We start from the raw sequence: 57,671 nt of genomic DNA, 5'->3' as shown, positions 1-57,671 counted from the left end.
GGTTTGAAAATGAGGATACCAGGCGGAGAATGGATGGGATGCTGCCATTAGATGAGTGGTATGCACGAGTAAATAAAGATGAACACGATACCATCATCATGGCGTATGATGGGCAGCTGCCGGCAGGAATGGCCGTTATTGAGTTCGGGGAGGAGCGGACGTATATTGGATTGATCGTCAATCCTTTGTACCGGCTTCAAGGGTACGGAAAACGGATATTACAAAAGCTGCTGACCGAACCTGATTTTACTAAAGTGCGGGAATGGGTGGCATGCATCGAAGAAGACAATCGAATCAGTTTAGCCTGCTTTCAGGCAGCAGGGTTCATTTTGGAGGATACGAAACCAGATGAAGATGGTTTTCTTACGCTGATTTTTCGCAGCTGACCTCAATAAACACAAAAGGAGGGCAAAAAGCCCTCCCGTTTTTATCTTCAGCTCGGGTCGCTGACCTTGATCAGCTGTTTCCCTTTATTTTCTCCCTTAAATAAGCCGAGAAACGCGTCAGGAATATTTTCGAAGCCTTCTATGATGGTTTCCTCGTAATGGAGTTTACCAGCCTTCAGCCATTCGGCCAGCTGTTTTGCTCCCTCAGGAAAACGATCGGAGTAGTCGCTGACAATAAAGCCTTGCATCAGTGACTTGGTTTTAATCAGCTTTGATTGCACACGCGGGCCCATGTCATCTGCTTCGCTTTCTGCATTGTAGGAAGAAATGGCGCCGCACACCGGAATGCGGGCAAATTCATTGAGCAGATTCATAACCGCGTCTGAAATCGGTCCGCCGACATTGTCAAAATACACGTCGACACCATCAGGACAAGCGTCTTCAAGCGCTTTTTGGATATCATCCGCTGTTTTGTAATTGATGGCTTCGTCAAACTGAAGCTTCTGTTTTAAATAGTCGATTTTTTCATCAGAGCCCGCGATACCGACAACTCGTGTGCCTTTGATTTTGGCAATTTGCCCGACTGTTGAACCGACGGCTCCCGCAGCTCCGGAGACAACCACGGTTTCGCCTTCCTTCGGGCGCCCGATGTCCAGCAATCCGAAGTATGCCGTCAAGCCGGTCATCCCCAAAATGCCGAGATAGGCAGAAGCGGGAGCAAGGCTTGTATCAATTTTTCGCAAGGCAGACTCGCTTACCGCGGAACATTCCTGCCAGCTAAGGTTTCCGATGACGATATCGCCTTTTTTCAGATGATTCCCGTCTGACACAACTTCAGCGATAACCCCGCCAGAAAGCGCTTCATTTAAAGCGAATGGCTCAACATATGACTTCGTATCCTGCATACGGCCGCGCATATAGGGGTCAACCGATATATATAGCGTTTTGACAAGCACTTCCCCTTGCTTCGGTTCAGGAACCGGAACGGTTTCAAAGCGAAAGTCTTCATGAACAGGAACACCTTGCGGACGTCTTGCTAATTGAATTTGCTGCTGAGATGCTGTCATTTTCATCCTCCTATCACTTGGTTGACACCACTGTAACATGGACAGGAGAGGAAATACAAAAGGTAAGCTGGCAAAATAAAAAGGAGAGGATCTACCTCTCCTTTTCATTTCGCCCGTAATTTCGGGCACAGTCCCGTCGGCAGGCACATTGGCTTCTGGTCGATCGGGCTTCTCATGATGCAGCATTCCAAGCCGAAGACTTCACGGAAAAATGGCTGGGTAAATACATCTTCCGGCGTTCCGGCATTATATATTTTTCCATCCAGCACACTGATCAGATAGTCAGCATATTGAGCGGCTTGGTTTAAATCATGGAGCACCATGACAATGGTGCGGCCATGATCGCGGTTCAGCTTTTTCAGCAGCTCAAGCACTTCAATTTGATGTGAAATGTCTAAGTACGTGGTCGGCTCATCAAGCAAAAGCAAATCGGTTCCTTGCGCAAGTGCCATGGAAATCCAAGCTCTTTGTCTTTGGCCGCCAGAGAGGGCGTCCAGCGTCCGCTCCTTCAGCTCGATCATTCCCGTTGCGTTCAGCGCCCACTCTACCATGTCGTGATCCTCTTGGGTATGCTTGGATAACAGCTTTTTGTGAGGATGTCTGCCAAAATAGCATAATTCCTCTACCGTTAATCCTTCAGGAGCCTGAGGAGATTGTGGAAGAATGGCCAGTTTTTTTGCGACTTCTTTTGACGGCTGGCGGTGGATGTCTTTTCCTTCTAATAGCACTGTACCGCTTTTCGGGGCCATCAGCCTGGCGAGCGATTTGAGGATTGTTGATTTACCGCAGCCATTGGCGCCGATGAGCGCAGTGATTTTTCCTTCTTCTATCTTTAAGTCGACTCCGTCAATAATCACTGTACTGTCATATGAAAGAGTGAGCTGGTCTGCAGCCAGTTTTCCCATGGTATCCTCTCCCTACTGTTTCCTCGCTTCGAATTTCAATAAATATAAGAAATAAGGCGCGCCGATCACGGCTGTCAGTATTCCGGCAGGTATTTCAACCGGGGGCATGAGGCCGCGCCCTAGAGTATCTGCAATTAATAATATAATAGCACCAATCAATGCCGATGCAGGCAGTAAATATTTAGCTTTTTCTCCGGCAAGCCGTCTGGCAATATGCGGTGCAAGCAAGCCGATAAAACCGATTGAGCCGACGACGGCTACACAGCTTCCCGCCAGCGCAACCGCGGTGAAAATCAGGATGAATCTCAGCCGGTTTGCGTTTTCTCCGAGACCCTGTGCAAGCTCATCACCGAGTGACATAAGATCCAGCTTCGGTATGAGAATGCAGACGATCGGAAAAAGAATCAAAAGCCATGGCGCAAGCAGCTTGACTTCTTCCCAGTTTCTTCCCCAGAGGCTGCCTGTCAGCCAAATGAGTGCAGCATTCACGTCGCCCGGAAACTTGACCATCATATATTGCATTCCGGCGTGGCAGACCGCGCCTAAGGCAATGCCTGATAAAGCCAGTGAAGAGGGCTGAATGCTCTTTTTTCGGGCTATCATTAACAATAGTACAGCAATAATGGCTGCTCCGGCAAATGCGGAGAACGGAAGCACGTATACCGGCGACTCAGGAAAGATGAGAATCACAGCCATCGCCGCAAGTCCGGACCCTTTTGAAATGCCGACAACGTCCGGGGAAGCGAGCGGATTTCGGATCACGCCCTGTAAAATCGCTCCGGCAGCGGCAAGACCTGCACCGGCCAAAATCGCTAAGATAATGCGGGGAAGCCGATATTGCTGAATGATAAATTCAAAGGAATGATCCAGACCCAGCAAATTCGTCACCACCGCCTCAGGTGAAATGTATAATGCACCGATTCCGATGCTGATGACGGACAGAACGATCAAAATCACGGCCAATATGAGTATCGCCAGCAAGGGGCGTTTTTGTTTTCTGGTTGTTTTCTTCATTTCAGGTGTCGCCCTTTCCTTGCCAAATATAAGAAAAACGGCGTTCCGATAATCGCGGTGACAATGCCGACCGGTGATTCATAAGGAAATGCAATCCATCTGGCCAGAACATCTGCGTACACCAGCAAAATGGCACCGAACAGTGCAGAAAACGGAAGCACGTATTGATAATGTTCTCCGATCAGCTTGCGGACAATATGCGGGACGAGCAGCCCGACAAAGCCAATCGGCCCGGCGACGGCTACGGAAGCGCCGGAAAGGATTAAAATAATCAAACTGATCAGAATCCGGATGCCGTTCATATTTTGTCCAAGCCCTTTTGCTGTTTCGTCTCCGAGGCCGAGAACAGAAATAGAACCGGAAAATACGAGAGCAAGCCCGATGCCAATGACAGAAAACGGAGCGATGGTCAAGACGTCCTGCCAGTTGCTGCCGTCGATTGCGCCTGTCATCCAGTACAGAACATCCTCACCTGACTCATTTAAAATAATGATGGCCTGTGTCATGGAGGAGAGGAATAAGTGCACGGCCATTCCTGACAGCGCCAGTTTGACAGGTGTCATGCCGCCGGATGAGGCAATCATATACACAATCGCACCGCCTGCCGCCGCACCCGCAAAAGCGAAAAGAACAGAAGAATAGGGCGATGCCGGCAGAATGACGAGAGAAGCAACGACAAAAAGCGATGCACCCGCATTCACACCGAAAATTTGGGGTGAAGCCAGAGGGTTTCTCGTCATAGCCTGCATTAGCGCCCCTGCTACAGCTAGGCTGGCGCCGACAAAAACGCCGATTAATGTGCGGGGAAGGCGAAGAGTAGAGATGATGAGCTGTTCCTTTGAACCGTCCCATACAAAAAGATATTTCAATGAATCTATGATGCCGATGTCTGAGGCTCCTACTGAAAGATTCAGCCCAAGCCCAAATATAAAAATGATCAGTGCAATGATGAACATCATCAGTCTTGATGATGAGCGCCGTTTGGCTGAATGATACAACAGTCTCACTTCCTTACTGCGTCTGGTTGCAAAAACGAAGAAGCAAGGATTTCCCCTCGCTTCTCATTTGTCCTATTTATTATACACTTTTTTAAGCACATCTTTGGCGCTTGTTTCACTAGACTTGATGCCTCTGAATCTTGTCCAAGTGTCACGGTCCGCATCATAGACTTGTCCATTTTTCACCGCTTTGAGATTTTTCCAGAGCGGGTTCGTTTTCCACTCGTCTACAATGGTCTTGCCTTCGTTGGCTGAGATGAACAAAATATCAGGATCGATTTTGCTCAATTGCTCGAGGCTGACCTCTTGATAGGCGTTATCTGACTTCACAGCGTGTGTAAAGCCGAGCATTTTAAAGATTTCTCCGTCATAGGATGATGATGTATGAAGCTGGAAGGAATCCGCTCTTGCAACGCCGAGAACGATGTTGCGGTTTTCATCTTTCGGAAGTTCGGCTTTCAGGCCGTTGATGACTTTTTTGTGATCGGAAAGCTTTTCTTTTCCTTCATCTTCTTTATTTAATGCTTTTGCAATGGTTGTAAAGCTGTCGATGGTTTCGTCATATGTCGCTTCACGGCTTTTTAATTCAATCGTCGGGGCGATTTGTTTCAGCTGTTTATAAATGTTTTTATGGCGCTCAGCGTCAGCGATGATTAAATCAGGCTTTAAGGAACTGATGACCTCAAGATTCGGTTCGCTGCGTGTGCCTACAGATGTGTAATCAATGGAGCTGCCGACAAGCTTTTTAATCATATCTTTTTTGTTGTCATCGGCGATGCCCACCGGCGTAATGCCGAGATTGTGAACGGCATCCAAGAATGAAAGCTCAAGCACAACCATCCGCTTAGGTGTGCCGCTTATTGTCGTTTTTCCTTCTTCGTCATGGATCACTCTGGAATCCTTAGACTTGCTTCCGCTGCTTCCGTTGTTATTCTGGCTTGATGAACAGCCGGATACAATGAGGCAGGCGAGCAATAAAACACTCATGATGGCAATCAACTTGTTAGAATAGGTGCGCATGTCATTCTTCCTTTTTTTAGTTTTAGTAATGAGAATCATTATCACATGTAACACTATAATAGCATGGCTTATCATGTCAATATTTTTTTGTAAAGAAATCCGTTTTTTCACTGCTTTCTCATGAAAGCATCATCAGACACGAATAAGTGGTATGCAGCGTTACCGTGTCTTCGAGACAAAAACGCATAGGCGTTGGCTTTAGAGGTTTCGAACATATCAGCGGTGACATATGGGAGGAGAGTGTTGAGATAACCGGACAATTTCTTTTCGATTTCGTCCGCAAGCGCAAACTCAATATCGCCGATATTCATAATAATCGAGAAAACAAAGTCGATATCGATATCAAAATGCTCCTCGGCAAAAACCGCAAGCTCGTGAATTCCTGGTGAACATCCGGCACGCTTATGGAAAACCTGTTTGACTAAATCACTTACAATCCAAGCATTGTATTGCTGTTCTGGTGAAAAGTATTGCATTAGACATACCTCCTGCTCGTACGGATATAGGCAGCAATTCATGGTCGTGTGCTCCGTGCAGCGGCTTTACTTTAATTTTGACTTTTCTGAAAATAAGTCCCGTTCCTATCACTTTACCATGGACGGAAAATAAATAGCTACTACCATTCTTCCTGTTTTTCTCTTCAATGTTCTGGAATCTGTTTCAGGTACAGACGAACGGGTATGAAAGAAATATAGAAAACAAGAAGGAGGAATATCGACATGAAACCAGTTGTAAAAGAGTATACAAATGACGAACAGCTCATGAAGGATGTAGAGGAATTGCAGAAAATGGGTGTTGCGAAAGAGGATGTATACGTCTTAGCTCACGACGATGACAGAACGGAACGCCTGGCAGACAACACGAATGCCAATACGATCGGAGCCAAAGAAACAGGTTTCAAGCACGCGGTGGGAAATATCTTCAATAAAAAAGGAGACGAGCTCCGCAATAAAATTCACGAAATCGGTTTTTCTGAAGATGAAGCCGCTCAATTTGAAAAACGCTTAGATGAAGGAAAAGTGCTTCTCTTTGTGACAGATAACGAAAAAGTGAAAGCTTGGGCATAAAGCAAGGAAAAAACCAAAAGGCCAATGTCGGCCTTTTGGTTTTTTTGCGGTCTTTGCGGTGGGATTTTGCAGAATGCCGCAATAGGATAGCGGAACATTTTCGGTTCTGAATGTCCCTCAATTTGCTATTATATTTTTGTGATAAATTGGAATAAAATCTCACAAAATAGAAAATGGGGGTACATAGTGGATGAAAAAAGTGATGTTAGCTACGGCTCTGTTTTTAGGATTGACTCCAGCTGGCGCGAACGCAGCTGATTTAGGCCACCAGACGTTGGGATCCAATGATGGCTGGGGCGCGTACTCGACCGGCACGACAGGCGGATCAAAAGCATCGTCCTCAAATGTGTATACCGTCAGCAACAGAAACCAGCTTGTCTCGGCATTAGGGAAGGAAACGAACACAACGCCAAAAATCATTTATATCAAGGGAACGATTGACATGAACGTGGATGATAATCTGAAGCCGCTTGGCCTAAATGACTATAAAGATCCGGAGTATGATTTGGACAAATATTTGAAAGCCTATGATCCTAGCACATGGGGCAAAAAAGAGCCGTCGGGAACACAAGAAGAAGCGAGAGCACGCTCTCAGAAAAACCAAAAAGCACGGGTCATGGTGGATATCCCTGCAAACACGACGATCGTCGGTTCAGGGACTAACGCTAAAGTCGTGGGCGGAAACTTCCAAATCAAGAGTGATAACGTCATTATTCGCAACATTGAATTCCAGGATGCCTATGACTATTTTCCGCAATGGGATCCGACTGACGGAAGCTCAGGGAACTGGAACTCACAATACGACAACATCACGATAAACGGCGGCACACACATCTGGATTGATCACTGTACATTTAATGACGGTTCGCGTCCGGACAGCACATCACCGAAATATTATGGAAGAAAATATCAGCACCATGACGGCCAAACGGATGCTTCCAACGGCGCTAACTATATCACGATGTCTTACAACTATTATCACGATCATGATAAAAGCTCCATTTTCGGATCAAGTGACAGCAAAACCTCCGATGACGGCAAATTAAAAATTACGCTCCATCATAACCGCTATAAAAATATTGTCCAGCGCGCGCCGAGAGTCCGCTTCGGGCAAGTGCACGTATACAACAACTATTATGAAGGAAGCACAAGCTCTTCAAGTTATCCTTTCAGCTATGCATGGGGAATCGGAAAGTCATCTAAAATCTATGCCCAAAACAATGTCATTGACGTACCGGGACTGTCAGCTGCTAAAACGATCAGCGTATTCAGCGGGGGAACGGCTTTATATGACTCCGGCACGTTGCTGAACAGCACACAGATCAACGCATCGGCTGCAAACGGGCTGAGCTCTTCTGTCGGCTGGACGCCGTCTCTGCATGGGTCGATTGATGCTTCTGCTAATGTGAAATCAAATGTTATAAATCAAGCGGGTGCGGGTAAATTAAATTAAGAAAGTGAAAAACACAAAGGGTGCTAACCTTTGTGTTTTTTAATTAATTAAAATGTTTATTAACTTAGTTAAGGAGTAGAATGGAAAAGGGGATCGGAAAACAAGTATATAGGAGGAGACCTATTTATGGCTTCAGAAAAAGACGCAGGAAAACAGTCAGCAGTAAAGCTTGTTCCATTGCTTATTACTGTCGCTGTGGGACTAATCATCTGGTTTATTCCCGCTCCGTCCGGACTTGAACCTAAAGCTTGGCATTTGTTTGCGATTTTTGTCGCAACAATTATCGGCTTTATCTCCAAGCCCTTGCCAATGGGTGCAATTGCAATTTTTGCATTGGCGGTTACTGCACTAACTGGAACACTATCAATTGAGGATACATTAAGCGGATTCGGGAATAAGACCATTTGGCTTATCGTTATCGCATTCTTTATTTCCCGGGGATTTATCAAAACCGGGCTCGGTGCGAGAATTTCGTATGTATTCGTTCAGAAATTCGGGAAAAAAACCCTTGGACTTTCTTATTCACTGCTGTTCAGTGATTTAATACTTTCACCTGCTATTCCAAGTAATACGGCGCGTGCAGGAGGCATTATATTTCCTATTATCAGATCATTATCCGAAACATTCGGATCAAGCCCGGCAAATGGAACAGAGAGAAAAATCGGTGCATTCTTATTAAAAACCGGTTTTCAGGGGAATCTGATCACATCTGCTATGTTCCTGACAGCGATGGCGGCGAACCCGCTGATTGCCAAGCTGGCCCATGATGTCGCAGGGGTGGACTTAACATGGACAAGCTGGGCAATTGCCGCGATTGTGCCGGGACTTGTAAGCTTAATCATCACGCCGCTTGTGATTTACAAGCTGTATCCGCCGGAAATCAAAGAAACACCGGATGCGGCGAAAATCGCAACAGAAAAACTGAAAGAAATGGGACCGTTCAAAAAATCAGAGCTTTCCATGGTTATCGTGTTTCTTTTGGTGCTTGTGCTGTGGATTTTTGGCGGCAGCTTCAACATCGACGCAACCACAACTGCATTGATCGGTTTGGCCGTTCTCTTATTATCACAAGTTCTGACTTGGGATGATATCAAGAAAGAACAGGGCGCTTGGGATACGCTCACTTGGTTTGCGGCGCTTGTCATGCTCGCCAACTTCTTGAATGAATTAGGCATGGTATCTTGGTTCAGTAATGCCATGAAATCATCCGTATCAGGGTTCTCTTGGATTGTGGCATTTATCATTTTAATTGTTGTGTATTATTACTCTCACTATTTCTTTGCAAGTGCGACAGCCCACATCAGTGCGATGTATTCAGCATTTTTGGCTGTCGTCGTGGCAGCGGGCGCACCGCCGCTTTTAGCAGCGCTGAGCCTCGCGTTCATCAGTAACCTGTTCGGGTCAACGACTCACTACGGTTCTGGAGCGGCTCCGGTCTTCTTCGGAGCAGGCTACATCCCGCAAGGCAAATGGTGGTCCATCGGATTTATCCTGTCGATTGTTCATATCATCGTATGGCTTGTGATCGGCGGATTATGGTGGAAAGTACTAGGAATATGGTAGAAAGAAAAAGGCAGACGCGGTCTGCCTTTTTTTTATTTTCACTCCTTCGCAAGAAAACGGATTTTGAAAAATGAGAAAATTCCCTGTGAAAAATGGTATGATCTAGGTAGAAAGGACGGCTGGTGCTGTGGTGAAAAAGCGGTTCCATTTTTCCCTGCAAACAAAAATAATGGGGCTGATTGCGGCTCTGCTGGTCTTTGTCATTGGTGTGCTGACCATTACGTTAGCCGTTCAGCATACACAGGGAGAACGGAGACAGGCAGAGCAGCTGGCGGTTCAAACGGCGAGAACCATTTCCTATATGCCGCCGGTTAAAGAGCTCATTGAGAGAAAAGACGGACATGCGGCTCAGACGCAAGAGGTCATTGAACAAATGAAAGAACAGACCGGCGCGTTTGCCATTTATGTTTTGGACGAAAAAGGAGACATTCGCAGCGCCTCTGGAAAAAGCAGATTAAAGAAACTGGAGCGCAGCAGAGAAATTTTGTTTGGCGGTTCGCATGTTTCTGAAACAAAAGCGGATGGACGAAGAGTGATCAGAGGGAGCGCGCCGATTATAAAAGAACAAAAGGGATACAGCCAAGTGATCGGCAGCGTATCTGTTGATTTTCTGCAAACGGAGACAGAGCAAAGCATCAAAAAGCATTTGAGAAATTTGAGTGTGATTGCTGTGCTTGTACTGCTGCTCGGATTTATTGGCGCCGCCGTGCTGGCGAAAAGCATCAGAAAGGATACGCTTGGGCTTGAACCGCATGAGATCGCGGCTCTATATCGTGAGAGGAACGCAATGCTTTTCGCGATTCGAGAAGGGATTATTGCCACCAATCGTGAAGGCGTCGTCACCATGATGAACGTATCGGCGGCCGAGATGCTGAAGCTGCCCGAGCCTGTGACCCATCTTCCTATAGATGACGTCATGCCGGGAGCAGGGCTGATGTCTGTGCTTGAAAAAGGAGAAATGCTGCCGAACCAGGAAGTAAGCGTCAACGATCAAGTGTTTATTATCAATACGAAAGTGATGAATCAAGGCGGGCAGGCATATGGGATTGTCGTCAGCTTCAGGGAGAAAACAGAGCTGAAGAAGCTGATCGACACATTGACAGAGGTTCGCAAATATTCTGAGGATCTCAGGGCGCAGACTCATGAATTTTCAAATAAGCTTTATGCGATTTTAGGGCTGCTTGAACTTGGGGAGTATGATGAAGCCATTGATCTGATAAAAGAGGAATATGCGATACAAAATGAACAGCATGATCTTTTATTCCATAATATCCATTCGCAGCAGGTGCAGGCCATTTTGTTAGGGAAAATAAGCAAGGCATCGGAAAAGAAGGTCAAGCTGGTGATTGATGAGAACAGCTCACTCGCGCCTCTTCCTGCGCATATCGGCTTGTCCCATCTTATTACGATTATTGGCAATTTAATTGATAACGCTTTCGAAGCTGTAGCGGAGCAAAGCGTGAAGGAAGTTTTGTTTTTTATCACGGATATGGGCCATGACATTGTCATTGAAGTATCAGACACAGGGCCCGGTGTGCCGCCAGAGAAAATAGAAGCTGTGTTTGAGAGAGGCTATTCTTCAAAGGGGATGAAGAGAGGCTACGGTCTGGCCAATGTGAAAGACTCAGTGCGTGAACTGGGCGGCTGGATCGAACTGGCGAATCAAAAAACTGGCGGGGCGGTATTCACTGTGTTTATACCAAAGGAGAAACAAAGGGGGAATCCATTTGATTCACATCGCGATTGCGGAGGATGATTTTCGAGTTGCGCAAATCCATGAGAGATTGATCAAACAGCTTGATGGATTCAAGATTATCGGCAAGGCGGCTAACGCAAAAGAGACATTGGCGCTTTTGAAGGGACACAAGGCTGATTTGCTTCTGCTGGATATTTATATGCCGGACGAGCTTGGGACCGCGTTGATTCCTGATATACGAAGCCGATTTCCTGAAGTGGACATTATGATTATCACAGCGGCAACAGAAACCCGTCATTTGCAGGAAGCGCTAAGGGCGGGAATTGCCCACTATTTGATCAAACCCGTAACGGCTGACAAGTTCAGGCAGGTGTTGCTTCAGTATAAAGAAAAAAGGAAGCTGCTCATGTCTCAGCCGGAGGTCAGCCAATCCATGATCGACCATATTTTTGGGAACAGTGTGAAGACAGCTTTGCCGGCAGAGGATTTGCCGACTGGCATTAATTCGATTACACTGCGAAAAATTAAGGAAGCGCTTCAGACTGCGCCAGAAGGATTGACAGCGGAGGAACTTGGGGAAAAAATGGGGGCGTCACGAACAACTGCCCGCCGTTATGCCGAGTACCTTGTGTCAAAGGAAGAAGCAAGAGCCGAGCTTGAATACGGGATTATCGGCAGGCCGGAGAGAAAATATTATTTGGCGGCGGATTAGATATGAAAAAATCTATAATCCTATTGATTATTCTATTGATCTTTATGCAGGGTGATATCAGGCAGGCGGCTGCGCCGCGCCTGCCGGACGGGCCGATAGAAATTGTCGTCCCTGCCGAACCTTCTGGCGGCTGGGATGTCACAGCGCAGGCGATCCAATCAGTTTTGAGGCAGAAGCAGATCGTGAAGGATGATGTTCATATCGTCTATAAATCCGGCGGCGGGGGAGAGAAAGGCTGGAAATATGTCAACAAAAGCAGCAAACAAACCATCAGCATGACGTCCAGCCTAATATTGAGCAATGATCTTCTCGGGCAAAGCAAATTAAAAATGTCCGATTTTACGCCGCTCGCCATTCTCTCCAAGGAATGGCAGACGGTTGCATTGCCAAAAGGATCAGCGTTAACAAATGGCAAGGATGTGCTGAATGAGATCAACATGCATCCCGGCAAGGTGAGAATCGGCTTTGCCCCGGGGTTTGGCAATGATGATCAGCTCTCGTTCGTCAGAGCGGCAGATATGTACGGCATTGACCCGTTTGACATTCAATTCTCACAGTATGACAGCAGTGAACAGCTCATTCAGGCGCTGATCAGACATGAGATAGAAGCAGCTTCCATGACCCTTTCTGAAGCGAAACCATATGAACGAAACGGCGATATCACGTTAGCCGCTGTAACATCTGATAAAAGACTTCCCGGTTTTCCAAATGTACCGACGTGGAAGGAGCAGGGAATCCCGTTTGTTTTTTCTCATTGGAGAGGGATTTTGGGCCCGAAAAATATGTCTGAGGAAGAGATTTCTTACTGGGATCAAGCGCTAAAGAAGGTCACCTCTTCACCTGAATGGAAGCGGAAAATAAACGAACAGGACTGGGAAAGCTTTTATTTGAACAGCAGGGAAACGAAGCGGTTTCTTGAACAGCAATCCGCTTTTTATCAAAGCATAATGACAGGAAATTAAGATCCCGGCATCCGGGATCTTTTTCATGCCGGAAAATGATCAAAAAGAACAAAACGGTTTTAAAAAATTAAAAATACAAAAAAACCAAATTATTTACTTGCGGTTGGTTTTCCCATACGATGGCAAAAAGGCAAGACAAAAGGGGAGTAAGGGATAAAAATGTAAGCGGATTCATTTAAGGGGGAATGGATGTGTTAGCAATCTTAGGCTTTCTCATGATGCTTGTGTTTATGGCATTGATCATGACAAAACGGCTTTCTGTTTTAACAGCATTGGTTTTAACGCCGATTGTGTTTGCGCTGATCGCCGGATTTGGATTTACTGAAGTTGGGGACATGATGATTTCGGGGATTCAGCAAGTCGCGCCGACAGCTGTCATGATTATGTTTGCGATCTTATATTTTGGAATTATGATTGATGCAGGCCTGTTTGATCCAATGGTTGGCAAAATTTTAAGCATGGTCAAAGGGGACCCTTTAAAAATTGTTGTCGGGACAGCGGTTCTGACGATGCTCGTCGCATTGGACGGCGACGGTTCGACAACGTATATGATTACGACAAGCGCCATGCTTCCGCTCTATTTGCTGCTTGGCATCCGGCCAATTATCCTGGCCGGAATCGCGGGCGTCGGCATGGGAATCATGAACACGATTCCATGGGGTGGCGCGACGCCGCGGGCGGCGAGCGCGCTGGGGGTTGATCCGGCTGAGCTTACAGGGCCGATGATTCCTGTCATTGCAAGCGGGATGCTTTGTATGGTGGCGGTTGCGTATGTGCTTGGAAAAGCGGAACGAAAGCGCCTTGGTGTAATTGAACTGAAACAGCCGGCAAATGCCAATGAACCGGCGGCTGCGGTTGAAGATGAGTGGAAACGGCCGAAGCTTTGGTGGTTCAATTTATTGTTGACGCTTTCTTTAATAGGATGTTTAGTATCGGGTAAAATCAGTTTAACCGTTCTGTTTGTCATTGCGTTCTGTATTGCACTGATTGTGAATTATCCCAATCTCGAGCATCAGAGACAGCGCATCGCGGCGCATTCCAGCAACGTGCTGGCTATTGGTTCAATGATTTTTGCGGCCGGGGTATTCACGGGGATTTTGACAGGCACGAAAATGGTTGATGAAATGGCGATCTCGCTCGTGTCCATGATACCGGAACAAATGGGCGGATTGATCCCGGCGATTGTGGCCTTAACAAGCGGCATTTTTACATTCTTGATGCCGAATGACGCGTATTTCTACGGGGTGCTGCCAATTTTATCAGAAACAGCTGTCGCATATGGTGTGGATAAAGTTGAAATTGCCAGAGCCTCTATTATCGGCCAGCCGATTCATATGCTGAGTCCGCTTGTGCCATCCACTCATTTGCTTGTCGGGCTTGTCGGGGTTTCTATTGACGACCACCAAAAATTCGCATTAAAATGGGCGGTTCTCGCAGTGATCGTCATGACGGCTATCGCTCTATTGATTGGTGCGATCTCTATTTCCGTATGATAATTCAGGCGTAATGACACACACTAACGGCATACAACATTCCGGAGGTGTCATTATGGGTGATCCTTATATGCCGCTGACTTCAGTCAGAAGCGGAACGGGGTTCGAAGCGGCAAAAGGGGTGCACGGCCTGACTGTGCAAATTGCGAATGTCTATTTTATTCAGCTGCCTTCTGAACCTCACTCATTTGTTTTAATTGATGCCGGCATGCCCCAATCAGCCGGCATGATTGTCAATGAAGCCAAGCAAAGATTCGGTGAAGGTTTTCAGCTGAAGGCGGTTATCCTTACACACGGACACTTTGACCATATCGGAGCAATCGAAGAGATTCTTGAGCATTGGGATGTACCTGTTTATGTCCATTCGAGGGAAATGCCTTATGTAACAGGCAAAGAGGGGTATCCTCCAGCTCGTCCTGACAGCAAGAGCGGGCTGGTCGCCAAGCTGTCGCCGCTGTTTCCGCGGCATTCCATCGATATTTCCTCACATGTGCATGAACTGCCGGAAGACGGCTCAGTTCCATTTCTTGACGAGTGGATGTGGATCGCGACACCGGGACACACGCCGGGCCATATTTCGTTATTCCGCGATGACGGCCGCGTGCTTGTGGCAGGTGATGCTGTTATTACGGTGGAGCAGGAGAAAATGGCTGACGTCTTGATTCAAAAACAGGAGCTTCACGGGCCGCCGGCCTATTTTACGCCTGACACAGAGACGGCCGCGGAGTCCATTCTAAAGCTGGCCGCTCTTGAACCGGAAGCGTTATTGACCGGGCACGGCATACCGATGACCGGCAAAAACTTTCGTCGTGACTTAACTGAATTGGCAAACCGTTTATCGTCTATTTGACACCCGCACTACGCGGGTGTTTTTTATTGTTTTCCAAGAAGTTGCAGAAAAATCATTGTCTTGCCGCTTAAAAACGATACAATGAAAAGCATGAAGTGAAGTGAAGGAGAGAGTTTGTTGGAAGAAAAAGAAATACTCTGGAATGAAGCGAAAGCGTTTATTGCCGCATGCTATCAGGAATTGGGAAAGGAGGAGGAAGTGAAAGACCGTCTTGCTGACATTAAAAGTGAAATTGACCGGACCGGAAGCTATATACATACGAAGGAAGAGCTGGAGCACGGAGCGAAAATGGCTTGGAGAAACAGCAACCGCTGCATCGGCAGGTTGTTCTGGAATTCGCTGAATGTCATCGACAGACGAGACGTCCGGACGAAGGAGGAAGTGCGTGACGCCCTCTTTCACCATATTGAAACCGCCACCAATAACGGGAAAATCAGGCCGACCATTACGATTTTCCCTCCGGAAGAGAAGGGTGAAAAGCAAGTCGAGATCTGGAATCATCAGCTGGTCCGGTATGCCGGATATGAGTCAGACGGAGAAAGAATCGGCGACCCGGCTTCCCGTTCCCTGACAGCAGCCTGCGAAGAGCTCGGCTGGCGCGGAGAGCGAACGGATTTTGACCTGCTGCCGCTCATTTTTCGCATGAAAGGCGACGAGCAGCCGGTCTGGTATGAGCTGCCGCGTTCACTTGTGATCGAGGTTCCAATCACACATCCTGACATCGATGCGTTTTCTGACTTGGAGCTGAAGTGGTACGGCGTGCCTATCATTTCTGATATGAAGCTTGAGGTTGGCGGCATTCATTATAATGCCGCGCCGTTTAACGGCTGGTATATGGGCACGGAGATCGGAGCGAGAAACCTCGCAGATGAAAAGCGGTACGACAAGCTCAAAAAAGTAGCGTCCGTGATCGGCATCGCCGCTGATTACAATACGGATTTATGGAAGGATCAAGCGCTTGTTGAATTGAATAAGGCTGTGCTGCATTCGTATAAAAAGCAGGGGGTCAGCATCGTTGACCATCATACAGCCGCAAGCCAGTTTAAACGGTTTGAAGAACAGGAGGAAGAAGCGGGCAGAAAGCTGACGGGGGATTGGACGTGGCTGATTCCGCCGATCTCACCCGCCGCCACTCATATCTTCCACCGATCCTATGACAACTCAATCGTTAAGCCGAATTACTTTTATCAGGAAAAGCCTTATGAGTAAACAATGGAAAATCGATGATGGCCTTCGAGTCTGCGGGATTCAGTGACAGAGATGTCGGTAACCTTTGAGAAAGGGCTTCCTTTCTTTACAGCCTCAAGAAACGATTGCAGGGCGTTTTCCGGCCCCTCTGCCAACATCTCAACACGCCCGTCATCACGGTTTTTGACCCAGCCGGCCAGTTTTCGCTTATCAGCTTCCATTTGAACAAAATAGCGAAAGCCCACACCCTGAACCCGGCCGTCTACAATGATTCGGTATTGAAGCATGTAAAAACCACCTTTTCTTTTTATGATAATCAATTATTTTACAGCCTGTAAAGGGGATGTGTTCGCATGAAACCAGAGCGCTATACAGTTCTTTCTCTTAATCTGGGAAAACCGCAGACGCTTGAATATGACGGAAAGAAGATCGAAACCGGCATCATGAAGCGGCCGGCTGATTCCGCCGTTATGCTGCACTGCGAGAATTTTGAAGGAGACGGACAGGCGGACATCGTCAACCACGGCGGACCTGATAAGGCTGTTTGCGTCTACCCGGCGGAGCATTATCCGTTTTGGGAAGAGTTCCTCTCAAGACCGCTGCCAAGCGCCGCATTTGGAGAAAATTTGACGGTCGCGGGCCTGACTGAGGAGACAGTTTGCATAGGGGATGTGTTCAAGCTTGATAAAGCTGTTGTTCAGGTCAGCCAGCCGCGCCAGCCGTGTGTAAAGCTGGCGAAAAAGTTTGGCGTAAAAGAAATGGTGCTGAAGGTTCAGCAAACAGGCTATACAGGGTATTATTTTCGCGTGCTGGAGGAGGGCAGGGTGTCACCAGGCGCCAAGCTTGAATTGCTGTCCAGAGGAGAGAAAGGCATCTCCGTCCAGTTCGCCAACCGCATCAACTACCATGATGCAAAAAATCTCACTGCCATTGACCGGATTTTAAGTGAGGATGCCCTATCGAAAAGCTGGAGAGCGTCCTTTATGAAAAAAAAGGCCAGGCTGCTGCCGGTTGAATAAAAAAAAGCCGCGCACATCAACGTGCGCGGCTTTGACATCTTTAAGATTGTTTTTTCTTTGTTTCAAGCAGGTTGGCAAGAAAATAGGTTTTATAGCTTTGAAGCTTTCTTCCCTCATGGTGCGTGATCCCCTGCTTTTTTAGTTCTGCCACATACCAGCCTTTACTGCCGTAATGCATGTCAGAAAACTCCTTTCCCTATCTGATTTCGAAACGATTGGCATTGTAACATCTATAAAAAGATGCTGAAAAGAGATGTGGGGAAAACTGAGCCTTTCGCACTAGATATGCGAATGTTCTTCTGTATGTATATGCGGAGTAAAAGCCGAATATGATTTAATGGCCGGTCAATTTGAGCATAACAACGCCAAATGTCATAATGGCGAAAACAATGCCGATATATGTGAGCATCCCGTTTTTTTTCTTTACGCCGTAAACGGTTATTAAGATGCCTTCAATGAAAAAAATGATGCCAAAAATGATAAACCACATGCAGATAGAGGCTCCTTTCACAGACATAATAGTAGTGTAGCATATCTGGAAGAGCCGGGCTGTGACAATATCAAGAAAGCCGGGCGCATATATCGCCCGGCTCATGTTTTATTGTTTATCAACCAATTTGACCAGAAGCTGTGCCAAATGTGTTTTCTCATTTTCGTCCGCAATGCTCCAAAGCTCTTGCAGCAGCATTTCTTCACCGTTTTGCGGCTCTTCATGCTTTGCGAGGTAGTCTCCCAGGATCGCGGCGCTTTTCACCAGCTTGCCGTCATCCAATCCCAGCTTTTTGCCTCGATTGACTTGTTTTTTCAAGTAGTCTTTAAATTCCTCAAAGTCTTTTAAAATGTCTTCTTTTGTTGTGCCGTGCATCGCGTTCATTTCGTTTTCAATTTGGATTTTTTCTTGATCTCTGTTCATTGCAAGTCCTCCTCGTGCAGAATAATGTTGTTTTACCTGCAATTCGAGGAGGCTAAACCTGCCGGAAGTCCGGAATGTGTTTTACAGCTTCGTCAGGATAATCGGTTCGTCTTTTGTAATAACGATCGTGTGTTCAACTTGGGCAACCATGCTTTTATCCGGCGTCTTGAACGTCCAGCCGTCTCCAGCTTCAACAATCGTTTCCGCTTTCGTAGAAATAAACGGTTCAAGCGCGATCACTGTGCCGTTTTTGAAAAGCGCGTTATCAAACGGGTCATAATAGTTCATGATGTGGTTCGGCGCTTCATGCAGGCTGCGGCCGATTCCGTGGCCGGTCAGTGTTTTGATGACGGTAAAGCCTTGAGAGCGTGCTTCATGATAAACGGCTCTTCCGATCTGGTTTTGGCGCTTGCCTGCTTTTGCCTGCTGAAGGCCCTTTTGAAAAGCGTCTTCCGCGCATTGGCAAAGCTTATGAAGGCGTTCTTCTCCATCACCGAGTACAAATGAGATGCCTGTGTCGGAATAGAACCCGCCAAATTCAGCAGAGATGTCGATGTTGACAAGGTCCCCTGCTTTTAAAATCTTGGAAGTGCTTGGTATGCCGTGAGCCACTTCATCATTTACGCTGATGCATGTCACACCTGGAAAATCGTATTCCTTCTCAGGAGCTGAAACGGCGCCATGCTCATCAAGCACAGCTTTTCCGATAAGGTCAAGGTCTTTTGTGCTCATGCCGGGCTCTGCTTTTCGCTTCATTTCTTCACGCGCAAGCGCAACGATTCTTCCGATTTTTTTCAGGCCTTCTAATTCTTGATCGTTTGTTACAATCATCTGTCATTCCCGCTTTCTTTTTAAATAATCTAGATTAAGCTTACCACAACTATCTTAAAAATAGGAAACACACGGACCTGGGAAAAAAGAAATACCTTGGGAAAATTGGTATAGATCACTAGATATCTTATATGGTATATTTGAAAAAAAAGGGTATGAGGGGGATGGGTATGCTTTCATTTTTACAAAAACTCGGGAAGTCATTTATGCTCCCGATTGCGGTTCTGCCTGCGGTTGGAATTATCCTTGCGCTTGGCAGAGAGGATGTATTTAATATCCCGTTTGTCTATCAGGCGGGGACGGCGGTTTTTGATCATCTGCCGCTTATTTTCGCGATCGGAATTGCCATTGGCATTTCGAAGGACAGCAATGGGGCCGCGGGTTTATCAGGGGCGATATCGTATCTGATGCTTGACGCGGCGACAAAGACAATTGACAAAACAAATAACATGGCGGTGTTTGGGGGAATTATTGCCGGTTTAATTGCTGGTTACACCTATAACCGCTTCAAGGATACAAAGCTGCCAGAATATCTCGGATTTTTCAGCGGTAGACGGCTTGTGCCGATTATAACTGCCATCATTACGATCATTTTAGCCGGCATATTCGGAGTCGTCTGGCCGCCGATTCAATCGTGTATAAACTCATTTGGAGAGTGGATGCTCGGGCTCGGCGGCATCGGGGCAGGCATATTCGGCCTTTTCAACAGGCTGTTAATTCCGCTTGGCCTTCACCACGTACTGAACAATATTTTCTGGTTCCAATTCGGAGAATATAACGGAGTGACAGGGGATCTGGCGCGCTTTTTCGCGAAAGATCCGACAGCGGGCACTTATATGACCGGATTCTTCCCAATCATGATGTTCGGTCTTCCGGCGGCGTGTCTGGCTATGGTTGTGACTGCGAAGCCGTCTAAACGGAAAGCGACGGCTGGAATGATGATTGGGTTTGCTTTAACGGCGTTTATCACAGGGATTACGGAGCCGATTGAGTTTGCATTTATGTTTTTATCTCCGCTTTTATACGCTGTTCACGCGATCTTAACAGGGTTATCTTTATTTATCGTCAACTGGCTCGGCATCCGCTCAGGCTTCTCTTTTTCAGCCGGAGCTATCGATTATGTGCTCAGCTACGGAATCGCAGAAAAACCGCTGCTTCTGCTTTTTGTAGGTATATGCTATGCGGCAGTATACTTTATCGTGTTTTATGTACTGATTAAGGCTTTGAATTTAAAAACGCCGGGACGGGAAGATGATGATGTGGATGAAGTGCTGGATGAAAATACGGTTCAGGATGTAAATGAAAACATCATGCTGAAAGGGCTCGGCGGAAAAGAAAATCTTCAAACCATTGATCATTGCGCCACAAGGCTGCGATTGACTGTGAAGGATACCGCTTTGGTGGATGAAGCGCTTTTGAAGAAAGCAGGCGCAAAAGGGGTTGTCAAATCTGGCGGGCAATCGGTTCAAGTCATTATTGGGCCGAATGTGGAATTTGCAGCTGAGGAATTGAGAGCTGCCGTCAAATAAAAAAGCGGAGAGGGCAACCTCTCCGCTTTTTCTTATTTATCTTCGTTATCCTTTGACGTTTCGGAAGAATCTTCGTCATGTTTTGTGTAATCATAATCAGAAGGGTTTACCTTCTTAAAACCTTTCGGCTCGTAGAACCGCAGCAGGTCTCCGTTTATGATTTTATCGGACATTTCAAGTTCCTTCTTGACGAGTGAGTCTTCTGACTTGTCGACTTCGGATTCATCGAGTTCTTTGCCGGTTTTCGTATCGTAATACTTACCGGATATTTTCGTGTACTTCGGTGAAATAAAGTCTCCGTTTCGGAACGGAATCACTTCACGGTGTTCTTTTGATAAAATATCAGACCCGGACATCAGATAGTCTTTCGTATCCACTCCGAGCAGATGCAGAATGGTAGGAGCCACGTCGACGTCTCCGGCATATTTATGAACCTTCTCGCCCTTCACGCCGGCAGCGTGGATAAAGAGCGGCACCCGTTGAAGCTGGGCATTGTCGTAATCAGTGATTTCATCTTTGCCAAGCACTTTCGCCATCGCTTTATTGTGGTTTTCAGAGATGCCGTAGTGGTCTCCGTACATCACAATAACCGATTTATCATATAACCCGTCTTTTTTCAGATCATTGAAGAATTGTTCAATGGACTGATCAAGGTAATGGGCTGACTGGAAGTAGTTATCGACGACAGAGTCACCAAAGTCTCCAGCCGGGAAGTCTGTATCCCCCTCATCCATTCCGAATGGGAAGTGGTTGGACAGGGTAATGAACTTCGTATAGAACGGCTGCGGCAGGCTTTCCAGCAGCGGCATTGATTCTTTGAAGAACGGTTTGTCTTTCATGCCGTAGTTTTTCGTGTTTTCTTCGTTCATGTCATAGTAGGCAGAATCAAAGAATTTATCAATGCCTTCCGCTTTGTACATTTCGTTACGGTTCCAGAACGTCTGCGTGTTCCCGTGGAAAGTAGCAGATGTGTAATTCTTAGACTTCAGAATCGCCGGAACGGATTGCAGCGTGTTTTGCGCTTTGTTTACGAAAACTGAACCTTGAGCCAGCGGGTACAGAGAGTTTTCCATCATAAATTCAGCATCAGATGTTTTACCTTGTCCCGTTTGGTGGAAAAAGTTATCAAAGTAGAACGTTTCGTTATCATGTGCCAGTTTATTTAAGAACGGTGTCACTTCTTTGCCGTCAATTTTATAGTCGATGATAAATGACTGCAAAGATTCAAGTGAAACGTAAATGACGTTTTTTCCTTCCGCTTTGCCGAAATACACGTTATTCGGCACATCGTAATTGGCTTTCATATAGTTTTCTACGTCCGTCACGTCGCTGGAATCGGCAAGCGCGCGCTGGCTGTTGGACTTGATATTCTGTACAGCGTCATAAATTGTGAAATTGTATGTTCCCAAGTATTTCACAAGATAGTTCCGGTCGAATGATCTTGTCAGCAATTCAGGACGGTCTGATTCCGCAACTGCCAGGTTGATCAAGAACACAAGAATCGAAGACGCTAAAATAATTCGGAACGATTTTTTGCTTGACGTTTCGGCAGGCTTGTTCACTTTGATCGCCAAGATGATCAGGATGATCGTATCGATAAAGTAAAAGGCGTCAGTCGGTCTCATCAGCGAAAATGCGCTGTCACCGAGTTGGCCGCCGTTTGTTTTAGCCTGCATAATGACCGGAATTGTAATAAAATCATTGAAAAATCTGTAGTACACAATGTTTGCGTACAGTAAAAAAGACATTAAAAAATGAATCACTATAATGGCTGTCCGCTGTAATTTTTTCTTGAACAAGAGTCCAAAGCCAAGAAAGAACAAGCTTGAGCTAAGAGGATTCACAAAAAGCAATATTTTTTGTATCGTGTTGTCTATTCCTAAGTTGAAGTTCAGGACATAACCGACATACGTTTTGATCCATAACAGGACGACCGCGATGAAGAAGAAGGCCAGTCCTCTTTCTTTTATAAATGTTTTCATTGTTACACTCCTTTTTTCCGATCCAGTTCGAGCGAAACGATAGAAAAAACGAACGTATCCAATATAACACGAATCAGCAGATTAGAAAAGTGAAAATCGTATGATGGAGAAAGTGGCGAAAAACGCCGTCGAATCAACGTTTCGCTTTGAAATGACCAAATGTAAAACAAGGTATCTTTCTAGAAATAAAGGAATAAAATGGTGCAATGATCATTATATGATAAAATAAACGGAATAGATGAAAAGAGGTGGAAGGATGGATTTTTCCCATATTGTGTCTGAAGATAAAATTAAGCGCGCCATCAAAGACGGAGACTTTCAAAACCTCCCGGGAATGGGAAAGCCGCTGCCGAAAGATGACGCGGCACACTTGCCGGAATCGCTGCGCATGGGCTACCGTATTATGAAAAATGCGGGAATGGCTGAGGACGAGGGCGCGCTCAAAAAAGAGCTTATGACCATCGACCATTTAATCGAAAAGTGCTATGACGAAAAAGAACGAGAGCAATTAATCAGAACAAAATCTGAAAAGCAATTGCTGCTTGATAAGCTTGTTGACAAAAAAGACATGTTTTCAAAGCCAGCATCCGCTTTTTATAAGAATAAAGTATATGACCGGCTTGGACGAAACAGACCTTCTTCCAGCTGATTTGTCTTGTCTGCAGGATGGCGATTGAGAGAAGCCATCCTTTTTATATTCCAAGTTCTATGTCTAAAGGTTTATGTTTTTCCATCTATGGGAAATGACTCATAAACGAAAAAGGGTGATGGGATGGAACGACTATTAGAGTGGATAGAGCATATATCTGATTGGCTGTGGGGGCCGCCGCTAATCATTCTGCTGACGGGGACGGGGGTGTATTTCACTATTTTGCTGAAAGGTTTTCAATTTCGCTATCCTTTATACATTTTCAAACAGACAATCGGCAGCGTAGGAAAAAAGCCGAAGGGAGAGGGGACGGTCACACCGCTCCAGGCATTGACCTCGGCCCTCAGTTCAACGATCGGTGCGGCGAACATTGTCGGTGTGCCTGCCGCTATTATGTTTGGAGGGCCCGGAGCGGTTTTTTGGATGTGGCTTATTGCCTTATTTGCTATGGCGATTAAGTTTTCTGAGAGTGTTCTTGCTGTTCATTACAGAGAAAAAAATGAGCAGGGTGAATTCGTCGGGGGACCGATGTATTACATAACAAAAGGGCTGCGCATGAAATGGCTCGGCGTATTCTTCTCTGTTGCGCTGATTGTGGAGCTGATCCCGAGCATTATGGTTCAGGGAAATTCGGTTTCAGTATCGCTTGCCGAGACGTTTTCTTTCAATAAAATATACGCAGGAATCGGCATAGCGTTTTTGATCGGGTTAGTGGTGATCGGAGGAGTAAAGCGGATCGGAAAAGTAACAGAGTTTGTCGTGCCTCTTATGGCAGGGGCATACGCGGGAGCCGGTCTCCTGATTGTTCTCATGAATCTATCATCAGTGCCGGCGTTTTTCTCTCTTATCTTTTCAAATGCGTTTACTTCTTCTTCAGCAGTTGGAGGATTCGCTGGTGCTGCTCTGGCTGAAACCGTTCGCTGGGGATTTGCCCGCGGGCTGTATTCTAATGAAGCCGGAATGGGCACAGCCCCGATTGCACACGCGGCAGCTATGACTGATCACCCAGTGCGGCAAGGGTTTTGGTCTGTGATCGGCATTGTCATTGACACCTTGATCATCTGTACGACTACCGCTTTTATCGTCCTTGCATCCGGTGTCTGGACGGGGAAGAACGCCTCACATGACCCGGCAGCACTGACAACGGCCGCATTTCAGCACTATTTCGGTTCTGGAGGAGGGTATTTCGTCTCGGTTTCTCTCGTCTTCTTTGTTGTATCGACCATCATGGTTGTCATTTTCTACGGCGTAAAGCAAGCTGAATTTTTGTTCGGGCGGCTGGCAGGACATGTGATTAAATTCGTTTATTTAGCGGCTATTATCATAGGTGCCGCAGGCGGAGCAAAAGCCATTTGGGGCGTATTGGACTTAGCATTGGTTTTTATTGTTGTCCCGAATGTGATTGCGCTCTTGTTATTGAGCAGAAAGGTAAAAGCGCTGTACACCGAATTCTTTACATCTGAACAGTACTACCTGAAAGATATAAGAAAAACGAAAAAGAAGCCTGTTTATCCAACAAAAGAAGCTAAAAATTCCTAGTGTTTTGCTTTGGCGCCGAACAATGCTTTGCTTTTCACGATCAATAAATGAAAAGGCAGCAAAAGAGAAATCACTGTATTCATGATCGGCTTGATTCTGTTAAAGTCGATTAGCTGATTTGTATGTTAAGAAGAACCAAAAGCTGCATACGACTGAGAACATGCCGGTTGATGTATACATGGCTTTCGGGTCGATTGTTGAGTGTAAGAACGAAAGGCCGTACACCACAATATAAAGTAAACCGGCGATCTTCACCGTAATGACCGGAGTCCAAAAGGCCGCGATGCTCAGGCCTGAACGATCTAAGATACGATATCACCATGGGGCAGAAACAATTTTCGCTTCAGTAGCTGTCCCAATAACAAAAGCGCCCGAGAATGCTGACCGTCTGGCCAACGGTTTTCGGCAGGCGCACTCCCTCTTCACGGAGAGCCTCAGCTTTATGGCGGGAAAGAAATCGCTAGCGGGCAGACGCCGCGCTGAACATTATACCCTGAGGCTTTCAGTGAAGCCCCCTCTTGATCCTCTGATGGTCGATTCTGTTATAAACTCTTCAATGTTTCTTCATAAACAATAAATCCGCACAGCCCATTTCCAAAGTCAAATTGTCTAAATATGATGTCTTTCCTTCAAATCGGGAGAGTTCGGTCTGTCCTGATTGTCTTCAAGCTCTTTGATGAGCTGAAGCGCTTTGTCGCGTTTATTCATAGAAGCTTACCCTGCTTTTTAATGTCACAATAAGTGCTTGTGACTTTTAGGGTAACCTTGTCTGTTTCATATATTCCGAACTAGGATGAAAGCGCTATAAAAAAGTGTTGACTACATGTATATACAGGAATACAATATAATCATAAGTTGTATATACAAGTTATAAAAGCGGATACGGAGGGGTTGGCATGGGGGAACTGAACAAATCGGCACGTCAGATTGTCGAAGCAGTCGGCGGTGCTGAAAATATTGCAGCGGCAACTCATTGTGTTACACGTTTGCGTTTTGCATTAATAGATGAAAGCAAGGTTGACCAACAGGCGCTTGATCAAATTGATGTGGTAAAGGGATCATTCTCGACAAACGGACAGTTTCAGGTCGTCATCGGCCAGGGAACTGTCAACAAAGTATATGCTGAATTGGTCAAGGAAACGGGGATTGGCGAGTCAACTAAGGATGAAGTGAAGAAGGCTTCAGAAAAAAATATGAATCCTTTGCAGCGTGCTGTGAAAACGCTTGCAGATATCTTCATTCCAATATTGCCTGCGATTGTCACGGCGGGTCTTTTAATGGGGATCAATAACATTTTAACGGCGGAAGGCATTTTCTTCAGCACAAAATCGATTGTGCAGGTCTATCCGCAGTGGGCAGATCTTGCTAATATGATTAACCTGATTGCAGGCACGGCCTTTACGTTCCTGCCTGCGTTAATCGGATGGTCTGCCGTCAAACGATTCGGCGGCAATCCGCTTCTTGGCATTGTGCTCGGGGTTATGCTCGTGCATCCTGATTTGCTGAATGCGTGGGGGTATGGCGCCGCAGAACAAAGCGGAAAGATCCCGGTATGGAATTTATTCGGCCTAGAGGTGCAGAAAGTCGGCTATCAGGGCCAGGTGCTCCCCATTTTGCTTGCTTCTTATATGCTGGCGAAAATTGAGATGTTTTTAACAAAACGCACACCTGAGGGCATACAGCTTCTCGTTGTCGCGCCGATTACGCTTCTCGTAACAGGATTTGCCTCTTTTATTTTGATCGGCCCGGTTACATTTGCGATCGGGAATGTGCTGACTTCAGGACTTATCTCGGTGTTCGGTTCTTTTGCCGCACTTGGCGGTTTGTTATATGGCGGCTTCTACTCAGCGCTCGTGATTACCGGTATGCATCACACGTTTCTTGCCGTTGACCTGCAGCTCATCGGATCAAAGCTCGGCGGCACCTTTTTATGGCCGATGCTGGCGCTTTCTAATATCGCCCAAGGTTCGGCCGCGCTGGCCATGATGTTTATCGTGAAGGATGAGAAACAAAAAGGCCTCTCCCTCACGTCAGGGATTTCTGCTTATCTTGGCATTACAGAGCCTGCCATCTTTGGGGTGAATCTGCGATACAGATTCCCATTTATCATCGCAATGATCAGCTCTGGGCTGGCCGGAATGTATATTTCTTCTCAAGGTGTGCTGGCCAGCTCCGTCGGTGTCGGCGGCGTGCCGGGGATTTTCTCAATCATGAGCCAGTACTGGGGCGCGTTTGCTATCGGGATGGCCATTGTATTAATCGTACCGTTTGCCGGAACATACGCGTATGCTAGATTCAAACATAAATAACCAATGGGGAGCGGGACGTGTTTAGCGTTCCCTTTTCCCGTTTATCATTTAAAAATCGGTGGTGGAAACAGATGAAAACAGAACAAACGCCATGGTGGAAAAAAGCTGTGGTTTATCAAATTTATCCGAAAAGCTTTAACGATACGACAGGAAACGGAGTAGGTGATCTAAACGGCATCATCGAAAAGCTCGATTACTTAAAAACACTTCAGGTGGATGTGCTTTGGCTGACGCCGATTTATGATTCTCCGCAGCAGGATAATGGGTATGATATTCGTGATTATTACTCGATTTATCCTGAATATGGAACGATGGAGGATTTTGAAAGATTACTATCCGAAGCGCATAAAAGAGACTTGAAAGTCGTCATGGATCTTGTCGTCAATCATACGTCAACAGAGCACAAATGGTTTTGCGAGGCGATTTCTTCAATCGACAGCCCATACCGTGATTTTTATATATGGAAAAGCCCGCGGGAAAACGGTTCTCTTCCGACGAACTGGGAATCGAAATTCGGCGGCCCGGCATGGGAGTTTGATGAAGCATCGGGACAATACTATTTGCATCTGTTTGATGTGACGCAGGCTGATTTGAATTGGGAAAATGAAGAGGTCAGAAAGCATGTCTATGACATGATGCATTTTTGGTTTGAAAAGGGGATAGACGGCTTCAGGCTTGATGTCATTAACCTGATTTCTAAAGACCAGCGCTTTCCGGATGCGCAAGCCGGAGAAGACGGCCGTGCCTATTACACTGACGGGCCGCGGGTGCACGAATATCTGCATGAAATGAACGAAAAGGTGTTTTCACATTATGACAGCATGACGGTCGGTGAGATGTCTTCAACGACGGTAGACCATTGCATCCGATACACGAATCCTGCCAATAAGGAACTAGACATGACGTTCAGCTTCCATCATCTCAAGGTTGACTATCCAAACGGCGAAAAATGGGCCTTGGCGCCGTTTGACTTTTTAAAGCTGAAGGAGATCCTATCCGATTGGCAAACGGGGATGCACGCAGGAGGGGGATGGAACGCTCTGTTCTGGTGCAATCATGATCAGCCGCGCGTTGTATCAAGATATGGAGATGATGGCGCGTATAGGGTGAAATCGGCGAAAATGCTTGCTACGGCCATTCATATGATGCAGGGCACGCCTTATATTTATCAGGGTGAGGAGCTGGGGATGACGAATCCGAAGTTTACTGACATCAGCTCCTATCGGGATGTTGAATCGCTGAACATGTATCACGCCTTGAAGGACAAAGGAATGGCTGATCAAGAGACCACAGCGATTTTACAGGCGAAATCCCGTGACAATTCCAGAACCCCCGTTCAGTGGGATGCTACGGAGAATGGCGGTTTTACAACGGGCACACCATGGATACCGGTTGCCGGCAACTATCGGGAAATCAATGCTGAAGCGGCGCTGAGGGATCAAAATTCGGTGTTTTACCATTATCAAAAATTAATTCAGATTCGCAAAATGTATGACATCGTGACAGAGGGGACGTATGAGTTAATCGCAAAGGATGACCCGAGCATTTTTGCGTATCTCAGACACGGCCGCAATGAAAAGCTGCTCGTGATCAATAATTTTTACGGGAAAGAGGCTTCCTTTACAGTGCCGGACTCTTTAGCGCCTGACGAATGGAAGGCAGAGGTGCTGTTGACGAACGATGAAGCAAGGGAAGGGCTTCAGAACATGACGCTCCGCCCGTATGAGTCCATTGTTTATCGTTTAACGAAACCGTGTTAAACTAAGCTGGGTGGTCCATAATGAAGGTGAATAAATTCATCACAATTTATAAAGACATCGCACAGCAAATCGAAGGCGGCCGATGGAAAGCGGAGGAGATTCTTCCGTCAGAACATGAGTTGACCGCACAGTATGATACATCAAGAGAAACGGTCCGAAAGGCGCTTCATATGCTCGCGCAAAACGGCTATATTCAGAAAATCAGAGGGAAAGGCTCCATCGTTCTCAACCGTGAAAAAATGCAGTTTCCCGTTTCGGGTCTTGTCAGCTTCAAGGAGCTCGCGCAAACGCTCGGCAAAGAAACGAAAACAACTGTACACAAATTCGGGCTGGAGCCTCCGTCAGAGCTGATCCAGAAGCAGCTCCGGGCCAATTCGGATGACGACATCTGGGAAGTCATCAGGTCTAGGAAGATTGACGGGGAACATGTGATTTTGGACAAGGATTATTTTTTCAGAAAGCATGTCCCTTACCTGACGAAAGAAATTTGTGAAAACTCCATATATGAATATATAGAAGGAGAACTCGGTCTTTCGATCAGTTACGCCCAAAAAGAAATTGTCGCCGAGCCGTGTACGGACGAGGATAGAGAGCTGCTCGATTTACGCGGCTATGACCATATGGTTGTGGTGAGAAACTACGTCTTTTTGGAGGATACCAGTATGTTTCAATATACGGAAAGCAGACACCGTCTCGACAAATTCCGGTTTGTCGATTTTGCGCGGCGGGGAAAGTGAAAGAGGCGCCTGCCTTTGGCAGCGCGCTTTTTTGTTTGGTATCAAAATTGATACTATCCAACAAAAATGTGCGTACTTTTACTTTTTATCATAATGGCTACAATAGAGATGAGAGTAACCTAAAGGAGAGGTGTTTAACATGGCAGATCTAAAGAAACAAATTTTGGATGCATACCATTTCAGACATGCGACAAAGGAATTTGATCCGAATAAAAAAGTGTCAGACAGCGATTTTGAATTTATTTTAGAAACAGGAAGACTGTCTCCAAGCTCACTCGGCCTTGAGCCTTGGAAATTTGTCGTCGTCCAAAATCCGGAATTCCGCGAGAAGCTTCGCGAATACACATGGGGCGCGCAAAAGCAGCTGCCGACCGCAAGCCATTTCGTCCTGATTCTCGCACGTACAGCGAAGGATATGAAATATAATGCGGACTACATCAAACGTCATTTAAAAGAAGTAAAACAAATGCCTCAAGACGTGTACGAAGGCTATCTAAGCAAAACAGAAGAATTCCAGAAAAACGATTTGCATTTGCTTGAAAGTGACAGAACATTGTTTGACTGGGCATCAAAACAAACCTATATCGCGCTTGGCAACATGATGACTGCCGCTGCGCAAATTGGTGTTGATTCCTGCCCGATCGAAGGCTTCCAGTATGATCACATTCACCGCATTCTTGAAGAAGAAGGGCTTCTGGAAAACGGAAGCTTTGATATTTCTGTGATGGTGGCATTCGGCTACCGAGTGAGAGACCCTCGTCCGAAAACAAGATCTGCTGTTGAAGATGTTGTGAAGTGGGTTTAAATAAAGAAAGCTGCTCGCATAGCGAGCAGCTCTTTTTTATGCCTGATTCGCTCTATTCTGTTTTCTCCTTTGATGTAAGTACAATGCCGTGCCGAGTGCGCTAATCAGAAATCCAGCCAACAGGATCGAGTACATGGATGTGGCTGTGTCCGGAAGCAGACCGCCAGCCGGACCGTCTGTTCCTGACCCGCCCGAACCGTTAGTCGGTTGAGTGCCAGGAGGCGTATCATTTCCTCCGTTCCCGTCAGTCGGCTGTTTTCCGCCAGGTTTGTCGGAGCCGCCGCCATGATTGCCGTCATCCCCGCCTGTCGGTTGATCTGACGGGAATGCCGGCGGTTTGTTGTTCTCTCCGGAATTTAAGATCGTGTATTCGCTGAAGTGGTTTGTATATCCTGTCACCATATCATCGTCAACTGATCCGTGATCTGTCTTTGTGAAAGCTTTCTTTTTTCTGTCGACGTGATAAATGGCAGGGTTATGGGCTTCTTCAATATCAAACATGCGAAGCGAAAGCTGAACGGGCTCCTTGAAGGATTTTATCTCTTTTCCTTTTTGCTTTACTGTAAAGTCATATACATCTGCCAATGACACATCCAACTCTCCCGTCGACTTGATTCCGATTGCAGTGTCTGCGGTTTTAAGGTTCGCCATTGGCATCTTCATGCTGTACCAGTAGTTGAACACCGTCAATGAAGGATCTGACTCTCTTTCTTTCAAAAGTTGGACCTGATCTTTCTTCACTTTAAGATTGATAGGCTTCTCTTGTGATCCTTCATGTGTTCCATAATAGACAAGCGGCGTGTTGGCATTTTTAGCGTAAATCGCAAATTTGTCTTCATCAAGTGTCCAGCTGCCGTCCTTCTGCTTTGTCGGCAGGAATACTTCTTTGATCCGTCCTTCAATTTTAGGAGATACCTTGTTTCCTAGTTTTTTCAGCTGTTCGGTGAAAATCTCATAATCAACGTAGCCAAGGTCTTCACCATGGGAGGCTTGTGTAAAGACAGAATATCCGTCTCCTCCGGCGCCGACAAAATTATTTGTTGCCACGCGGTAGGTATCATCCGTATTTATAGCAACTTTGTCTCCGTTAGGCGATTCAATTTTCACGTCTAACACACGGTGTCCAGGTTCGTTGTTTAATGTAAAGGTATATTCGATTCCGGCTACCTGAGGGAAAGCGCCGCCGCCGTTTTCCACATTGCTTAGGCCTTGTTCAAGGGCTTCTTTAATTTGTTTTCCGGTTAAATCGGCCACGTAAAGCGTATTGCCGAACGGCATTACGTTGAGCACCTCGCCGAGTGTGATATCCCCTTTGTCAATGCCGGCTCTGATGCCGCCGCCATTTGTTATCGCTATTCTGGCGCCGGCTGCTTCTTTCGCTTTTGCCAGCATACCATCCGCGATGAAGTTTCCGAGATTCGTTTCTTTCGTACGCACATGCTCACGCTGGCCGTCAAGCGCCACATCCGTATAGCCGACTTTTTCATTTTTGACGTCTTCTAATTCACTCTTGAACTGATCGAGCTCTTGTTTTGCTTCTGCGTTTTCTTCTGTATGTTCATCAATTGGCAGCACGCTCAGATTTGATTTGTTGGTTTGCACAACGCCGTTTTTATCAAACGCGACATCAACGCGCCCCAAAAATTTGCCGTATTCTTTTGCCTGCGCCACGATCGTCGGTTCTTCGTTGTTTACGACCTCCATTTTGTCAACGAGGGTGTGAGTGTGTCCGCCGATGATCAAGTCAATGCCTTTTACTTTTTTGGCGAGCTCAAGGTCACGGTTATGACCAATGTGGGTTAAAGCAATAATTTTATTTACCTTTTCTTCTTCCTGAATCGCTTTGACGGTGTTTTGTGCTGTTTCAAAGGCATCATTGAATACGATGCTTTTGCCCGGACTTGAGGTGGTGGCCGTATCTTCCGTTGTCAGTCCGAATACGGCGACTTTCTCCCCGTCAACGTCTAACAAAATGTAAGGGTGGATGCCGGCCTCTTTCTTTTCACCTGCCGTAAAGGTTTGCGGCTTTTTGACAAATGATTTCAGTTTGGGCTCATTTGACACATCTACGTTTGCACTGACAATCGGAAATTCCGGCGCTTCAAAGTGATAGCGGTTCGCTGGATCAACGGTCGCGCTGTTTCCGCTTAGAAAATCAGAAAGCACTGTCGGGCCTTTGTCAAATTCATGGTTTCCGAAGGTCATGGCGTCATAGCCCATCATATTCATCATTTTCAAATCGGCCAAACCGTTCCATTTTGTGAAATACAGATCACCGGAAAACACATCTCCCGCATCAAGGAGAATGTTGTGGTTTGTTTCGCTGCGCACTTCGTTAATTTTCGTCATTCGTCTCGCTGCGTCATCGAGATGGGCGTGCGTGTCATTCGTGTGCATGACAGTCAGATCCCACAGTCCGTCTTTAGGTGGATCTGGATTTGAATCATCATCGAATTGCAGCTTATACACACCATAGCCTTCATTCGCAGACTTGCCTACATAAGCGACGTCGTCTGCTTTATCAGCAAATGGCTTGGCCAAAAGCGAGGATTCAAACGTCACATTCGCACCGGAAACAGGCGCGATTGACCAGTTGTTGTCTGCTTTTGGATTGACTGTTTTTTGTTCAATAATGTAATCCATCAGCACTTGCCTGTTTTCAACCGCAGAGCCGTGGACAATTTTATCGCTCGTCAGATGAGGGAACCCGCCGCCTCCGGACGCACGATAATTATTGGTGACCACAAGAAATTCCTGGCTTGGGCTGATCGGCTTGCCTTCATAGGAAAGGTTGATGATCCGGGATGAATCCGCATGAACCACTTTTCCGTTCTCATTGTATTTAGCCGGTTTTGTCACATCGACTTGATATGTGACGCCGTCAATCACGTCAAAATTATAGGAGCGGAAATTCTCGTTCAGCAAGGCCTGATCGCCGCCTTTAGATGGATCAATTTGATTGAATTGGCCTGCTGACATCTCCAGCCAGTCCTTCACTTCGCTGCCTGTCAGTTTGACGATTTGGACAGTATTATCGTAAAGATACAAGTCACCGACATTTTTAATCGCAAGATCTCCGGCCGGAATGTTTGTGTAGTAATTGGCTCCGTTTCTGCCGCCTGCTTTAAACGGCGCTCCGGCTGATAAAATCGGCAGGTCCTTGTACTCGGTATCCTTCATTTCTTTTTCGGCGTACCATTTTTGCGCATCAGTAACGATTTGAATGGAAGGATCATCTTTGACCTGGGCAAAGAAGCTGTTAATTTCTGCTTCGGTTTTGCCGACTGGCTTTCGAACATACTCCAGTGTGTTTTGGTGTGTTTGCTGAATGGTGTTTGTAACGGTTTCGTTTCTGGATGTGACGGTGCCGGCAATAGATTCAATACTGCCTTTGGAATCTGCAACCTTCCATGAGCCGTCCGCCTTTTCAAGTTTGAGGTCAATCACGCCTAAGTATTTGCCCCAGCTGCTTGGCATGACGACAGGAATGCCGTTAATCGTTCCTTTTTCCACATCGAATTGAGCAGCACCTGCATACTCCGCGGAAGGAAAGAGCCCGTGCTGATGGCCCGAGATAATCGCATCAATGCCTTTCGTTTTAGTGGCAAGGTCAAACACGGCGTTTTCTGCGCCTGATGATTGCGCCTGCTTTTCAATGCCGGTGTGGGCGAGGGCAATAATGACATCTGCGCCTTCCGCCTTCATTTTCGGGATTGTTTCATTGGCGGATTCTACGATATCCTGCACCTGAACCTGCCCCTCAAGATTCTTTTTGTCCCATGTCATGATTTGCGGGGGGACAAAGCCTATGTAGCCGACTTTTATTTTCTGCTCCTTGCCGTTTTCATCAGTGACCGTTTTCTCTTTTATCACATACGGCGTATAACGGTTTTCGCCGCTAGTTGTTTTGACGTTGGCATTGACAATCGGGAAATCGGCTCCTTTGATTGTGCCGTCGAGAAAGTCGAGTCCGTAGTTGAATTCGTGATTGCCAAGCGTCCCGGCGTCGTATTTCAGCGCATTCATGACGCTGATAATCGGATGGGTTTTCGCGCCGGAGATAATGTCGTCTTTTTGATATTTCACCGCGTATTCACCCAGCGGGTTCCCTTGAATCAAGTCGCCGTTATCCACAAGCAGGGTGTTAGGGTTTTGCTCGCGGTGCTTTTGGATCAGCTGCGCCGTTCTTGCCAGCCCGAAATCCGTCGTTTCTTTGTCGCTGTAGTAATCATAATCCATCATATTGGCATGAATATCAGTCGTGGCCAAAATACTCAGATGCACCTGAGGAGCCGCGCTTTCTTCTGCATGAATGGGTGGTGTTGGGAGGATTAGGCTAAGTATCATAATTGGGGGCAAAAGAATACGGAGAATGTTTCCGACGTGTGTTCGTCTTTTCTGTATTCTCACCAGTTCTCCACCTTTCAACGAAATTTGTGTTACAGCTCCTATTGTAAGAATATTTTGTAACTATTTGTAGGTGTTTCTTTATGATTATTGTAAAAGGGAGAAAAATGAGTACTATGTAGCAGCTTCAAACGACAAATGCTGGGTATTTATGCTTATCTCTTGTCCATATTCGCAAAATGTTTATTTTAGTGTGGCTGGGGTAGAGTGTTTTATGTAGACATCTAAAGCGGGAGGTTATGAACCATGGGGAAAAAAATTGCAGTTGTTTTGACAGATTACTTTGAGGACAGCGAGTACACTGAGCCTGCGAAAGCTTTTAAAGAAGCGGGACATGAACTGACTGTCATCGAAACTGAAAAAGGAAAAACAGTAAAAGGCAAGCAGGGGAAAGCGGAAGTGACAGTTGACGCTTCCATTGACGACGTAAACCCTTCAGACTTTGATGCGCTTTTGATTCCTGGAGGATTTTCACCAGACCAGCTTCGCGCTGACGATCGTTTCGTCCAATTTACAAAAGCGTTTATGACTGACAAAAAACCGGTATTCGCCATTTGCCACGGCCCGCAGCTTTTAATCAATGCGAAAGCGCTCGACGGCCGAAAAGCGACAGGCTATACGTCCATTCGTGTTGACATGGAAAACGCCGGTGCCGACGTTGTGGACAAGGAAGTGGTTGTTTGCCAAGATCAATTGGTCACTAGCCGCACACCGGACGACATTCCGGCATTTAACCGCGAATCATTGGCACTGCTTGAGAAATAAGAAAAACGGACGCTCCCGGGCGTCCGTTTTTTTGTTGCTTAGGCTTGAGCGCCTGTCAGCTTCTTGTACCTGTAATACAAGAAAGCCGCTGCAGCCGTTCCGATGACCGCAATGCCGAAGTCGAACATGAAAATATGGGCGATGCCTCCCGCTTTTGCGATAAGGCCTGTTGCAATTGGCAGCAGAATCGATGCAAGGCTTGAAGCGGTCGCTACAATTCCGGTAACGGTTCCTTTTCGCTTCCAGAACAGCTCTGTCATTAACGTAATGGTCATTTGAAACACACCTGCAGTAGAAAAGCCTAAGAAAAAGGCCGTGATGTCCAGCACGACTGGGGTATGAACCGTCAGCATAACTGCGAGCGTACATAAAGTAATAATAGGATATAAGAGCGTTATGAAGACAGGTTTGACCCATCTGTTCAGCAAAACGGCTAATAATAAAACAGATGCCAGAGACCCTATACTATAATAGCTCAGCAATTGTACGGATGCTGATTCAGCTAACCCGGCTGCCTTTTGCGCGTAGCTCGGGAGCCAGATTTGAGAAACCGTAAATAAAGCCGTGGATGTAAAACCAATGATAATCAGTGCGGTGCCTTCTTTCTGAAAAACAGGTTCAGACAAGAAAACGGAAGATTCCTGTTGGCCGCTATCAGTTGGTTTCTTATGTTTTTTAGGAAACGAAAGCGTTGATAAATAAATAATATTCAGGAGGTAGACCGCTGCCGGCAGATAAAAAGCAAATCCGTAAAACATGCTGTGGTCTGCTAAAAATGTGATCAAAAGCGGCAAAAGGGCTGCCCCGACAGACATAAAGGCTTTGACCAAGACATTCGCCGAACCGGAAGCAGCCGGGAAGAGTTCGGTCAGGGCGGGATATGTTCCTGCGTCCATCGCTGAATTTGCAACTCCCGCTAATAAGGCGAACACAAACGCCAGCTCATAGCTCGGTGATAAAGGAATACCGACTAAAAAGACGGCCATAATTCCCGCAGAAGCGACAACAAGCGGCTTTCTGCCGATTCTATCAGATAAAACCCCGGAAATGCCGTATGTCAGCAGTTTGCCGAACCCGATAGCGGCAATGACATAACTGATGCCGGTCGGATCGGTATTCCATTGTTTTGTTAAAGAGGGCATATTGGATGCGAGAATGATATTGACCATCCCCAGAAAGAAGTAGTTGATATACATTCCGGATGCTGTTTTGATATGTGACGTTTTCATGCTTGTACTCCTTCACAACTTATTCGAACACTGTCATGAGTATCATGTTTGGCAGCCTGTTTCTTCGAATGCAAAAATTAAGCAGATATAAATGGCGCCTGTTAAGGAAAATTGGTTTTGAGGCAATGATAAAAAAGACTCGCCGAGTTTCCGGCCAGTCTCCATTATTTGCGAAGCGAGGCTAGTTCTTGAGCAATTGCCTGCATTTCACTTGGGCTGAATGATTCTTTTTTCATCACCATGCGGTGAAGGTACGTGAGGTCTTCGATCTTCTCATCACTGAAATCCTCCGCTTTGATCACGCCGACGTTCAGCATGTTCAGCTTTTGGGAAATCTCTTCAATCATTTGAGTTAATGTTTCTGTATTTGGGCTGGACAAATGATTCCATCCTTTCTTTACGCAATATAGGTATGTTTTATTCTAACAGAATTCCTTCAGAAAAAAACCCTATTCTAAAAGCAGGCTGTTTATTCCAAAAAAGTGAAGACATCAGTTGAAAAGGAAATGAACATCCTACTAAGATATTCATGAAGGTTTCTTTTTAGAGAAATAGGGGCAAAGAATAGGGAGGTTGCACAACATGATAAGCGTGTTATTTGTTTGTTTAGGAAACATTTGCCGGTCTCCGATGGCGGAAGCGATTTTTCGGGACTTGGCAGCCAAAAAAGGATTAGCGGGGAAAATCAAGACGGACTCAGCCGGTATTGGCGGCTGGCACATCGGCAATCCCCCGCATGAGGGAACGCAGGAGATATTGCGAAGAGAAGGAATCAGCTTTGATGGCATGCTGGCGCGTCAAGTCAGCGAACAGGATCTGGCCGATTTTGATTACATCATTGCAATGGATGCAGAAAATATCGGAAGTCTCAGAAGCATGGCGGGATTTAAAAACACCCCGCATATCAAAAGGCTTTTGGACTATGTTGAAGATTCAGATCTAGCCGATGTTCCCGATCCTTACTACACGGGGAATTTTGAAGAGGTTTGCCAATTAATCAAATCGGGCTGTGAGCATCTGCTTGCGTCGATTCAAAAAGAAAAACAATTGTGAGTGAAAGGAGAATTTGCATGAACAACGAACGTTTAATGCTGAAAGGGATATTTCTCGGAGCTGCGGCAGGCGCGGCGTTATCACTGCTCCATAAGCCGACAAGACAGGCGTGCGGCATGAGATGGCTGACATGCAAGCATAAACTTTCACTGTATAAAAGCAATCCGGAGCTGTTAAGAAACACTGTCATCACAAAAGTGGATGAGGCCAAAAAGCTCGCCCAAACGCTTTCAAAGGAAGTCGACTTTGTGAATCAGCAGGTGAAAGAGCTGAAGAAAACAACACCGCAAGTGATGGAACTTGTGCAAGAAACGAAAGAGCATTTTTCAAAAAAATGATTAAACATGCGAGGTGAGGCGACATGAGTTTTTTGAAAGAGCTTTTCAGCAGGTACACCCTTCACGAAGGACAAAGCAAATCAGCGGAGCTGGCGTATTTTTTTCTATTGTCACTGTTTCCGTTTTTGATTTTTATGCTGACGCTCACCGCGTATCTTCCGCTTTCTACCGATGATGTTTTAGGAGTCATAGAACAATATGCTCCCGCCAGTGCGATGTCTCTCGTTGAATCCATTACCCATCAAACCTTAAATAATCGAAATGGCGGTTTGCTGTCCTTCGGGATTATCGCCGCATTATGGTCAGCGTCTAATGGAATGAACGCGATCGTCCGGTCGTTAAACCACGCGTATGATGTGGAAGAAAACCGTTCTTTTATCATTGTTCGTCTAACCTCGATTTTTTTGACGATTGCCATGGTATTTACGATTTTAGTGGCTTTGCTTCTGCCGGTATTTGGCCGGGAGATTGGAAGGCTCGCTTCTGACTTTGTCGGGGCGTCGGATCTGTTTTTATCCGTCTGGGCCGCCATTCGCTGGGGTGTAAGCCCTCTTGTGCTTCTGATTGTTTTTTCCGCGCTGTATGTGATTGCACCGAACAAAAAGCTGTCTCTCCGGTTTGTCATGCCGGGTGCGGTCTTTGCGACCCTCGGCTGGATCATTGTCAGCACATTGTTTTCGTTTTACGTCAGCACGTTTGCGAACTATAGCGCCACTTACGGGAGCATCGGGGGAATCATCGTTCTGATGATTTGGTTTTACTTGAGCGGTATTTTAATTATCCTAGGCGGAGAAATCAACGCTCTTTTACATAAACGTAAAAAGCTTCCTGATGAAAACCCCTACCATTAGTGCATCCTATAAACGAACTTCGGTTCAAAAAGAAGTCGGGGGGATATCGTGATGACCAAGCATACGAAAAAAGGCGGAAGCCATAACAAACAAAACTCGAAAAGCAAATCGAGCCATAAAACAAGCGGAAGCGCCAACGGACAAAACGGCTACCATTAGCATCAAAGCCTCCTGACATCATGTCGGGAGGCTTTTTGATTAGGAAGATGAAGAATAGGTTTCAGCCGGTGACCAGCTTTTCGGTTTGCCCAGCACAAGGGCCAGCCATACAGCGCTAAGCGTAAGAGTAATGAAGTAGAACAAGTTTGCGTTTTCAAATGTCTGCATATACCAGCCGCCGGCAATTGGGCCGAGAATGCTGCCAAGACTGAATGTAATGCCGCAAAGCAGGTTACCCGCCGGCAGGAGATGAGGCGGGAGAAGATCTGTCATATAGCTGATGCCAAGTGTAAAGGTTGATCCGACAGCCATTCCCGCAATAAAAAAGCAGCAGCCGATCACGTAAGGCAAAGGGAATACACCGGCGATCAAAAAGCAAAGAGCCCCAGTCAGTAAAATCACCAGCAGCACATTCCGCCTGCCGTATTTATCGCTGAGGATGCCGAGCGGAAACTGAAAGATAATGCTTCCAATCGCAAATGCGGGAAGGATGATCGCTACTGCGTCTACTGATATCCCCAAACGGAGCGCGTAAACGGGAAAGCTTCCGTTCAGCGCCGTCTCCAGAAACCCGTAGCCAAATGTAGGCATAAAGGCAACCCATCCAAACAGCATGGCCTGATAAAACCGCCTGAAACTATTGTCAGATTTGGTTTCATGAGGACTGGTTTGCGGGTATGCATTTTGTAGAAAGAAAACAAAAAGCCACGCAAACAGACTGATGCAGCCGGACACGATAAAAGGAAGCGACGGGCTCAGCTTGACAAGCGGCACCATGAACGGGCCCGCGGCAAATCCAAGGCCAAAGGAAAGCCCGTAAATAGACAGGTTTTTTCCGCGATTTTGTTTTGATGACATGGAGGTTACCCACGTTTGCGTAGAAAAGTGAAGCATATGGTCGCCGATTCCAATAAACAGGCGAAGCAGGAACCAGACCCAAACTGACTGAAGCCAAATAAATCCGAATAAGCTTAAAATGACAATGCTTCCGCCCATGACGATCAGCGGCTTGAATCCGAGTTTTCTAAGCGGCGCTTCCATAAACGGCGAAGCCAAAAGCACGCCGATATACAGTCCGGTCGCATGCAGGCCGTTGACAGCAGCGGATTCTCCATTTGTTTCAAAAATGATTGAAATGACAGGCAGCAGCATGCCTTGTGAAAACCCGGAAATGGAAACGAGCAAGACAAGGATAAAGAAATGAAATCGTGACATCGTGTCGTTCTCCTTATGTGGAATCTATGTTGATCGTACAACGTTTTCCAAAAGCAGGCAACCTGAAAAAAGCCTATATCACGCTAAACATTTGCCTTCGTGTAATCATGAAGGTTTTTGAGAAGAATAAAGATAAAACAAGTCATAATAAAGGAGCCATTTCACCATGAATCGTATCTTTTTTATTTTAGTGGCGGCCGGTGTTCCGCTTTCTGTGATTGGCAGTTTGATGCATTGGCCTTCCGCGGTTCTTTTTGCCGTTTACTGCGTGACAATTATCGCGCTTGCAAGCTATATGGGAAGGGCGACAGAATCACTGTCCATTATTGCAGGACCCCGGATAGGCGGTTTGTTGAACGCCACCTTCGGGAATGCGGTTGAACTGATTATTTCCCTTTTTGCATTAAAGGAAGGCCTGACAGGAATCGTGCTTGCCTCTTTAACCGGTTCAGTGCTGGGAAACCTGCTGCTGGTCGCGGGCCTATCGTTTTTTGTCGGCGGTTTAAAGTATAAGCGCCAAGAGTTTAATATTCATGATGCGCGCCATAATTCGGGGCTTTTGATTTTTGCCGTCATTGTCGCCTTCGTGATTCCCGAAGTATTTTCTATTGGAATGGGAGACGCGAGCAAGCTCAATTTAAGCATTGGCATCAGCATTATCATGATTCTGTTATATGTCGCGGCGCTGTATTTTAAACTCGTCACGCACCGCGGAGTTTATCAGCCAAACAATGCCGCCCAGCATGAAGAGGATGAACAGCCGGAATGGTCAGGGAAGGTTGCGACGATTGTGTTGTTTGCGGCAACGATTGTCGTGGCATACATATCCGAAAACCTGGTCCACACATTCCACTCGGTGGCTGAGCAGTTCGGCTGGAGCGAGCTGTTTATCGGGGTCATCATCGTGGCGATTGTAGGAAATGCGGCGGAGCACGCGTCAGCGATTATTATGGCCTTCAAAAATAAAATGGACGTTGCGGTTGAAATCGCAGTCGGCTCTACGCTGCAGATCGCTATGTTTGTCGCACCGGTGCTCGTCATCTGTTCTATCTTTTTCCCGACAAGCATGCCGCTTGTCTTTACATTGCCGGAGCTCGTCGCGATGGTATCAGCGGTTCTCTTGATGATCGCTATTTCGAACGACGGGGATTCCAACTGGTTTGAAGGGGCAACACTGCTTGCCGCATATGTCATTATGGCGATCGGCTTTTTCCTTCTTTAACCTGAAAAAATGTTGGATAACAACAAAGCGGGATGAAAAGACTAAGGGAAAATGCCATAGAAAGAGTGATATGATGAAAAAGCTATTTCATTCCACACTTATCGTGTTGTTATTCTTTAGTTTTTTCGGCGTTCAGCCCATCCACGCGAAAAAGCAGTTTAAGGTTCCTAATTCTGTCGCAAGCATTTCCAAGGAAAACACGTATCCGAACGCTTCACAGGATCAGCCAATGCTTCAGCCGAGCAAGCTGGCAAAGGAATTGCTCGATCATTCTGAGGTGGAGATTGAAAACCCGCATCTCATCAAAATGCTGAATGAATCCAACATATCCGGAACACCGCTTGCAGTAGGGTACCGTGCGACAATATTTCTCGGGAAATGGGCGCTCGGCTATGAATCAAATGAAACGGTCGCAAACTGGGAATATAAAAAAATCAATACAAACCGTGCAGATAACCGCGGCGAGAAAGAAACGGCTGAAATGCATTATGCCCAGGAACAGCAGTACAAAGTAAAGGGCGGCCTGACAGCTAAAGTTCCGAATGCTGAAGATGTCAAAAGCATGATGATGCAAAAAGCGATGAAGAAAACGAACCTTCCGCTAGCATTTGAGACGGTCATCGGGGCTGGCACAAAACGGGATCAGATTTATAAAGTCGCTCCTAAAAAAATCGGTTATCTACATGCATATGCACCGGCTGTGAATGAAAAAGGAAAAGTGACTTATGGAGAAGTGTACTTAGTGCTGAAAGGAAATAAACGAAAACTCGTCGTGAAAAATGTCACGTCACAGGGAATCGGCGCATGGATTCCGGTTCAAGATCATGTCACGTTTGGCTTTCAGCTTTCCTCACTGCTCAGATAAATAAAAAACTGATTCCGACTCGGAATCAGTTTTTTTGTTTATTGGGTTCTCTCAATTCGGACCGCTTCCTCAAGCATTTGCACATTGTTTTGGTACAGCTGGCGAACGAGTATTCGTCTTGCTGCAAGGCTGGCGCTGAAATAATCATCATCCTTCACCATGCCTTTCACCGTAAATTCGACGCCGCGATTGATTTTATTCAAAGCGGTGATGCCGTGGACTTGAAACGGTTCTGCCGGATTGCCGAATTCATCTCGCTTCAATGAATCACGAAGCTCTTCATTCAGCATGTCACATGCCTCTTCCAACACGCTGTACACGCGGTCTGGATCTTCTTTAAAGCTGATGAGAAAGGATTCGATAATCCGCATAAAATGGATATTATAGTTCTCTATCTGCCTGACCTCGCCGTTGCTGATGGTGAGCAGTTTGCCGCTCCATTCCCGGATTTGCAGCGAGCGAAGGCCGATCTCCTCCACTGTCCCGTTAAACAAGTTGTTGACGGTGACATAATCGCCTTTGTGCAGCTGGCGTTCATATATTAAGAAGACGCCGGCCAGCACATCTTTGATCAGAGATTGGGCGCCAAAACCGATCACGATACCTGCAACGCCCGCTCCGGCTAATATCTTGCCGAAATCATGCACAAATAAAGAAATAACGTAAAAGATAAATCCAATCGTCGCCGTATATTGGGTGACAGAACGGACAAGGCTTTCAATCGTTTTTTCCTTTTTTTCTTCAATAAAGTCCGTCCGTTTAAAAAACAGCTGTACCAGCCGGTTGATGATAAAGACACCAATCCAAAGGATAACGGCAACGAGGAGAATATCGACGATTTTATTCTGGAAAATCTCTGTAAGTGTTTCTTCCATCCGCATCTAACTCCTGGCTTGACGTTTTGTGAAATCTGTATCCTGATAATAAGTGTTTTTGACAAGAACATTCGGTCCGAGGCACCGGACATTCGGGCAGTGGCAACTCAGTTCTTTTGCAAGCTTGGTCTCTCTCCATTTTTCATAGGCGGAAGGGAGGCTGTCCGTCTGAATATTGCCAAGCGGCGGAGTATCGCCGAAATCGGTCACGATAATGTTTCCGTCGAAAATGTTTACATTCAGGCGAGAACGGCCGTCAGGGTCATTTCGCACGGTAACGTTTTTTGCCGAGCGAAGCCGGCGAAGCAGCTTTTGGTCGTCTTCGTCCGGACTGCAGGCATAAAACGGCAGCGTTCCGAACAGCATCCACGTATTTTCATCACGAATATCCAGCAAGCGGTGAATGGCCTGTCTCATCTCTTTCAGGCTGAGGGATTCAAGAGCGCTTGCGAAATCGCTTGGATACATTGGGTGGACCTCATGACGCTGACATTTCATATCTTCTGTGATTTGGCGGTGAATATGCTCAATATGCGGAAGAGTTCGTTTGTTCAGCATCGTTTCCGCAGATACCATTACTCCGGCATCCACGAGCGTGCGGCTGTTTTCGATCATTTTTTCAAAATAGCGCGCGCGCTGTTCGAAGGTCGGTTTTCTGTCCATCATGGCAAAGCCGATTTCAGCAAAATCTTCAACTGTACCCCAGTTATGAGAAATATGTAGCACATCGAGATACGGAATGATCCATTCGTACCGCTCGATGTCGAGGGTCAGGTTTGAATTAATTTGCGTCCGCACACCCCGTTCATGGGCGTATTTCAATAAAGGAACGACATATTCTTTTACTGATTTCAACGATAGCATCGGCTCTCCGCCTGTAATGCTGATGGAGCGCAGGCGAGGGATTTCCTCCAGCCGTTTTAACAGAAGATCTATTGGCAGAGCATTCGGGTCTTTAGGCTGCAATGTATAGCCTACAGCACAATGCTCGCATCTCATATTGCAAAGTGTCGTCGTTGTGAATTCAACGTTTGTCAGCTGCATGTCTCCGTATTGGTCAACATCCATATAGGCTTCCCAAGGATCAAACTCAGGCGTAATCGGACGCAGCTTCGTGTTTTGTGTCATGACTATCTAACTCCTTTATAAATGGGCATACTAACGCTGCCAACAGTTAATTTTAGACCTGATTTGCCAAGATCGCAAGTAGCGCGGCAATTGAAAAACCGCAAAAAATGAGCTACCATAATAAAAAATGAATGGAGGAACAGCATGGGGAACGCCGTAAACAATAAAGACCAGCAGATTGATTATTTAAAGAACAGACTTGACATGTTTATGAACGTCATCGATTCATTAGACCCTGAAGCAACCGACGTTGAAGATATAGACAGGCTCATCAGCATGCTTGATGACTTGGAAGCCAAATACGAACGTTTTAAAAAAGATTGGGAATAAAACCGCGCGTCGGCGCGGTTTTTTCTATTGGCATAAAGCAACAGTATAAAACAAAGCCCCTATCTGTAAAATAAGAAAAAATGCAGAAGGAGCGCTGGCCATGAAGTGGATGTGTTCAATATGCTGCGCCGCCGTATTGCTTGCCGGAAGTGCAGCACAGGCGGAAGCGGTGCCGAATGAGCCGATTAATTGGGGCTTTAAACGAAGTGTCAATCATCAGCCGCCAGATGCCGGGAAGCAGCTGAACCGCTTAATTGAAAAATATGATGCGTTTTATTTAGGGAATACAAAGGAAAAAACGATTTACTTAACGTTTGATAATGGGTATGAAAATGGCTATACGCCAAAAGTGCTTGATGTCTTAAAAAAACATCGCGTAACAGGAACGTTTTTTGTCACCGGGCATTTCGTAAAGGACCAGCCTCAGCTGATTAAACGAATGTCAGATGAGGGCCATATTATCGGCAACCATTCCTTTCACCATCCGGATTTAACGACAAAAACAGCTGATCAGATTCAGGATGAGCTTGATTCAGTCAACGAAGAGGTTTATAAAATTACGGGAAAGCAGGACAACCTGTACTTGCGCCCGCCGCGCGGCGTGTTTAGTGAGTACGTACTGAAAGAAACGAAACGCCTCGGCTATCAAACCGTTTTCTGGTCAGTCGCTTTTGTTGATTGGAAAATCAATAACCAGAAGGGGAAGAAATATGCTTACGATCATATGATCAAGCAGGCGCACCCAGGAGCTATTTACCTGCTTCACACTGTATCAAGAGACAATGCTGAAGCACTGGATGATGCGATCACAGACCTGAAAAAACAAGGCTACACTTTTAAAAGCATTGATGATCTGATGTTTGAGAAAGAAATGAAGATGCCGTCCTTGTAATGAGAAAAGCCTCTCCTGAAACGGAGAGGCTTTTCTTTATTTTATACATTTAATCAGTGCGGCCCAATCCAGATCTCCGAAGCCTTGTTCAATCCCGCTTTCAAAATGGCTCTTGGCCAGCTCGGCAAGAGGAAGATTTGCAGAAACCTGTTTTGCGGCGGCGAGTGCCAGGTTGGTATCCTTCAGCCCTAATGACATTTTGAAACCGGCCGGCTCAAATTTCTGCTCGGCCATGATGGTTCCGTAATTTTGGTAGACGGGGGAGCCGAAAAGCGCGCTGGCAATTTCTAAAAATTGTTTTTGTTCTAAGCCGTACTTCTCCATCATTAAGAAAGATTCAGATAACGCCTCCAGCATAGACACGAGTAAGAAATTGATGCTGATTTTCGCTGCATTTGCTATCTTGCTTTCTTCGCCGACGTCAAATACCTGCTGGCTGAGGCTATTGAGCAGAGGCTTGGCGGTTTGCTTCGCTTCCGCCGGTCCTGCTGTTATGATGCGAAGCGCGGCTTTGGCTGCGGCATCCGGTCTGCCAAGGACGGGAGCGGCGAGAAAGGATTGTCCTTTCTCTGCATGAGCCGCTGCGAGCTTCTCTGAGAATTCAACACTGATCGTGCTCATCGAGATGTGAATGCCATCCTCTGCTAATCCTTCAAGCAGCCCGTCTTCTCCAAATGTCACGGCGCTGACAGAATCATCATCTGCAAGCATTGTCATGACAATATCAGCGGACTTTGCCGCCAGCCGCGGCGTATCAGCTGCCTGTGCGCCTGCTGTGACAAGTTCTTCCGTCTTTTGTTTCGTCCGGTTATATACAGTCAATTCGTAGCCTGCTTGAAGAACATTTCGGGCAATGGGCTGTCCCATATTGCCGAGTCCGATGACAGCAATTTTCAATCTGATCACTCCCTGAATATTTTTTCCATTATAAACAATATAAACAGAATATGCATAGCAATCGGCTTACAACAAAAAAGAACAGCTTCCCGCTGCCCTCATTTAAAAATATTGAACCATCCTTTATGTACAAACCAAATCAGCATCCCGATCACAAGCGCGGCCATCAGGCCAAGTACAGCAAAATATCCGTATTTCCAATGCAGCTCCGGCATGAAGTCGAAGTTCATACCGTATACACCGGCAATAAAGGTGAGCGGGATGAAAATGGTCGACACGATCGTCAGTGTCATCATAATCGCATTCATCCGGTTTGAGTTTAGCGTCACGTAGCTGTCACGCAAATCGGACGTCATGTCCCGGTTGGATTCCACAATTTCAGACAACTTTAACAAATGATCGTATATGTCACTGAAGTAGGCTTTCGTTTCCCGCTGCTCTTTCACATGGTCAAGGCTTAAAATCCGATAGAGCAAATCACGCATCGGGATAATTGTCCGTCTTAAATGCAATAGGTCTGTTCTGAGTTCAAACACCTCGTTCATCAGCGTTCCATACGTTTTGTGGGAGCGGCTTTCTTCGATTTCATTCAGCCGGTCCTCAATTTTATACACGAGAGGAAAATATTCATCGACAAGCTGATCCATGATCATATAAGAAATATGCCCAGGCCCTTTTTTAGATATGTCCGGTGAAGCATACAAACGCTCCCGGACTTTGGCGATACCGGGCGTTTCGTGTAAATGAAAGGTAACGATAAATTGTTCGCCCTGAAAAATATCGACTTCCTCCGTCTCTAGTGTTTCCTTATTCAGCGCATGAATCACGTAAAAACGATAGCCATCATAATGGTCAAGCTTCGGCCGCTGCATGTGCTGGAAGCAATCCTCAATGGCAAGCGGATGAAAATGAAAAAAATCTCTCAATAACGCCGTTTCCGTATCCTCCGGGCCGTAAAAATCAACCCAGTACCATGCAATATCAGGCTGTTCCACTCGTTCAATCGGTATATTTTTCAGCAGCTGATGCTCTGTTGTGATTGCGGTAATGTTGATCATAAACAACCCTCCACCTGCCATTATATCATGCGGTCTTTATGAGAAAAGTATACGGTACTCTCTGCCTGTTTCCAGCGGCATGTTATACTGAACAAAAACGGAAAAAGGGTGGATCACATGTGGAAGGAAAAAGTATCTGTCACGCCGCCGTATCATTTTGACCGCGTATTGGACAGGCTGTCTTTAGACCCCCTCAATGCTGTCGATCGAGAGGCGAGAGAAGTCCGCGTGCCGATCAGAAATCATGCGGGAGACGTATGTATTGTAAAAGTACAGGCGTTAGGCCATGCTGACAAGCCTGAGTTTCTCGTTAGCGGGGAAACGGATCAGGATGAGATGATGAAGGAAATCAAGCGGATTTTTCAATGGGAACATCATTTGCAGCACGTTCTGGATCATTTCTCAAAAACGAGTCTGTCCGCCATTTTTGAAGAGCATGCCGGGACACCGCTTGTTCTGGACTACAGTGTGTACAACTGCATGATGAAATGCATCATCCACCAGCAGCTCAATCTGTCCTTCGCTTACACGCTAACAGAACGGTTTGTTCATGCATTTGGCGAGCAGAAGAATGGCGTGTGGTGCTATCCAAAGCCGGAAACGATTGCAAAACTCGATTATCAGGATCTGCGTGATCTGCAATTCAGCATGAGAAAAGCGGAATACACCATTGATACATCAAGGATGATCGCAGAAGGCACACTCAGCTTGTCAGAACTAACGCATATGGCGGATGAAGACATTATGAAAAAACTGATCAAAATCAGGGGCATCGGCCCGTGGACCGTGCAAAACGTCCTCATGTTCGGACTTGGCCGTCCCAATTTATTCCCGCTTGCCGATATCGGCCTCCAGAATGCCATCAAACGCCATTTTCAGCTGGACGATAAGCCGGCAAAGGATGTCATGCTGGCGATGAGCAAGGAGTGGGAGCCTTATTTAAGCTATGCGTCTTTATATTTATGGAGGAGTATTGAATAATTCATCTGACAATGAAGGAAAACCTGCAAACGTGTTATACTAGTTAGATGTGAAAAAACATTTCACTTTCTGCCATCCGCAGAAAGCTTCATATAGAAACGGAGAGAAAAACGTGAACCAACAAAAGAAACAGGCGCCCGTCGAACTGAAGGTCGGACAAACCTTTCCGCTGACGATTAAGCGTCTCGGCATTAACGGAGAAGGTGTCGGCTATTTTAAGAAAAAAGTCGTCTTCGTGCCCGGCGCGCTTCCTGGTGAAGAGGTTGTTGTGCAGGCCACAAAGGTCCAGCCTAAGTTTTCGGAGGGCCGCATTAAGAAAATCCGCAAAGCGTCTGAGCACCGGGTGGCACCGCCTTGCCCCGTGTACGAACAATGCGGCGGTTGTCAGCTCCAGCACCTTGCATACAGTCAGCAGCTTCGGGAAAAACGCGACATCGTCATTCAGTCTCTTGAACGCCATACGAAGTTTAAAGTAGAGAACATGGAAATCAAAGAAACGATTGGTATGGACAATCCGTGGAATTACCGCAACAAAAGCCAATTCCAGATCGGGCGCTCGCAAAGCGGCAGCATCATCGCCGGCTTATACGGCCTTGATTCTCATGACATCGTGCCGATTAAAGATTGTATCGTTCAGCATCCGGCAACCAACAAAACAACAGGCATCGTCCGCCGCATTTTAGAGGACTTCAATGTGTCTGTTTATAATGAAAGAAAACGAAAAGGCGACGTTCGCACGATCGTGACGAGAGTCGGCTTTGAAACAGGCGAAGTGCAGGTCGTGCTTGTAACCGCAAAAGAAATGCTTCCGCACAAGGAAGAAATCGTCAAAGCCATTCAAAAGCGATTGCCAGAGGTCAAATCCATTATTCAGAATGTAAACGGGGAGAAAACCTCAGTGATTTTCGGTGAGAAAACAAAACCGCTCGCCGGAAAAACAGTGATCCAAGAGGTGCTCGGCGATGTATCTTTTGAATTGAGCGCCCGCGCTTTCTTCCAGCTCAATCCCGAACAGACCGTCAAGCTGTATGACGAAGTGAAAAAAGCGGCGCAGCTGACCGGAAAAGAAAAAGTCGTTGACGCGTATTGCGGCGTCGGCACTATCGGCATGTGGGTGGCGGACGGAGCGAAGGAAGTCCGCGGCATGGACGTCATCAAGGAATCAATTGACGATGCCAAGAAAAATGCCAAAAAACACGGCATGGCAAATGCCACATACGTAACAGGAACAGCCGAGCACTGGCTCCCGAAATGGACGAAAGAAGGCTTCCGCCCGGACGTCGTCATCGTAGACCCGCCAAGAACCGGCTGTGACAGCACGTTCCTGGACACGATCAAAAAAGTCAAACCGAAACGCTTCGTCTACGTTTCCTGCAATCCATCCACGCTTGCGAAGGATTTGCAGACGCTGTCGAAGGACTATCGCGTGGACTATATTCAGCCTGTCGATATGTTCCCGCAGACTGCTCATGTTGAAGCAGTGGCGAGGCTTGTATTAAAATCGTCTCATTAAGTCCTAATCAGATCTGGATTTCGGTAGAATGAACATTGCCGATTTCCGGGTCTTTTTCATGTGTAGCCCTAGTTCTGACTGTCTTTCTCAATTCACTAGTGACTTACTTAGCGATCTCTATCTTCTTTATCTTTTTTTGATAAGAAAGTAGATAAACTTAAATTAATTATATCAACGCCCATAAAAGTCTTGTGTATTTATCTTCATCATAATTTGATTCTTCAGCGTGAGAGCTTATAGGCTGACTGGATACAATTACAAATATGAAAACCATCGAAATTCTTCATTTTTTATACTCTATTTCCTTTATGCATTTTATTAAATAATAAGATTGTATATAATTTGTCCCCCTTCTAAAAAATAAAATATAAGCAAAACATTAAATATATATTTTTCTAATTAGCAGTAATTATCCCGAAAAAATTAGCTTAAGTATGATTGAATTACATGAGTAGAATATTGTAAAACAAAAGATGTATTTTCATAATTTGTAAAATCGTATATTGACTTGCAGTTAGTATGTGTGAAATATTGTTTATAGAAATGTAAGGAAAGGTATGGCGTTAAATGGATAAAGTATACAAAAAACGACCGTTATATAAAAGAAGTTGGTTTCAAACGTTGTTGGCATTTTTAGTTTTGCAGCTTTATTTTAATGTTGTAGAATTAACGGGATGGGGTCCTAATTATAGAGAAATGAATGGGTTCCCAGCAAACATAGTTGAACTGGATTTCTTTCAAACATATCTTTCATTCTATGATCATCCATGGTTTAATATTATTACTGTTTTCTTGGGAGTTTTCACTATTATACAAATAATCACAGGGATAACAAAGGATATTCGAAATTAAAGCAATAACTTCTGATGCCTTATTAATGATGAAAGAAATGAACACTTTCTTATTAATCTTATGAGTGAAGACTGCGACACTTAGTCAGCAGTCTATTTTATTGGTTCTGGATCAGGATTACCGTCCTCACCCTCAAGCGGTAAGTTAAAGCTTTTTCATTCTCTCGAGTACTCAGATATGCCACCCCAACTCAATTTACTTAATCAGGTTATCTCTTGAGATTAGTTTTTCCACAAATGATATTGAGATACGGATATGGTGGAGCGTTAAATATCTTATCTTCAATAACAGTACAATTATTTTGCTTTTGTAATAGGGAGAACTCATATGATATTCTATTTAGGTTGGAATACTTTTTATCCAAAAAGTTCAAAAGTAAGGCCACTAAGAAAGATGAAGGTCAGCGGTAATATTAATAAACCACAATATAGATATAAAAAATAAGTGTAGATAATCATCACACTTTTTTCTCTCTCGAACCGATTATAAGGTTCAGGAGTTGAAGAACTATATGGGGATAATTAAAGCGATACTCCATTACGTTAACCCAATTAAGGTGTTCTATCTTATCTATTCTATTTCAGTTTGTTTCACTTTTTATCGATTAAAAGTGAAATGTTCAACATTTCCTATAGTTTGATAAGAAATGCTTTCGCATGCTATAAGTGTAAAAAGAAGCATGGTCAGTTTTTAATTTTGGGATAAAGGTTTGACTGTATCCCATCATGAAAGGATTTGAATGTATGATGACAGATAATTTCTGGCGTGAATTACCACGGCCATTTTTTGTATTGGCACCAATGGAAGATGTGACAGATGTTGTTTTCCGGCATGTAGTAAGTGAAGCAGGCAGACCGGATGTATTTTTTACAGAGTTCACAAACTCAGAGAGCTATTGCCACCCGGATGGGAAGGATAGCGTACGCGGCCGTTTGACTTTTACAGAGGATGAACAGCCAATGGTAGCCCATATATGGGGAGATAAGCCTGAAAACTTTCGTAAAATGAGTATTGGCATGGCAGAGTTAGGATTTAAAGGCCTAGATATCAATATGGGCTGTCCTGTGCCTAATGTGACACAGAACGGTAAGGGAAGCGGTCTTATCCGCCGGCCGGAAGTTGCAGCAGAGTTAATACAAGCAGCAAAAGCAGGGGGATTGCCTGTAAGCGTAAAGACAAGACTTGGTTTCACGGATGTGGATGAATGGCGCGAATGGCTGACACACATTTTGAAGCAGGATATTGCCAATCTTTCTATTCATCTGCGTACAAGAGCAGAAATGAGCAAAGTGGATGCGCATTGGGAGCTCATCCCGGAGATTAAGAAACTTCGTGACGAGGTGGCACCAGATACACTGTTAACAATAAACGGGGATATTCCTGACCGTCAAACTGGCTTGAAACTTGCTGAACAATATGGCGTCGATGGAATTATGATAGGGCGCGGTATTTTTACGAATCCTTTCGCTTTTGAAAAGGAGCCGAAAGAGCATAGCAGCAAGGAATTGCTTGATCTCTTAAGGCTGCATCTGGATCTCCATGATAAGTATTCAGCATTAGAAGCACGTCCGTACAAACCTCTTCCTCGCTTTTTCAAGATTTACCTTCGCGGGTTCCGAGGAGCAAGTGAATTAAGAAATCAATGCATGAACACAAAGTCAACAGATGAAGTGCGTGCATTGCTCGACGACTTTGAGAGAAAGTATCTTGATGGGATAGAGTAACAGCAGTGCTTGATTCAAAAAAGGCTAACAAAATAAAGGGATTTTCACACCATTCTTGACTAAAATAAACCTGGATGTTCGGTAAAATAAACAATTCCGATTTCCGGGTCTTTTTGTAAGCAGCTTTTACTCAACCTGTCTTTTCTCCAATTTATTGTAAGCAAATAATGGTGCATTTAGTGAACATATCTCATAAAGGGGGAGAGAAACATGAAACGGCTATGCATCATCCCCTGCGGCAAGAAAAAAATCTGGGATGTCCAGCCTGATGCCGGGCCGGTAAGAGCGGATGACGCTTATCTCAGCCCGTTTCATCAGGCGTGCGAGCGGTATGCGAAAGCATTTTTCGATGAGTGGGTGATTTTGTCGGCGAAGCACGGCTTTCTTCGCCCTGATGATATCGTATCGGAAAATTACGATGTCACTTTTGGCACCGGTCATCCGGAAATCATGACAGCGGAGGAGCTGGGCCGCCAATTTTACGAAAAGGGCTTTTCTGATATTGAAGAGCTAGTCATGCTTGGCGGGAAAAAATATCGAAACGTTCTCAACTCCGTCGTCGGTGAGCATCAGCATATCAGCTGGCCGCTGTCATCATACAAAGGCATTGGCTATATGCTTCAAGCGTTGAACCGGGCTGTTGAAGAAAAGCATGAACTGATTGATTTTCTTTCAAAAGCAGCTATTCAATCAAACGATGCAGAGGAACTAGGAAGTTGACATCATTTCCAAGGAAATAAATACGTCGATCATTGTCAAAGACCGGGTGATGCCCGGTCTTTTTTGTATGCTGTAAAACGAGACAAATGGATCAGTTTGAGACAAAACGAGACACCCGTCTCAAACTGTCTCCAGTGAAAAATGAAAAAGGTTGATTTGACGGGCTTCAAATACTGGCACACTTCTTGCTTTTATAATCGTGAACCCTAAATAGAAGGAGGCGCACAAAATGGAATTGTTAAAACGTGAAGGCTTGTCATTAACTGAGGAAAAAGCGCTGTGGATGTACCAAAAGATGCTGGAGATCAGGGGCTTTGAAGACAAAGTGCATGACCTGTTCGCCCAGGGAGTGCTTCCTGGATTCGTTCATTTATATGCCGGTGAGGAAGCCGTGGCTGTTGGGGTGTGCGCTCATTTACATGATGGCGACAGCATTACAAGCACACACAGGGGACATGGACATTGTATCGCCAAAGGCTGTGATCTGGATGGCATGATGGCGGAAATTTTCGGGAAAGCGACCGGATTGTGCAAAGGCAAGGGCGGTTCTATGCACATTGCGGATCTTAATAAAGGCATGTTAGGGGCAAATGGAATCGTGGGAGGCGGATTTACGCTCGCGTGCGGATCAGCGCTCACGGCTAAATATAAACAGACTAAAAATGTAAGCGTTTGCTTTTTTGGAGACGGGGCAAATAACCAAGGCACCTTCCACGAAGGGCTGAATCTAGCGGCTGTATGGAACCTTCCTGTCGTGTTTGTTGCTGAAAACAACGGCTATGGGGAAGCTACCCCATTTGAGTACGCATCAGCCTGTGATTCAATCGCCGATCGGGCGGCTGCTTATAACATGCCGGGGGTTACAGTTGACGGGAAAGATATTTTAGCAGTTTATCAGGCAGCCGAGGAAGCGATAGAAAGAGCAAGAAACGGCGGAGGCCCGTCTTTGATTGAATGTATGACCTACAGAAACTACGGCCATTTCGAAGGGGATGCCCAGACCTATAAAACGAAGGATGAAAGAGTTGAGCACCTTGAAGAAAAAGATGCCATTCAAGGCTTTAAAAACTACCTTTTAAAAGAAACAGATGCTAATAAACTGTCAGACATTGAACAGCGTGTCAGCGAATCGATTGAAAAAGCCGTCTCGTTCAGCGAAGACAGCCCATATCCAAAAGATTCGGAGCTGCTGACAGATGTGTACGTGTCATATGAAAAAGGAGGAATGTAAGAAATGGCGAGAGTCATAAGCATGTCAGACGCGATCAATGAAGCAATGAAGCTTGCGATGAGAAGAGATGAAAATGTGCTTTTGATCGGTGAGGATGTTGCCGGCGGAGCGGCTGTTGATCATTTGCAGGATGATGAAGCATGGGGCGGTGTATTAGGAGTCACAAAGGGGCTCGTACAGGAATTCGGGCGCACAAGAGTGCTGGACACACCGATATCTGAAGCGGGCTACATGGGTGCGGCTATGGCTGCGGCATCAACCGGGCTGAGACCGATTGCAGAATTAATGTTTAATGACTTTATCGGCACATGCTTTGACCAGGTGATCAACCAAGGGGCGAAATTCCGCTATATGTTCGGCGGTAAAGCGCAAGTGCCGATTACCGTCCGCACCACATACGGAGCGGGATTTCGGGCCGCTGCCCAACATTCACAAGCGCTGTATGGCCTTTTCACGAGCATCCCGGGACTGAAGACGGTTGTTCCATCCAGCCCGTATGATGCCAAAGGTCTGCTGCTTGCAGCAATAGAAGACGATGATCCGGTGTTCTTCTTTGAAGACAAAACGTCCTACAACATGAAGGGCGAGGTGCCGGAAGATTATTATACAATTCCGCTCGGAAAGGCCGACATCAAACGCGAAGGCAATGATGTCACGCTATTTGCAGTCGGCAAGCAGGTCAATACCGCGCTTGAAGCAGCTGCACAGCTTTCAGAGAGAGGCATCGAAGCTGAGGTGCTTGATCCCCGCAGTCTGTCTCCTCTGGATGAGGATGCGATTTTCACATCGTTGGAAAAAACAAACCGGCTGATCATCATTGATGAAGCAAATCCGCGATGCAGCATTGCCACGGATATTGCAGCGATTGTCGCAGACAAAGGCTTTGATTTGCTTGATGCGCCGATTAAACGGATTACAGCACCGCATACACCAGTGCCTTTTTCACCGGTGCTTGAAGATCAATATTTGCCGACACCGGATAAAATTGTCAGCGTCACGCTTGAATTGCTTGGCGAGCCGGCAATGAACTAAAGGGGGGACACAAATGGCGGTAAAAGTAGTGATGCCAAAATTAGGAATGGCGATGAAACAAGGGGAAGTATCGATATGGAATAAAAAAGTAGGCGACCCGGTTGAAAAGGGAGAAAGCATTGCCAGCATTCAATCGGAGAAAATTGAAATGGAGATCGAAGCGCCTGAAAAAGGAACGCTGATCGACATCAAAGTGAAAGAGGGTGAAGAGGTTCCGCCCGGCACTGCAATCTGCTACATCGGGGACGCCAATGAGTCGGTGCAGGAAGAGGCAAGCAGGCCTGCTGCTGAAGACAGCGTGCCGCAAGCCGTCCAGCCCGTCAAACAAGAAAACAAACCCGCAGCCTCCAAAAAAGATCGATTGAAAATATCTCCAGTTGCGAGAAAAATAGCGGAAAAAGCGGGGTTAGACCTGAAACAGCTGAAAGGCACCGGACCAGGCGGAAGAATCGTGAAGGATGACGTGACAAAGGCGCTGGCTGAACAGAAAAAAGCTCAGGCAAAACCTGTTTCTGATCAGAAAGCGCAGGAAACCCCGGTGACAGGCATGAGAAAGGTCATTGCTGCCCGAATGCAGGAAAGCTTGGCAAACAGCGCGCAGCTGACGATCACGTTGAAAGCTGATATCACCAAGCTTGCCACTCTTCAAAAACAGCTTTCACCAACTGCGGAAGAGAGATACGGCACAAAACTGACGATCACTCATTTTGTTTCAAGAGCCGCCGTTCTCGCTCTGCAAGCTCACCCTGTGCTGAACAGCTTTTATCAAAATGAGCGCATTATCACACATCCTCATGTACACCTTGGTATGGCTGTAGCCTTGGAAAATGGCTTAGTGGTGCCTGTCATCCGCCATGCTGAAAAGCAATCGCTGATTGAACTGGCTCAATCCATCTCAGAAAATGCCAAAAAAGCACGCGAGGGACGTGCGGGAAGCGAAGAACTGCAAGGCTCAACCTTCTCCATTACAAACCTTGGCGCTTTTGGAGTTGAGCATTTCACACCGATATTAAATCCGCCGGAAGCAGGCATTCTCGGTATCGGAGCAAGCTATGACACACCGGTGTACCGAGGGGAGGAGATCGTCAGAAGCACGATCCTGCCGCTCAGCCTGACATTTGATCACAGAGCGTGTGACGGCGCCCCAGCCGCTGCATTCCTGAAGGCGATAAAAACATATTTGGAAGAACCCGCGGCATTAATTTTATAGAAAAAGCAGGTGATTATGACATGACACTAGCCATTATCGGCGGCGGACCTGCAGGCTATGCGGCTGCGGTCTCCGCGGCTCAGCAGGGCAGAAACGTGCTGCTCATTGACAAAGGCCAGCTTGGGGGAACCTGTCTGAATGAAGGCTGCATCCCCACGAAGTCTTTGCTAGAAAGCGCAAACGTTCTTGATAAAATCAAGCATGCCGGCAGCTTTGGAATCGAACTCCCCGCAGGTGCGATATCAGTCGATTGGAGTAAAATGCAAAACCGAAAACAGCAGGTTGTCAGACAGCTTGTTCAAGGCGTTCAGTATCTAATGAAGAAAAATCAAATACAGGTTGTAAAGGGAACAGCCTCCTTCCTTTCTGAAAGAAAGCTCTTGATCGAAGGACAAAACGGAAAAGAAATCAGAGAGGCGGACCAAGTATTGATTGCCTCAGGATCAGAGCCGATCGAGCTGCCGTTCGCTCCTTTTGACGGCGAATGGATCATCGACAGCAAAGACGCGCTTTCTCTTTCCGAGATTCCGTCTTCACTTGTCATTGTCGGCGGCGGTGTCATTGGGTGTGAGTATGCAGGGCTGTTTGCCAGATTGGGATCGAAGGTGACCATCATTGAAACAGCGGGACAGCTGATCCCTGCTGAAGATGAAGATATCGCCCGTCTCTTTCAAGAA

General features: G+C 46.1%; 57 protein-coding genes and 3 pseudogenes (2 of these 60 cut by a window edge). 37 read left to right on the top strand and 23 right to left on the bottom strand.

The window, feature by feature from the left end; genetic code table 11:
• Window positions 1–386, top strand: the 3' portion of a protein-coding gene (locus tag BFW96_RS16110; protein ID WP_014663170.1) for a GNAT family N-acetyltransferase. 61 nt of this gene lie to the left of the window's left edge; 386 of the gene's 447 nt are visible here — the last part of the coding sequence; its start codon lies beyond the left edge, outside the window; its stop codon occupies window positions 384–386.
• Window positions 387–433: 47 nt separating this feature from the next.
• On the opposite strand, the gene BFW96_RS16105 is transcribed toward BFW96_RS16110, so the two are convergent.
• The 6 genes from BFW96_RS16105 to BFW96_RS16080 all read right to left on the bottom strand — a co-directional run bounded on the left by BFW96_RS16105 (window position 434) and on the right by BFW96_RS16080 (window position 5,866).
• Window positions 434–1,453, bottom strand: coding sequence for an NADP-dependent oxidoreductase (locus BFW96_RS16105; RefSeq protein WP_069839994.1), 1,020 nt, complete (start codon window positions 1,451–1,453; stop codon window positions 434–436).
• A 104-nt stretch (window positions 1,454–1,557) separates the two neighbouring features.
• Window positions 1,558–2,358 (bottom strand): Fe(3+)-citrate ABC transporter ATP-binding protein YfmF, encoded by an 801-nt coding sequence (gene yfmF / locus BFW96_RS16100; RefSeq protein ID WP_069839993.1) that lies wholly within the window; start codon window positions 2,356–2,358, stop codon window positions 1,558–1,560.
• Between the two features lie 12 nt (window positions 2,359–2,370).
• Window positions 2,371–3,372, bottom strand: coding sequence for a Fe(3+)-citrate ABC transporter permease YfmE (gene yfmE, locus BFW96_RS16095; RefSeq protein WP_040083856.1), 1,002 nt, complete (start codon window positions 3,370–3,372; stop codon window positions 2,371–2,373).
• On the bottom strand, window positions 3,369–4,370 hold the full coding sequence (gene fecD / locus BFW96_RS16090; protein ID WP_040083854.1) for a Fe(3+) dicitrate ABC transporter permease FecD: 1,002 nt from the start codon (window positions 4,368–4,370) through the stop codon (window positions 3,369–3,371). Before fecD ends, yfmE begins: the two co-directional genes overlap by 4 nt.
• A gap of 72 nt (window positions 4,371–4,442) precedes the next feature.
• Window positions 4,443–5,390, bottom strand: a complete 948-nt coding sequence (gene yfmC, locus BFW96_RS16085) for a Fe(3+)-citrate ABC transporter substrate-binding protein YfmC (RefSeq protein ID WP_069840097.1) — start codon at window positions 5,388–5,390, stop codon at window positions 4,443–4,445.
• A gap of 107 nt (window positions 5,391–5,497) precedes the next feature.
• Entirely contained in the window at window positions 5,498–5,866 is a 369-nt protein-coding gene (locus BFW96_RS16080) for a DUF3212 family protein (RefSeq protein WP_069839992.1), read from the bottom strand.
• 243 nt (window positions 5,867–6,109) lie between these two features.
• Here BFW96_RS16080 and BFW96_RS16075 point away from each other — a divergent pair, with 243 nt between their 5' ends.
• The 10 genes from BFW96_RS16075 (at window position 6,110) to nosA (ending at window position 16,395) form a co-directional block, all read left to right on the top strand.
• The gene (locus BFW96_RS16075; protein ID WP_003233729.1) at window positions 6,110–6,457 is read left to right on the top strand and encodes a YflT domain-containing protein; all 348 of its coding nucleotides are present in this window, start codon (window positions 6,110–6,112) and stop codon (window positions 6,455–6,457) included.
• A 190-nt stretch (window positions 6,458–6,647) separates the two neighbouring features.
• Window positions 6,648–7,910, top strand: coding sequence for a pectate lyase (locus BFW96_RS16070; RefSeq protein ID WP_069839991.1), 1,263 nt, complete (start codon window positions 6,648–6,650; stop codon window positions 7,908–7,910).
• Window positions 7,911–8,036: 126 nt separating this feature from the next.
• Window positions 8,037–9,473: an anion permease gene (locus BFW96_RS16065; protein WP_003233725.1), complete on the top strand. Its 1,437-nt coding sequence runs from the start codon at window positions 8,037–8,039 to the stop codon at window positions 9,471–9,473.
• 127 nt (window positions 9,474–9,600) lie between these two features.
• Window positions 9,601–11,229 carry a two-component sensor histidine kinase CitS gene (yflR, locus tag BFW96_RS16060; protein ID WP_069839990.1) on the top strand — a complete coding sequence of 543 codons (1,629 nt, stop codon included), beginning with the start codon at window positions 9,601–9,603 and terminating at the stop codon, window positions 11,227–11,229.
• Complete coding sequence (gene citT / locus BFW96_RS16055) at window positions 11,201–11,881, top strand: two-component response regulator CitT (RefSeq protein WP_069839989.1); 681 nt, start codon at window positions 11,201–11,203, stop codon at window positions 11,879–11,881. The genes yflR and citT overlap by 29 nt, the downstream gene beginning before the upstream one ends.
• 2 nt (window positions 11,882–11,883) lie before the next feature.
• Window positions 11,884–12,843, top strand: a complete 960-nt coding sequence (locus tag BFW96_RS16050; protein ID WP_069839988.1) for a tripartite tricarboxylate transporter substrate binding protein — start codon at window positions 11,884–11,886, stop codon at window positions 12,841–12,843.
• A 25-nt stretch (window positions 12,844–12,868) separates the two neighbouring features.
• On the top strand, window positions 12,869–13,000 hold the full coding sequence (locus tag BFW96_RS22025) for a hypothetical protein (RefSeq protein WP_052438176.1): 132 nt from the start codon (window positions 12,869–12,871) through the stop codon (window positions 12,998–13,000).
• Window positions 13,001–13,034: 34 nt separating this feature from the next.
• Window positions 13,035–14,336 carry an Mg(2+)/citrate complex secondary transporter CitM gene (gene citM / locus BFW96_RS16040; protein ID WP_069149163.1) on the top strand — a complete coding sequence of 434 codons (1,302 nt, stop codon included), beginning with the start codon at window positions 13,035–13,037 and terminating at the stop codon, window positions 14,334–14,336.
• Between the two features lie 55 nt (window positions 14,337–14,391).
• Window positions 14,392–15,186: an MBL fold metallo-hydrolase gene (locus BFW96_RS16035; RefSeq protein WP_069839987.1), complete on the top strand. Its 795-nt coding sequence runs from the start codon at window positions 14,392–14,394 to the stop codon at window positions 15,184–15,186.
• A gap of 117 nt (window positions 15,187–15,303) precedes the next feature.
• Window positions 15,304–16,395: a nitric oxide synthase gene (nosA, locus tag BFW96_RS16030; RefSeq protein WP_069839986.1), complete on the top strand. Its 1,092-nt coding sequence runs from the start codon at window positions 15,304–15,306 to the stop codon at window positions 16,393–16,395.
• On the opposite strand, the gene BFW96_RS16025 is transcribed toward nosA, so the two are convergent.
• Window positions 16,386–16,661: an acylphosphatase gene (locus tag BFW96_RS16025; protein ID WP_040083751.1), complete on the bottom strand. Its 276-nt coding sequence runs from the start codon at window positions 16,659–16,661 to the stop codon at window positions 16,386–16,388. The two genes, nosA and BFW96_RS16025, sit on opposite strands and share 10 nt — an antisense overlap.
• Window positions 16,662–16,727: 66 nt before the next feature.
• On the opposite strand from BFW96_RS16025, the gene BFW96_RS16020 reads away from it, so the two are divergent.
• On the top strand, window positions 16,728–17,393 hold the full coding sequence (locus BFW96_RS16020; protein ID WP_069839985.1) for an MOSC domain-containing protein: 666 nt from the start codon (window positions 16,728–16,730) through the stop codon (window positions 17,391–17,393).
• A 40-nt stretch (window positions 17,394–17,433) separates the two neighbouring features.
• On the opposite strand, the gene BFW96_RS16015 is transcribed toward BFW96_RS16020, so the two are convergent.
• The 4 genes from BFW96_RS16015 to map all read right to left on the bottom strand — a co-directional run bounded on the left by BFW96_RS16015 (window position 17,434) and on the right by map (window position 19,137).
• On the bottom strand, window positions 17,434–17,571 hold the full coding sequence (locus tag BFW96_RS16015; protein WP_003239885.1) for a YflJ family protein: 138 nt from the start codon (window positions 17,569–17,571) through the stop codon (window positions 17,434–17,436).
• Window positions 17,572–17,727: 156 nt separating this feature from the next.
• Entirely contained in the window at window positions 17,728–17,883 is a 156-nt protein-coding gene (locus tag BFW96_RS16010) for a hypothetical protein (protein ID WP_014663188.1), read from the bottom strand.
• 108 nt (window positions 17,884–17,991) lie between these two features.
• Window positions 17,992–18,306 (bottom strand): DUF3243 domain-containing protein, encoded by a 315-nt coding sequence (locus BFW96_RS16005; RefSeq protein ID WP_014663189.1) that lies wholly within the window; start codon window positions 18,304–18,306, stop codon window positions 17,992–17,994.
• Window positions 18,307–18,387: 81 nt separating this feature from the next.
• Window positions 18,388–19,137, bottom strand: coding sequence for a type I methionyl aminopeptidase (map, locus tag BFW96_RS16000; protein WP_064813858.1), 750 nt, complete (start codon window positions 19,135–19,137; stop codon window positions 18,388–18,390).
• Window positions 19,138–19,307: 170 nt separating this feature from the next.
• Here map and nagE point away from each other — a divergent pair, with 170 nt between their 5' ends.
• Window positions 19,308–20,666 (top strand): N-acetylglucosamine-specific PTS transporter subunit IIBC, encoded by a 1,359-nt coding sequence (gene nagE / locus BFW96_RS15995; RefSeq protein WP_014663190.1) that lies wholly within the window; start codon window positions 19,308–19,310, stop codon window positions 20,664–20,666.
• Between the two features lie 32 nt (window positions 20,667–20,698).
• On the opposite strand, the gene ltaS is transcribed toward nagE, so the two are convergent.
• Window positions 20,699–22,648, bottom strand: a complete 1,950-nt coding sequence (gene ltaS, locus BFW96_RS15990; RefSeq protein WP_069839984.1) for a lipoteichoic acid synthase — start codon at window positions 22,646–22,648, stop codon at window positions 20,699–20,701.
• 100 nt (window positions 22,649–22,748) lie between these two features.
• On the opposite strand from ltaS, the gene BFW96_RS21260 reads away from it, so the two are divergent.
• From BFW96_RS21260 to BFW96_RS15980, 3 genes are all read left to right on the top strand, one after another.
• Window positions 22,749–22,877 (top strand): hypothetical protein, encoded by a 129-nt coding sequence (locus BFW96_RS21260; RefSeq protein ID WP_083252907.1) that lies wholly within the window; start codon window positions 22,749–22,751, stop codon window positions 22,875–22,877.
• Window positions 22,878–22,904: 27 nt separating this feature from the next.
• Window positions 22,905–23,297 carry a DnaJ family domain-containing protein gene (locus tag BFW96_RS15985; protein ID WP_069149167.1) on the top strand — a complete coding sequence of 131 codons (393 nt, stop codon included), beginning with the start codon at window positions 22,905–22,907 and terminating at the stop codon, window positions 23,295–23,297.
• Between the two features lie 123 nt (window positions 23,298–23,420).
• Complete coding sequence (locus BFW96_RS15980; RefSeq protein WP_069839983.1) at window positions 23,421–24,836, top strand: alanine/glycine:cation symporter family protein; 1,416 nt, start codon at window positions 23,421–23,423, stop codon at window positions 24,834–24,836.
• On the opposite strand, the pseudogene BFW96_RS21255 reads toward BFW96_RS15980, so the two are convergent.
• The 3 pseudogenes from BFW96_RS21255 to BFW96_RS22120 form a co-directional block, all read right to left on the bottom strand.
• Window positions 24,833–25,142, bottom strand: a pseudogene (locus tag BFW96_RS21255) (endospore germination permease); the annotation flags it as partial. The gene BFW96_RS15980 and the pseudogene BFW96_RS21255 sit on opposite strands and share 4 nt — an antisense overlap.
• A gap of 15 nt (window positions 25,143–25,157) precedes the next feature.
• Window positions 25,158–25,272, bottom strand: a pseudogene (locus tag BFW96_RS22125) (spore germination protein); the annotation flags it as partial.
• Window positions 25,273–25,396: 124 nt separating this feature from the next.
• A pseudogene (locus BFW96_RS22120) lies at window positions 25,397–25,544 on the bottom strand (hypothetical protein); the annotation flags it as partial.
• A gap of 188 nt (window positions 25,545–25,732) precedes the next feature.
• Between BFW96_RS22120 and treP the strand changes: the two are divergent.
• From treP to BFW96_RS15955, 4 genes are all read left to right on the top strand, one after another.
• Window positions 25,733–27,145: a PTS system trehalose-specific EIIBC component gene (gene treP / locus BFW96_RS15970; RefSeq protein WP_069839981.1), complete on the top strand. Its 1,413-nt coding sequence runs from the start codon at window positions 25,733–25,735 to the stop codon at window positions 27,143–27,145.
• Between the two features lie 71 nt (window positions 27,146–27,216).
• Window positions 27,217–28,905 (top strand): alpha,alpha-phosphotrehalase, encoded by a 1,689-nt coding sequence (gene treC, locus BFW96_RS15965; protein WP_069839980.1) that lies wholly within the window; start codon window positions 27,217–27,219, stop codon window positions 28,903–28,905.
• A 20-nt stretch (window positions 28,906–28,925) separates the two neighbouring features.
• Complete coding sequence (gene treR, locus BFW96_RS15960) at window positions 28,926–29,642, top strand: trehalose operon repressor (protein WP_069839979.1); 717 nt, start codon at window positions 28,926–28,928, stop codon at window positions 29,640–29,642.
• A gap of 139 nt (window positions 29,643–29,781) precedes the next feature.
• Window positions 29,782–30,447, top strand: coding sequence for an NAD(P)H-dependent oxidoreductase (locus BFW96_RS15955; protein WP_014663198.1), 666 nt, complete (start codon window positions 29,782–29,784; stop codon window positions 30,445–30,447).
• 36 nt (window positions 30,448–30,483) lie between these two features.
• Here BFW96_RS15955 and BFW96_RS15950 read toward each other — a convergent pair whose 3' ends face one another.
• Window positions 30,484–34,857 (bottom strand): multifunctional 2',3'-cyclic-nucleotide 2'-phosphodiesterase/3'-nucleotidase/5'-nucleotidase, encoded by a 4,374-nt coding sequence (locus BFW96_RS15950; protein WP_083252906.1) that lies wholly within the window; start codon window positions 34,855–34,857, stop codon window positions 30,484–30,486.
• A 243-nt stretch (window positions 34,858–35,100) separates the two neighbouring features.
• On the opposite strand from BFW96_RS15950, the gene yfkM reads away from it, so the two are divergent.
• On the top strand, window positions 35,101–35,619 hold the full coding sequence (gene yfkM, locus BFW96_RS15945) for a general stress protein 18 (RefSeq protein ID WP_014663200.1): 519 nt from the start codon (window positions 35,101–35,103) through the stop codon (window positions 35,617–35,619).
• Window positions 35,620–35,657: 38 nt separating this feature from the next.
• Here yfkM and BFW96_RS15940 read toward each other — a convergent pair whose 3' ends face one another.
• Window positions 35,658–36,848, bottom strand: coding sequence for an MFS transporter (locus BFW96_RS15940; protein ID WP_014663201.1), 1,191 nt, complete (start codon window positions 36,846–36,848; stop codon window positions 35,658–35,660).
• A gap of 164 nt (window positions 36,849–37,012) precedes the next feature.
• Window positions 37,013–37,228, bottom strand: a complete 216-nt coding sequence (locus tag BFW96_RS15935) for a DUF1128 domain-containing protein (protein WP_003243712.1) — start codon at window positions 37,226–37,228, stop codon at window positions 37,013–37,015.
• 202 nt (window positions 37,229–37,430) lie between these two features.
• Here BFW96_RS15935 and yfkJ point away from each other — a divergent pair, with 202 nt between their 5' ends.
• Genes yfkJ through BFW96_RS15920 form a run of 3 tightly spaced genes read left to right on the top strand, consistent with a single transcriptional unit; the run spans window position 37,431 to window position 39,090 of the window.
• A complete protein-coding gene (gene yfkJ / locus BFW96_RS15930; RefSeq protein ID WP_040083737.1) occupies window positions 37,431–37,901 on the top strand; it encodes a protein-tyrosine-phosphatase in 471 nt (156 codons plus the stop codon).
• Between the two features lie 17 nt (window positions 37,902–37,918).
• Window positions 37,919–38,239, top strand: a complete 321-nt coding sequence (locus BFW96_RS15925) for a hypothetical protein (RefSeq protein ID WP_069149175.1) — start codon at window positions 37,919–37,921, stop codon at window positions 38,237–38,239.
• 23 nt (window positions 38,240–38,262) lie between these two features.
• On the top strand, window positions 38,263–39,090 hold the full coding sequence (locus BFW96_RS15920) for a YihY family inner membrane protein (protein WP_014663205.1): 828 nt from the start codon (window positions 38,263–38,265) through the stop codon (window positions 39,088–39,090).
• Window positions 39,091–39,288: 198 nt separating this feature from the next.
• Here the strand turns inward: BFW96_RS15920 and BFW96_RS15910 are convergent, their stop codons facing one another.
• A complete protein-coding gene (locus BFW96_RS15910) occupies window positions 39,289–40,464 on the bottom strand; it encodes an MFS transporter (RefSeq protein WP_069839977.1) in 1,176 nt (391 codons plus the stop codon).
• A gap of 166 nt (window positions 40,465–40,630) precedes the next feature.
• Here BFW96_RS15910 and cax point away from each other — a divergent pair, with 166 nt between their 5' ends.
• Together cax and BFW96_RS15895 are read left to right on the top strand one after the other, a co-directional pair.
• Window positions 40,631–41,686, top strand: coding sequence for a calcium/proton exchanger (gene cax, locus BFW96_RS15900; RefSeq protein WP_069839975.1), 1,056 nt, complete (start codon window positions 40,631–40,633; stop codon window positions 41,684–41,686).
• A gap of 70 nt (window positions 41,687–41,756) precedes the next feature.
• Window positions 41,757–42,551 carry a YfkD famly protein gene (locus BFW96_RS15895; RefSeq protein ID WP_083252905.1) on the top strand — a complete coding sequence of 265 codons (795 nt, stop codon included), beginning with the start codon at window positions 41,757–41,759 and terminating at the stop codon, window positions 42,549–42,551.
• Window positions 42,552–42,589: 38 nt separating this feature from the next.
• Here BFW96_RS15895 and mscC read toward each other — a convergent pair whose 3' ends face one another.
• Together mscC and yfkAB are read right to left on the bottom strand one after the other, a co-directional pair.
• A complete protein-coding gene (mscC, locus tag BFW96_RS15890; RefSeq protein WP_082033036.1) occupies window positions 42,590–43,432 on the bottom strand; it encodes a mechanosensitive ion channel protein MscC in 843 nt (280 codons plus the stop codon).
• A complete protein-coding gene (gene yfkAB / locus BFW96_RS15885; RefSeq protein WP_040083733.1) occupies window positions 43,433–44,554 on the bottom strand; it encodes a radical SAM/CxCxxxxC motif protein YfkAB in 1,122 nt (373 codons plus the stop codon).
• 144 nt (window positions 44,555–44,698) lie between these two features.
• Here yfkAB and BFW96_RS15880 point away from each other — a divergent pair, with 144 nt between their 5' ends.
• A complete protein-coding gene (locus BFW96_RS15880; RefSeq protein ID WP_003223132.1) occupies window positions 44,699–44,884 on the top strand; it encodes an SE1561 family protein in 186 nt (61 codons plus the stop codon).
• A gap of 100 nt (window positions 44,885–44,984) precedes the next feature.
• A complete protein-coding gene (gene pdaA / locus BFW96_RS15875) occupies window positions 44,985–45,776 on the top strand; it encodes a delta-lactam-biosynthetic de-N-acetylase (protein ID WP_069839973.1) in 792 nt (263 codons plus the stop codon).
• 36 nt (window positions 45,777–45,812) lie between these two features.
• Here the strand turns inward: pdaA and BFW96_RS15870 are convergent, their stop codons facing one another.
• Window positions 45,813–46,673 carry an NAD(P)-dependent oxidoreductase gene (locus BFW96_RS15870; RefSeq protein WP_069839972.1) on the bottom strand — a complete coding sequence of 287 codons (861 nt, stop codon included), beginning with the start codon at window positions 46,671–46,673 and terminating at the stop codon, window positions 45,813–45,815.
• Window positions 46,674–46,771: 98 nt separating this feature from the next.
• Window positions 46,772–47,731 carry a magnesium/cobalt transporter CorA gene (gene corA, locus BFW96_RS15865; RefSeq protein ID WP_040083730.1) on the bottom strand — a complete coding sequence of 320 codons (960 nt, stop codon included), beginning with the start codon at window positions 47,729–47,731 and terminating at the stop codon, window positions 46,772–46,774.
• Between the two features lie 117 nt (window positions 47,732–47,848).
• Here corA and BFW96_RS15860 point away from each other — a divergent pair, with 117 nt between their 5' ends.
• The 9 genes from BFW96_RS15860 to acoL all read left to right on the top strand — a co-directional run.
• Entirely contained in the window at window positions 47,849–48,712 is an 864-nt protein-coding gene (locus tag BFW96_RS15860) for a DNA-3-methyladenine glycosylase family protein (protein WP_069839971.1), read from the top strand.
• A gap of 112 nt (window positions 48,713–48,824) precedes the next feature.
• Window positions 48,825–50,225: a 23S rRNA (uracil(1939)-C(5))-methyltransferase RlmD gene (gene rlmD, locus BFW96_RS15855; RefSeq protein WP_069839970.1), complete on the top strand. Its 1,401-nt coding sequence runs from the start codon at window positions 48,825–48,827 to the stop codon at window positions 50,223–50,225.
• A 567-nt stretch (window positions 50,226–50,792) separates the two neighbouring features.
• Entirely contained in the window at window positions 50,793–51,077 is a 285-nt protein-coding gene (locus BFW96_RS15850; RefSeq protein ID WP_069839969.1) for a YfzA family protein, read from the top strand.
• Window positions 51,078–51,823: 746 nt separating this feature from the next.
• Entirely contained in the window at window positions 51,824–52,801 is a 978-nt protein-coding gene (locus BFW96_RS15845) for a tRNA dihydrouridine synthase (RefSeq protein WP_041521492.1), read from the top strand.
• A gap of 210 nt (window positions 52,802–53,011) precedes the next feature.
• A complete protein-coding gene (locus BFW96_RS15840; RefSeq protein WP_069839968.1) occupies window positions 53,012–53,521 on the top strand; it encodes a DUF6884 domain-containing protein in 510 nt (169 codons plus the stop codon).
• Window positions 53,522–53,750: 229 nt separating this feature from the next.
• Window positions 53,751–54,752 (top strand): acetoin:2,6-dichlorophenolindophenol oxidoreductase subunit alpha, encoded by a 1,002-nt coding sequence (gene acoA / locus BFW96_RS15835; protein ID WP_014663222.1) that lies wholly within the window; start codon window positions 53,751–53,753, stop codon window positions 54,750–54,752.
• 3 nt (window positions 54,753–54,755) lie between these two features.
• Window positions 54,756–55,784, top strand: a complete 1,029-nt coding sequence (gene acoB, locus BFW96_RS15830; RefSeq protein ID WP_069839967.1) for an acetoin:2,6-dichlorophenolindophenol oxidoreductase subunit beta — start codon at window positions 54,756–54,758, stop codon at window positions 55,782–55,784.
• Between the two features lie 13 nt (window positions 55,785–55,797).
• A complete protein-coding gene (gene acoC, locus BFW96_RS15825) occupies window positions 55,798–56,994 on the top strand; it encodes an acetoin dehydrogenase complex dihydrolipoyllysine-residue acetyltransferase (protein ID WP_069839966.1) in 1,197 nt (398 codons plus the stop codon).
• 20 nt (window positions 56,995–57,014) lie between these two features.
• Window positions 57,015–57,671 carry the beginning of an acetoin dehydrogenase complex dihydrolipoyl dehydrogenase gene (gene acoL / locus BFW96_RS15820; RefSeq protein WP_069839965.1) on the top strand. Its footprint extends 720 nt past the window's final position, so 657 of the gene's 1,377 nt are visible here — the first part of the coding sequence; its start codon is at window positions 57,015–57,017; its stop codon lies beyond the right edge, outside the window.

This window comes from Bacillus sp. F56, assembly GCF_001748205.1.
GTDB lineage: Bacteria > Bacillota > Bacilli > Bacillales > Bacillaceae > Bacillus > Bacillus stercoris.
This window is presented reverse-complemented; position numbering and strand designations above follow the sequence as displayed.

Bases quoted from the DNA above. Each gene is read 5' to 3' on its own strand.
- BFW96_RS15845 (WP_041521492.1), top strand. From the start codon at position 51,824: ATGACAGATAATTTCTGGCGTGAATTACCACGGCCATTTTTTGTATTG.
- BFW96_RS22025 (WP_052438176.1), top strand. From the start codon at position 12,869: ATGCCGGAAAATGATCAAAAAGAACAAAACGGTTTTAAAAAATTAAAA.
- yfmF (WP_069839993.1), bottom strand. From the start codon at position 2,358: ATGGGAAAACTGGCTGCAGACCAGCTCACTCTTTCATATGACAGTACA.
- cax (WP_069839975.1), top strand. From the start codon at position 40,631: ATGAATCGTATCTTTTTTATTTTAGTGGCGGCCGGTGTTCCGCTTTCT.
- yfkM (WP_014663200.1), top strand. From the start codon at position 35,101: ATGGGGAAAAAAATTGCAGTTGTTTTGACAGATTACTTTGAGGACAGC.
- corA (WP_040083730.1), bottom strand. From the start codon at position 47,731: ATGATCAACATTACCGCAATCACAACAGAGCATCAGCTGCTGAAAAAT.
- BFW96_RS16065 (WP_003233725.1), top strand. From the start codon at position 8,037: ATGGCTTCAGAAAAAGACGCAGGAAAACAGTCAGCAGTAAAGCTTGTT.
- BFW96_RS15920 (WP_014663205.1), top strand. From the start codon at position 38,263: ATGAGTTTTTTGAAAGAGCTTTTCAGCAGGTACACCCTTCACGAAGGA.
- yfkAB (WP_040083733.1), bottom strand. From the start codon at position 44,554: ATGACACAAAACACGAAGCTGCGTCCGATTACGCCTGAGTTTGATCCT.
- acoC (WP_069839966.1), top strand. From the start codon at position 55,798: ATGGCGGTAAAAGTAGTGATGCCAAAATTAGGAATGGCGATGAAACAA.
- BFW96_RS16035 (WP_069839987.1), top strand. From the start codon at position 14,392: ATGGGTGATCCTTATATGCCGCTGACTTCAGTCAGAAGCGGAACGGGG.
- BFW96_RS16020 (WP_069839985.1), top strand. From the start codon at position 16,728: ATGAAACCAGAGCGCTATACAGTTCTTTCTCTTAATCTGGGAAAACCG.
- yfmC (WP_069840097.1), bottom strand. From the start codon at position 5,390: ATGCGCACCTATTCTAACAAGTTGATTGCCATCATGAGTGTTTTATTG.
- BFW96_RS15910 (WP_069839977.1), bottom strand. From the start codon at position 40,464: ATGTCACGATTTCATTTCTTTATCCTTGTCTTGCTCGTTTCCATTTCC.
- treC (WP_069839980.1), top strand. From the start codon at position 27,217: ATGAAAACAGAACAAACGCCATGGTGGAAAAAAGCTGTGGTTTATCAA.
- BFW96_RS15985 (WP_069149167.1), top strand. From the start codon at position 22,905: ATGGATTTTTCCCATATTGTGTCTGAAGATAAAATTAAGCGCGCCATC.
- mscC (WP_082033036.1), bottom strand. From the start codon at position 43,432: ATGCGGATGGAAGAAACACTTACAGAGATTTTCCAGAATAAAATCGTC.
- BFW96_RS15880 (WP_003223132.1), top strand. From the start codon at position 44,699: ATGGGGAACGCCGTAAACAATAAAGACCAGCAGATTGATTATTTAAAG.
- BFW96_RS16070 (WP_069839991.1), top strand. From the start codon at position 6,648: ATGAAAAAAGTGATGTTAGCTACGGCTCTGTTTTTAGGATTGACTCCA.
- BFW96_RS15895 (WP_083252905.1), top strand. From the start codon at position 41,757: ATGATGAAAAAGCTATTTCATTCCACACTTATCGTGTTGTTATTCTTT.
- BFW96_RS15980 (WP_069839983.1), top strand. From the start codon at position 23,421: ATGGAACGACTATTAGAGTGGATAGAGCATATATCTGATTGGCTGTGG.
- BFW96_RS15840 (WP_069839968.1), top strand. From the start codon at position 53,012: ATGAAACGGCTATGCATCATCCCCTGCGGCAAGAAAAAAATCTGGGAT.
- BFW96_RS16010 (WP_014663188.1), bottom strand. From the start codon at position 17,883: ATGTGGTTTATCATTTTTGGCATCATTTTTTTCATTGAAGGCATCTTA.
- acoB (WP_069839967.1), top strand. From the start codon at position 54,756: ATGGCGAGAGTCATAAGCATGTCAGACGCGATCAATGAAGCAATGAAG.
- nagE (WP_014663190.1), top strand. From the start codon at position 19,308: ATGCTTTCATTTTTACAAAAACTCGGGAAGTCATTTATGCTCCCGATT.
- yfmE (WP_040083856.1), bottom strand. From the start codon at position 3,372: ATGAAGAAAACAACCAGAAAACAAAAACGCCCCTTGCTGGCGATACTC.
- BFW96_RS16080 (WP_069839992.1), bottom strand. From the start codon at position 5,866: ATGCAATACTTTTCACCAGAACAGCAATACAATGCTTGGATTGTAAGT.
- ltaS (WP_069839984.1), bottom strand. From the start codon at position 22,648: ATGAAAACATTTATAAAAGAAAGAGGACTGGCCTTCTTCTTCATCGCG.
- BFW96_RS15860 (WP_069839971.1), top strand. From the start codon at position 47,849: ATGTGGAAGGAAAAAGTATCTGTCACGCCGCCGTATCATTTTGACCGC.
- acoA (WP_014663222.1), top strand. From the start codon at position 53,751: ATGGAATTGTTAAAACGTGAAGGCTTGTCATTAACTGAGGAAAAAGCG.
- BFW96_RS16005 (WP_014663189.1), bottom strand. From the start codon at position 18,306: ATGAACAGAGATCAAGAAAAAATCCAAATTGAAAACGAAATGAACGCG.
- BFW96_RS15955 (WP_014663198.1), top strand. From the start codon at position 29,782: ATGGCAGATCTAAAGAAACAAATTTTGGATGCATACCATTTCAGACAT.
- BFW96_RS15850 (WP_069839969.1), top strand. From the start codon at position 50,793: ATGGATAAAGTATACAAAAAACGACCGTTATATAAAAGAAGTTGGTTT.
- BFW96_RS16015 (WP_003239885.1), bottom strand. From the start codon at position 17,571: ATGCATTACGGCAGTAAAGGCTGGTATGTGGCAGAACTAAAAAAGCAG.
- map (WP_064813858.1), bottom strand. From the start codon at position 19,137: ATGATTGTAACAAACGATCAAGAATTAGAAGGCCTGAAAAAAATCGGA.
- BFW96_RS16105 (WP_069839994.1), bottom strand. From the start codon at position 1,453: ATGACAGCATCTCAGCAGCAAATTCAATTAGCAAGACGTCCGCAAGGT.
- BFW96_RS16025 (WP_040083751.1), bottom strand. From the start codon at position 16,661: ATGCTTCAATACCGAATCATTGTAGACGGCCGGGTTCAGGGTGTGGGC.
- treR (WP_069839979.1), top strand. From the start codon at position 28,926: ATGAAGGTGAATAAATTCATCACAATTTATAAAGACATCGCACAGCAA.
- yfkJ (WP_040083737.1), top strand. From the start codon at position 37,431: ATGATAAGCGTGTTATTTGTTTGTTTAGGAAACATTTGCCGGTCTCCG.
- BFW96_RS15940 (WP_014663201.1), bottom strand. From the start codon at position 36,848: ATGAAAACGTCACATATCAAAACAGCATCCGGAATGTATATCAACTAC.
- BFW96_RS15925 (WP_069149175.1), top strand. From the start codon at position 37,919: ATGAACAACGAACGTTTAATGCTGAAAGGGATATTTCTCGGAGCTGCG.
- BFW96_RS16075 (WP_003233729.1), top strand. From the start codon at position 6,110: ATGAAACCAGTTGTAAAAGAGTATACAAATGACGAACAGCTCATGAAG.
- pdaA (WP_069839973.1), top strand. From the start codon at position 44,985: ATGAAGTGGATGTGTTCAATATGCTGCGCCGCCGTATTGCTTGCCGGA.
- treP (WP_069839981.1), top strand. From the start codon at position 25,733: ATGGGGGAACTGAACAAATCGGCACGTCAGATTGTCGAAGCAGTCGGC.
- BFW96_RS16050 (WP_069839988.1), top strand. From the start codon at position 11,884: ATGAAAAAATCTATAATCCTATTGATTATTCTATTGATCTTTATGCAG.
- BFW96_RS21260 (WP_083252907.1), top strand. From the start codon at position 22,749: ATGATGGAGAAAGTGGCGAAAAACGCCGTCGAATCAACGTTTCGCTTT.